Annotated in this window: 50 protein-coding genes and 1 pseudogene (2 of these 51 cut by a window edge); 33 read left to right on the forward strand and 18 right to left on the reverse strand. The window is 72.8% G+C overall.

The window, feature by feature from the left end:
• A protein-coding gene (locus tag GWK25_RS20005; protein WP_215451914.1) for an N-acetylglutaminylglutamine amidotransferase crosses the window boundary here: on the reverse strand, positions 1-1,252 show its 5' portion. 533 nt of this gene lie to the left of the window's left edge; 1,252 of the gene's 1,785 nt are visible here — the first part of the coding sequence; it begins with the start codon at positions 1,250-1,252; its stop codon lies beyond the left edge, outside the window.
• Between the two features lie 243 nt (positions 1,253-1,495).
• Entirely contained in the window at positions 1,496-2,695 is a 1,200-nt protein-coding gene (locus tag GWK25_RS20010; RefSeq protein WP_215451915.1) for a glutamate--cysteine ligase, read from the reverse strand.
• 253 nt (positions 2,696-2,948) lie between these two features.
• Between GWK25_RS20010 and GWK25_RS20015 the strand changes: the two genes are divergently transcribed.
• The 6 genes from GWK25_RS20015 (at position 2,949) to GWK25_RS20040 (ending at position 7,925) form a co-directional block, all read left to right on the forward strand.
• Positions 2,949-3,563, forward strand: a complete 615-nt coding sequence (locus GWK25_RS20015; RefSeq protein WP_215457464.1) for a dihydrofolate reductase family protein — start codon at positions 2,949-2,951, stop codon at positions 3,561-3,563.
• Between the two features lie 112 nt (positions 3,564-3,675).
• Positions 3,676-4,236: an RNA polymerase sigma factor gene (locus tag GWK25_RS20020; protein ID WP_184897548.1), complete on the forward strand. Its 561-nt coding sequence runs from the start codon at positions 3,676-3,678 to the stop codon at positions 4,234-4,236.
• A complete protein-coding gene (locus tag GWK25_RS20025; protein WP_215451916.1) occupies positions 4,233-5,063 on the forward strand; it encodes a zf-HC2 domain-containing protein in 831 nt (276 codons plus the stop codon). Before GWK25_RS20020 ends, GWK25_RS20025 begins: the two co-directional genes overlap by 4 nt.
• Before the next feature lie 101 nt (positions 5,064-5,164).
• Entirely contained in the window at positions 5,165-5,971 is an 807-nt protein-coding gene (locus GWK25_RS20030; RefSeq protein WP_215457465.1) for an ABC transporter ATP-binding protein, read from the forward strand.
• The gene (locus GWK25_RS20035) at positions 5,968-7,350 is read left to right on the forward strand and encodes a hypothetical protein (RefSeq protein WP_215451917.1); all 1,383 of its coding nucleotides are present in this window, start codon (positions 5,968-5,970) and stop codon (positions 7,348-7,350) included. The genes GWK25_RS20030 and GWK25_RS20035 overlap by 4 nt, the downstream gene beginning before the upstream one ends.
• Complete coding sequence (locus tag GWK25_RS20040; protein ID WP_215451918.1) at positions 7,347-7,925, forward strand: hypothetical protein; 579 nt, start codon at positions 7,347-7,349, stop codon at positions 7,923-7,925. Before GWK25_RS20035 ends, GWK25_RS20040 begins: the two co-directional genes overlap by 4 nt.
• 37 nt (positions 7,926-7,962) lie before the next feature.
• Here the strand turns inward: GWK25_RS20040 and GWK25_RS20045 are convergent, their stop codons facing one another.
• A complete protein-coding gene (locus GWK25_RS20045; RefSeq protein WP_215451919.1) occupies positions 7,963-9,657 on the reverse strand; it encodes a dolichyl-phosphate-mannose--protein mannosyltransferase in 1,695 nt (564 codons plus the stop codon).
• A 443-nt stretch (positions 9,658-10,100) separates the two neighbouring features.
• Here GWK25_RS20045 and GWK25_RS20050 point away from each other — a divergent pair, with 443 nt between their 5' ends.
• Complete coding sequence (locus GWK25_RS20050; RefSeq protein WP_215451920.1) at positions 10,101-10,664, forward strand: hemerythrin domain-containing protein; 564 nt, start codon at positions 10,101-10,103, stop codon at positions 10,662-10,664.
• A 140-nt stretch (positions 10,665-10,804) separates the two neighbouring features.
• On the opposite strand, the gene GWK25_RS20055 is transcribed toward GWK25_RS20050, so the two are convergent.
• The 3 genes from GWK25_RS20055 to GWK25_RS20065 form a co-directional block, all read right to left on the reverse strand.
• On the reverse strand, positions 10,805-10,975 hold the full coding sequence (locus tag GWK25_RS20055; protein WP_215451921.1) for a hypothetical protein: 171 nt from the start codon (positions 10,973-10,975) through the stop codon (positions 10,805-10,807).
• An 88-nt stretch (positions 10,976-11,063) separates the two neighbouring features.
• Positions 11,064-11,948, reverse strand: a complete 885-nt coding sequence (locus tag GWK25_RS20060; protein WP_215451922.1) for an SDR family oxidoreductase — start codon at positions 11,946-11,948, stop codon at positions 11,064-11,066.
• Between the two features lie 390 nt (positions 11,949-12,338).
• On the reverse strand, positions 12,339-13,025 hold the full coding sequence (locus GWK25_RS20065) for a GAF and ANTAR domain-containing protein (protein WP_308011134.1): 687 nt from the start codon (positions 13,023-13,025) through the stop codon (positions 12,339-12,341).
• A gap of 309 nt (positions 13,026-13,334) precedes the next feature.
• Between GWK25_RS20065 and GWK25_RS20070 the strand changes: the two genes are divergently transcribed.
• From GWK25_RS20070 to GWK25_RS20100, 7 genes are all read left to right on the forward strand, one after another.
• Complete coding sequence (locus tag GWK25_RS20070) at positions 13,335-14,492, forward strand: aromatic acid exporter family protein (protein ID WP_215451923.1); 1,158 nt, start codon at positions 13,335-13,337, stop codon at positions 14,490-14,492.
• Between the two features lie 178 nt (positions 14,493-14,670).
• Positions 14,671-15,138: a hypothetical protein gene (locus GWK25_RS20075; RefSeq protein WP_215451924.1), complete on the forward strand. Its 468-nt coding sequence runs from the start codon at positions 14,671-14,673 to the stop codon at positions 15,136-15,138.
• Between the two features lie 59 nt (positions 15,139-15,197).
• Positions 15,198-16,982: a hypothetical protein gene (locus GWK25_RS20080; protein WP_215451925.1), complete on the forward strand. Its 1,785-nt coding sequence runs from the start codon at positions 15,198-15,200 to the stop codon at positions 16,980-16,982.
• Positions 16,983-17,031: 49 nt separating this feature from the next.
• Positions 17,032-17,364 (forward strand): hypothetical protein, encoded by a 333-nt coding sequence (locus GWK25_RS20085; RefSeq protein WP_215451926.1) that lies wholly within the window; start codon positions 17,032-17,034, stop codon positions 17,362-17,364.
• A complete protein-coding gene (locus GWK25_RS20090) occupies positions 17,361-17,915 on the forward strand; it encodes a hypothetical protein (protein WP_215451927.1) in 555 nt (184 codons plus the stop codon). Before GWK25_RS20085 ends, GWK25_RS20090 begins: the two co-directional genes overlap by 4 nt.
• Before the next feature lie 26 nt (positions 17,916-17,941).
• Positions 17,942-19,510, forward strand: coding sequence for an AAA family ATPase (locus GWK25_RS20095; protein ID WP_215451928.1), 1,569 nt, complete (start codon positions 17,942-17,944; stop codon positions 19,508-19,510).
• Position 19,511: 1 nt separating this feature from the next.
• A complete protein-coding gene (locus tag GWK25_RS20100) occupies positions 19,512-20,099 on the forward strand; it encodes a hypothetical protein (RefSeq protein ID WP_215451929.1) in 588 nt (195 codons plus the stop codon).
• Between the two features lie 6 nt (positions 20,100-20,105).
• Here GWK25_RS20100 and GWK25_RS20105 read toward each other — a convergent pair whose 3' ends face one another.
• Positions 20,106-25,277, reverse strand: a complete 5,172-nt coding sequence (locus GWK25_RS20105; RefSeq protein WP_251828947.1) for a CHAT domain-containing protein — start codon at positions 25,275-25,277, stop codon at positions 20,106-20,108.
• Between the two features lie 165 nt (positions 25,278-25,442).
• Between GWK25_RS20105 and GWK25_RS20110 the strand changes: the two genes are divergently transcribed.
• The gene (locus GWK25_RS20110) at positions 25,443-26,159 is read left to right on the forward strand and encodes a DUF3168 domain-containing protein (RefSeq protein ID WP_215451931.1); all 717 of its coding nucleotides are present in this window, start codon (positions 25,443-25,445) and stop codon (positions 26,157-26,159) included.
• Between the two features lies 1 nt (position 26,160).
• A complete protein-coding gene (locus tag GWK25_RS20115) occupies positions 26,161-26,844 on the forward strand; it encodes an RES family NAD+ phosphorylase (protein WP_215451932.1) in 684 nt (227 codons plus the stop codon).
• 275 nt (positions 26,845-27,119) lie between these two features.
• Here GWK25_RS20115 and GWK25_RS20120 read toward each other — a convergent pair whose 3' ends face one another.
• The 4 genes from GWK25_RS20120 to GWK25_RS20135 all read right to left on the reverse strand — a co-directional run bounded on the left by GWK25_RS20120 (position 27,120) and on the right by GWK25_RS20135 (position 31,665).
• On the reverse strand, positions 27,120-28,301 hold the full coding sequence (locus GWK25_RS20120) for a macro domain-containing protein (protein ID WP_215451933.1): 1,182 nt from the start codon (positions 28,299-28,301) through the stop codon (positions 27,120-27,122).
• Between the two features lie 174 nt (positions 28,302-28,475).
• A complete protein-coding gene (locus GWK25_RS20125; protein ID WP_215451934.1) occupies positions 28,476-29,609 on the reverse strand; it encodes a PP2C family protein-serine/threonine phosphatase in 1,134 nt (377 codons plus the stop codon).
• A 35-nt stretch (positions 29,610-29,644) separates the two neighbouring features.
• Positions 29,645-30,712: a zinc-binding dehydrogenase gene (locus tag GWK25_RS20130; protein ID WP_215451935.1), complete on the reverse strand. Its 1,068-nt coding sequence runs from the start codon at positions 30,710-30,712 to the stop codon at positions 29,645-29,647.
• Positions 30,713-30,840: 128 nt separating this feature from the next.
• Positions 30,841-31,665 (reverse strand): IclR family transcriptional regulator, encoded by an 825-nt coding sequence (locus GWK25_RS20135; protein ID WP_215451936.1) that lies wholly within the window; start codon positions 31,663-31,665, stop codon positions 30,841-30,843.
• Positions 31,666-31,714: 49 nt separating this feature from the next.
• Between GWK25_RS20135 and GWK25_RS20140 the strand changes: the two genes are divergently transcribed.
• From GWK25_RS20140 to GWK25_RS20150, 3 genes are all read left to right on the forward strand, one after another.
• On the forward strand, positions 31,715-33,427 hold the full coding sequence (locus GWK25_RS20140) for an IlvD/Edd family dehydratase (protein ID WP_215451937.1): 1,713 nt from the start codon (positions 31,715-31,717) through the stop codon (positions 33,425-33,427).
• A 120-nt stretch (positions 33,428-33,547) separates the two neighbouring features.
• Positions 33,548-36,241: a LuxR C-terminal-related transcriptional regulator gene (locus GWK25_RS20145; RefSeq protein ID WP_215451938.1), complete on the forward strand. Its 2,694-nt coding sequence runs from the start codon at positions 33,548-33,550 to the stop codon at positions 36,239-36,241.
• 157 nt (positions 36,242-36,398) lie between these two features.
• A complete protein-coding gene (locus GWK25_RS20150; RefSeq protein ID WP_215451939.1) occupies positions 36,399-37,232 on the forward strand; it encodes an SGNH/GDSL hydrolase family protein in 834 nt (277 codons plus the stop codon).
• On the opposite strand, the gene GWK25_RS20155 is transcribed toward GWK25_RS20150, so the two are convergent.
• Complete coding sequence (locus GWK25_RS20155) at positions 37,229-37,813, reverse strand: PadR family transcriptional regulator (protein ID WP_215451940.1); 585 nt, start codon at positions 37,811-37,813, stop codon at positions 37,229-37,231. The two genes, GWK25_RS20150 and GWK25_RS20155, sit on opposite strands and share 4 nt — an antisense overlap.
• Before the next feature lie 154 nt (positions 37,814-37,967).
• On the opposite strand from GWK25_RS20155, the gene GWK25_RS20160 reads away from it, so the two are divergent.
• Both GWK25_RS20160 and GWK25_RS20165 read left to right on the forward strand, forming a co-directional pair.
• The gene (locus tag GWK25_RS20160) at positions 37,968-38,360 is read left to right on the forward strand and encodes a nuclear transport factor 2 family protein (RefSeq protein WP_215451941.1); all 393 of its coding nucleotides are present in this window, start codon (positions 37,968-37,970) and stop codon (positions 38,358-38,360) included.
• Between the two features lie 35 nt (positions 38,361-38,395).
• The gene (locus GWK25_RS20165; protein WP_215451942.1) at positions 38,396-38,983 is read left to right on the forward strand and encodes a hypothetical protein; all 588 of its coding nucleotides are present in this window, start codon (positions 38,396-38,398) and stop codon (positions 38,981-38,983) included.
• 10 nt (positions 38,984-38,993) lie between these two features.
• On the opposite strand, the pseudogene GWK25_RS43570 reads toward GWK25_RS20165, so the two are convergent.
• Together GWK25_RS43570 and GWK25_RS43575 are read right to left on the reverse strand one after the other, a co-directional pair.
• Positions 38,994-39,095 (reverse strand): annotated as a pseudogene (locus tag GWK25_RS43570) (antibiotic biosynthesis monooxygenase); the annotation flags it as partial.
• A 4-nt stretch (positions 39,096-39,099) separates the two neighbouring features.
• Positions 39,100-39,507 carry a helix-turn-helix domain-containing protein gene (locus tag GWK25_RS43575; RefSeq protein ID WP_251828948.1) on the reverse strand — a complete coding sequence of 136 codons (408 nt, stop codon included), beginning with the start codon at positions 39,505-39,507 and terminating at the stop codon, positions 39,100-39,102.
• On the opposite strand from GWK25_RS43575, the gene GWK25_RS20175 reads away from it, so the two are divergent.
• A complete protein-coding gene (locus GWK25_RS20175; RefSeq protein WP_215451943.1) occupies positions 39,506-40,096 on the forward strand; it encodes a 3'-5' exonuclease in 591 nt (196 codons plus the stop codon). The two genes, GWK25_RS43575 and GWK25_RS20175, sit on opposite strands and share 2 nt — an antisense overlap.
• A 154-nt stretch (positions 40,097-40,250) precedes the next feature.
• On the opposite strand, the gene GWK25_RS20180 is transcribed toward GWK25_RS20175, so the two are convergent.
• A complete protein-coding gene (locus GWK25_RS20180) occupies positions 40,251-40,751 on the reverse strand; it encodes a VOC family protein (protein ID WP_215451944.1) in 501 nt (166 codons plus the stop codon).
• 509 nt (positions 40,752-41,260) lie between these two features.
• On the opposite strand from GWK25_RS20180, the gene GWK25_RS20185 reads away from it, so the two are divergent.
• The 3 genes from GWK25_RS20185 to GWK25_RS20195 all read left to right on the forward strand — a co-directional run bounded on the left by GWK25_RS20185 (position 41,261) and on the right by GWK25_RS20195 (position 44,130).
• Complete coding sequence (locus GWK25_RS20185; RefSeq protein WP_308404488.1) at positions 41,261-42,961, forward strand: MFS transporter; 1,701 nt, start codon at positions 41,261-41,263, stop codon at positions 42,959-42,961.
• Positions 42,962-43,268: 307 nt separating this feature from the next.
• Positions 43,269-43,790 (forward strand): hypothetical protein, encoded by a 522-nt coding sequence (locus GWK25_RS20190; RefSeq protein ID WP_215451945.1) that lies wholly within the window; start codon positions 43,269-43,271, stop codon positions 43,788-43,790.
• A 142-nt stretch (positions 43,791-43,932) separates the two neighbouring features.
• Positions 43,933-44,130 (forward strand): hypothetical protein, encoded by a 198-nt coding sequence (locus GWK25_RS20195; protein ID WP_045560456.1) that lies wholly within the window; start codon positions 43,933-43,935, stop codon positions 44,128-44,130.
• A 118-nt stretch (positions 44,131-44,248) separates the two neighbouring features.
• Here the strand turns inward: GWK25_RS20195 and GWK25_RS20200 are convergent, their stop codons facing one another.
• Positions 44,249-45,664 carry a DUF2252 domain-containing protein gene (locus GWK25_RS20200; protein ID WP_215451946.1) on the reverse strand — a complete coding sequence of 472 codons (1,416 nt, stop codon included), beginning with the start codon at positions 45,662-45,664 and terminating at the stop codon, positions 44,249-44,251.
• A gap of 220 nt (positions 45,665-45,884) precedes the next feature.
• Between GWK25_RS20200 and GWK25_RS20205 the strand changes: the two genes are divergently transcribed.
• The 5 genes from GWK25_RS20205 (at position 45,885) to GWK25_RS20225 (ending at position 51,188) form a co-directional block, all read left to right on the forward strand.
• Entirely contained in the window at positions 45,885-46,667 is a 783-nt protein-coding gene (locus tag GWK25_RS20205; protein ID WP_215451947.1) for an HdeD family acid-resistance protein, read from the forward strand.
• A gap of 27 nt (positions 46,668-46,694) precedes the next feature.
• Complete coding sequence (locus GWK25_RS20210; RefSeq protein WP_251828949.1) at positions 46,695-48,305, forward strand: hypothetical protein; 1,611 nt, start codon at positions 46,695-46,697, stop codon at positions 48,303-48,305.
• Between the two features lie 113 nt (positions 48,306-48,418).
• Positions 48,419-48,889 carry an SHOCT domain-containing protein gene (locus GWK25_RS20215; protein WP_184897830.1) on the forward strand — a complete coding sequence of 157 codons (471 nt, stop codon included), beginning with the start codon at positions 48,419-48,421 and terminating at the stop codon, positions 48,887-48,889.
• A 45-nt stretch (positions 48,890-48,934) separates the two neighbouring features.
• On the forward strand, positions 48,935-49,366 hold the full coding sequence (locus GWK25_RS20220) for a hypothetical protein (RefSeq protein WP_215451948.1): 432 nt from the start codon (positions 48,935-48,937) through the stop codon (positions 49,364-49,366).
• 481 nt (positions 49,367-49,847) lie between these two features.
• Positions 49,848-51,188 carry an LCP family protein gene (locus GWK25_RS20225; protein ID WP_215457469.1) on the forward strand — a complete coding sequence of 447 codons (1,341 nt, stop codon included), beginning with the start codon at positions 49,848-49,850 and terminating at the stop codon, positions 51,186-51,188.
• A gap of 124 nt (positions 51,189-51,312) precedes the next feature.
• On the opposite strand, the gene GWK25_RS20230 is transcribed toward GWK25_RS20225, so the two are convergent.
• Positions 51,313-52,176, reverse strand: coding sequence for a DUF4394 domain-containing protein (locus GWK25_RS20230; RefSeq protein ID WP_215457470.1), 864 nt, complete (start codon positions 52,174-52,176; stop codon positions 51,313-51,315).
• 359 nt (positions 52,177-52,535) lie between these two features.
• Here GWK25_RS20230 and GWK25_RS20235 point away from each other — a divergent pair, with 359 nt between their 5' ends.
• From GWK25_RS20235 to GWK25_RS20245, 3 genes are all read left to right on the forward strand, one after another.
• The gene (locus GWK25_RS20235; RefSeq protein ID WP_215451949.1) at positions 52,536-53,780 is read left to right on the forward strand and encodes a CdaR family transcriptional regulator; all 1,245 of its coding nucleotides are present in this window, start codon (positions 52,536-52,538) and stop codon (positions 53,778-53,780) included.
• Between the two features lie 67 nt (positions 53,781-53,847).
• Positions 53,848-54,465, forward strand: coding sequence for a phosphoribosylanthranilate isomerase (locus tag GWK25_RS20240; protein ID WP_215451950.1), 618 nt, complete (start codon positions 53,848-53,850; stop codon positions 54,463-54,465).
• A 163-nt stretch (positions 54,466-54,628) separates the two neighbouring features.
• Positions 54,629-56,056, forward strand: a complete 1,428-nt coding sequence (locus tag GWK25_RS20245) for a cytochrome P450 (protein ID WP_215451951.1) — start codon at positions 54,629-54,631, stop codon at positions 56,054-56,056.
• An 81-nt stretch (positions 56,057-56,137) separates the two neighbouring features.
• On the opposite strand, the gene GWK25_RS20250 is transcribed toward GWK25_RS20245, so the two are convergent.
• On the reverse strand, positions 56,138-56,913 hold the 3' portion of the coding sequence (locus GWK25_RS20250) for an amidohydrolase family protein (protein WP_215451952.1). Its footprint extends 130 nt past the window's final position; the window shows 776 of its 906 coding nt (coding positions 131-906); its start codon lies beyond the right edge, outside the window — the gene reads right to left on this strand; its stop codon occupies positions 56,138-56,140.

Raw genomic sequence — 56,913 nt, forward strand, 5'->3', positions numbered from 1 at the left:
CGTGCGGTTGCAGCATGCCGGCGAGGTCGGAGTGCGACCGGTCGAAGTACGTCTCGGCGTACGCCTCGGCCGCCCGCTCTCGCGGGGCGGCGGCGATGTCCGGGTACCAGTGGTAGCCGGCGAAGACCTCGTCGGCGCCCTGGCCGCTCTGCACGACCTTCACCTCCTTCGCGACCTGTTCGGCGAGCAGGTGGAAGGCCACCACGTCATGGCTGACCATCGGCTCGCTCATCGCCTCGATCGCCGCGTCCAGGGCCGTCGACACCCGGTCCGAGGGGACCATCAGCTGGTGGTGGTCGGTGCCGAAGTGCCGGGCGACCAGGTCGGAGTAGGGGAACTCGTCGCCCTCCTCGCCGCCCTCGGACTCGAAGCCCACACTGAACGTCGCCAGGTCGCGCTGCCCCTCGTCGGCCAGCAGCGCCACGATCAGGCTGGAGTCCAGGCCGCCGGACAGGAGGACGCCCACGGGCACGTCGGCGACCATGCGCCGGCGGACGGCGGTGCGCAGCGCATCGAGCACCGCGTCCCGCCAGTCGTCCGCGTCCATCCCCGCGTCCGCGGGCCGACGGGTGTACGGCGGCTGCCAGTAGCGGATGTCGCGGTGGCTGCCGTCGCTCTCCACCACCCGCACGGTCGCCGCGGGAAGCTTGCGCACGCCCGCGAGCACGGTGTGCGGTGCGGTCACCGTCGCGTGCCAGCTCAGGTACTGGTGCAGCGCGACCGGGTCGAGCGAGGTGTCGACGCCGCCGCCCGCCAGGAGCGCCGGCAGCGAGGAGGCGAACCGCAGCCGCCCCGGCGCCTGGGCCAGGTACAGCGGCTTGATGCCCAGCCGGTCGCGGGCCAGCACCAGGCGCCCGGTGGCCTGTTCGACGATGGCGAAGGCGAACATGCCGTAGAAGTGGTCGACGCAGGAGGTGCCCCACTGCTGGTAGGCCTTGAGCACCACCTCGGTGTCGGAGCCGGAGAAGAAGTGGTGGCCGAGGCCGCGCAGTTCCTCGCGCAACTCCTTGTAGTTGTAGACGCAGCCGTTGAAGACGCCGGCGATCCGGCCCGCCGGGTCCGTCATCGGCTGGGCCCCGCACTCGGACAGGTCGATGATCTTCAGCCGGCGGTGACCCAGGGCGACGGCGTTCTGCGACCACAGGCCCCTGCCGTCCGGGCCCCGGGGTGCGAGTCGGTCGGTCATGCGCTCGACGGCGGCCAGGTCGGGCCGCCCGCCGTCGAAGCGGATCTCTCCGCTGAGACCGCACATCAGACCGCACCTCCTCGCAGGGGGTGACCGCCGGCCGGGCCCGGAGGCGGTGCCTCGCTCGGGCAGGAGCCGGTGCGTTTCGGATGCGTCTGCGTCTTGCTGCTGGGCATGCGAGCCACTCCTTGATCACGGTGGCACCGGCACCACGGCGCGGACGACGGGTTCTCCGTCCGGGTCTCCGCGCCGTGACCTGTCGCGGGGCGGTGGCCGGTGCCTGTCTCTCCGCACCGCCCCGCGGACGGGTCAGCCGCCGACGGACTCGACCGAGTACGCCGCCGAGGTCCCCGCCGGGCCCGCCCCACCGCCACCACCGGCCGCGGCGACGGGCCGGCGGACGGCCCCCGGGCCGGTGCCCTGTCCGTGGTCGCCCCGGGTGTCGGCGACCGCCGCCTTGACACAGGCGAGCAGGCCTTCCCGCTCGGCGACCTGGCGCAGCCGGTGGGCCGCGCTGCCCCGGGCCAGGGCCTCCTCGGTGAGCGTGCGGACGGTGTCCCAGTCGCCGAGGGCCTCCAGGGCCGGGCGCAGCCTGCGGACCATGGTGTGCACGACCTCGGGGGCGGGCGCCGCGACGCGGGTGACCGGGTCGACGAGGGTGCCCTCCAGGCCCGCCTGTGCCGCCCGCCAGACCGCTGCCCGCAGCCACTCGTGCCTGCCGTCGCAGCTCGCGCCGGGCCGCTCCAGGCCGGCCCTGGCGTCCTCCACGAGGGCGCGGAAGAGACCGGCTATCAGTACGACCGTCTCGGCGCGCGGGCAGGCGTCGCAGATACGCAGCTCCAGGGTCCGCTGGTGCTCGCTCGGCCGCAGGTCGTAATAGACCATGCCCGGGTCCTTGATCACGCCGGAGCGGATCAGGTCCTCGACGGCGGCGTCGTAGTCGGCGGCCCCGGCGAAGCAGCCGACCGGTCCCGCGGTGGGCCAGCGCTGCCACAGCATGGTGCGCCAGCTCGCGTAGCCCGTGTCCGAGCCGAGCCAGAACGGCGAGCTGGCGGACAGGGCCAGCAGCGGGGGCAGCCACGGCGACACCGCGCACATGATCCGCACGGCCGTGTCCCGGTCGGGCACGTCGACATGGACCTGCGCGCTGCACACGAGCTGCTCGTCGGCCACCTTCCGGTACTCGTCGACCAGGGCCCGATAGCGGAAGTCAGGGGTGGCGTCACCGGGTGTCACCCGCGCGAACGGCACGGTCCCGGCCGCCACGACGGCCAGACCGAGTCCGGTGGCCGCCTCGTCCAGCCGCCGCCGTGCCCCGCTCAGATCCGTGTGCAGGGAGTCGAGCGCGGAGTGGACGGGGCTGTTCCACTCCACCGCCGACCGCTGGAGCTCGGCCTTGAACTCGGGGCCGGGCAGTCGGCCGAGGACCGCGCCGGCCCCGGGGACCAGTCGCCCGTTCTCCGCGTCCAGAACGTGAAACTCTTCCTCTACGCCTACACGAACGGTCACGGCTTCTCCCTCATCCGTACCCGAGATCGCCCGCCGGGCCGAGGCCCTTCGGCGACCGCTGCGTGGTGCGAGTTCCCGACAAACGCACAAATAGTCCCATCTCTGCACGTCCGCCGCCAATGCGTCATGTGTCAGCGGTGCTCCGCCGGTCGTGGCGACGGATGCGGCGGCCGGTGTCGAAAGCGGCGTTCGCCGATCGACGTGGGAGTGGAAGCAGTACGACCCAGGACTTCAGGAGTACCTCACCGTGACCGTGACCGTGACTGCGGATTTGGCCATCTCCCTCGACGGCTTCATCGCCGGCACCGGCGTCTGTCCGGACAATCCGGGGGGCGACGGCGCCGAGCCCCTCTTCGAGTGGATCCACAACCTGGCGAGCTGGCGCGAGCGCCAGGGCATGACCGGCGGCGAGGAGAACCGGGACTCCGAACTGATGCGCGAATGGTTCGACGCCACCGGGGCGGTGGTCATGGGCCGCACGATGTACGACCTGGGCGAGGAGTTCTGGGGCGACAACCCGCCGTTCCGCACCCCCGTCTTCGTGCTGACCCACCGGCCGAGGCCCACTCTGGTCAAGGAGGGCGGCACCACCTTCACCTTCGTCACCGACGGTGTCCACGGCGCCCTCGACCGGGCGCGGGCCGCCGCCGGAGGCCGCAACGTCGACATCGCGGGCGGAGCGGACACCGTGCGGCAGTACCTCCGGGAAGGGCTCATCGACGAGCTGCACCTGCACGTCGTGCCCGCGCTCCTCGGGGACGGGCTGCGGCTCTTCGACGATCCGGCCGCCGGACGGAGCGACCTCGAGGCGGTCGGGGTGGTCCACACCCCGCTCGCCACCCACCTGAAGTACCGCTTCGTACGGTGATCGAGCACCCGGACGAGTGCCCCCGCAACCGAGGCGTCGAAGCCCCCAGCGGCGTGTGACGGGGATCACTCCGGACGGAAAACCCATCCCGCGGGCGTCACGTCTAGGGGGTGTGAGATCAGTCAGGAAGGCAGCGGGAGAGCCGGACGAGGAACGCCTCGTCCGGCTCGTGGCCAAGGGCGACCGCGCGGCGTTCGACGAGCTGTACCGGCGCACCGCGCCATGGCTGGCGGTGCGGTTGCGGCGCCGCTGTGCCGACGAGCAGATCGTCGCCGAAGTCATGCAGGAGACGTACCTGGCGGTGTGGCGCGCGGCGGGCGCGTTCGCCGGGGCGGCCGTCGGAGGGACCGCCGTCGGCTGGCTGTGGACCATCGCCGCCCGCCGGCTCGTGGACGCCTTCCGGCGCAGGGCCCACCACGCGGAACCCCCGCCCGCGGCCGCCGCGCACCCCGTGGCGCCCGCCGCCGAGGACGAGGCGCTCGCGGCCACCGTCGGCGGCGACGTCGGCGACGCGCTGCGCCGCCTCGCGCCCGAACTCAGGGCGGTACTGCAGGCCATGGTGCTCGACGGACTGACCGTCCGGGAGACCTCGGTCCTGCTCGGCGTGCCCGAGGGCACGGTCAAGACCCGTGCCCGCCGGGCCCGGACCGAGATGCGGAAGGCCCTGGCATGAGTGTGGATCACGCGTCGACGCGGCTCATCGACGGTTACGCGCGCGGGGACACCGACCTCGCCACCGACGAGGTGTGGGCCCTGGAAGCACACCTGGAGGCCTGCCGCACCTGCCGGGACCGGCTGTCGGCCGCCGTCACGGCGAGCGCGCCCGCCGTGACCGCCCTGGTCGGCACCGTATGGGCCGACCTCGAACCCCGGCTGGCAGCCACCGCCACCATGCCCCGCAGGCGACGGCTGGGCGCCCGGCTGTCGACCTGGCTGACGCCCACGACGGTTCCGTGGCTGGCCATGGTCATGAGCGTCACCCTGATCGCGCTGCTGTCCGATCTCGCCGACCCCGGCACGGGACCCGGCTCCCGCGAGGTGTCGCTGGTGCTGCTGTTCTCCCCCGTCCTGCCGGTGCTGGGCGTCGCGGCCTCCTGGGCACGCGGCCTGGACCCGGCGTACGAGCTGACGGCCTCCGTACCCCGAGCCGGGCTCGCCCTGGTGCTGCGGCGCACCGTGGCCGTGCTCGTCCTGGTCGTGCCCGCGCTGTTCGTGGGCGGATGGGCGACAGGGGTGACGGCCGCCCAGTGGCTGCTGCCCTGTCTGGCGTTCACCTCGACGACCCTGGCACTCGGCGGAGTCGTCGGCGTGACCCGAGCCGCTCTGGCGCTGGTCGCGGTGTGGGCCACCGTGATCGTGGCGCCGACCCTGGCCACCGGCCGCACACCCTTCGCTCTCCAGACGGACGGCATGCCCGTGTGGGGGCTGATCCTCGCGCTCGGCATCGGTGTCGTGATCGCCCGCAGGGGCGCCTACTCCGTGCTGGGAGCCCATCGATGACCCCCAAGACCCCCAAGACCCCCAAGACCCCCAAGACGACCAAGACGACCAAAACGATGAAGACGACCAAGTCGACGACCTACGGGAAGGAACCACACGTGATGACCGCGCTGACCGCGGCCGACCTCGCGCCGACGCCCTACGCCTGGGAGATCCGGGCCACGGGGCTGAAGGTGAGAGCTGGGCGGAAACGGATGGCCGTCGACGGGCTCGACCTGTCGCTCGGCACCGGCGTGCACGGCCTGCTCGGACCCAACGGGGCCGGCAAGACCACCCTCATCCGGGCGCTGGCCACCGTGCTGCGCCCCGCCGAGGGCACCCTGGAACTGCTCGGCGAGTTCACCGGCGGGCTCGGCGAACACCGGGCACTACGCCGCCGGATCGGCTACCTGCCGCAGGAGTTCGGCTACTACAAGCGCTTCACCGTGCGCGAGTTCATCGAGTACATGGCATGGCTGAAGGAGGTCCCGAAAGCGGAGATCCCCGGCGCCGTGCAGCGGGCGATCGAGCGGGTCGGCCTCGCCGACCGCGCCGACGAGCGGATGAAGGCCCTCTCGGGCGGCATGGTGCGGCGCGTCGGGATCGCCCAGGCCATCGTCAACGACCCGGCGATCCTGCTCCTCGACGAGCCGACCGTCGGCCTGGACCCCGCCCAGCGGCTGCGCTTCCGCGAGCTGTTGCAGGAGTTGGGCACGGACACCTGTGTGGTCGTCTCGACCCATCTGGTGGAGGACGTCGCCGCCGCCTGCACCGACGTGGTCCTCTTCGCCGAGGGCCGACTCGTCTTCCAGGGCACCCCCGACGAACTGGCCGCCGCGGGCGGACCCGAGCACGTCGGCGACAGCCCGCTGGAGCGCGGCTACTCGGCGCTGCTGCTCGACCCCCGCCAGGAGAGGGGCACCTGGTGAACGGCCGTGTCCTGCGCATCGAGCTGAGGCGCTCCGTAGCCCCCTGGGCCGGCGTGGTGTCCCTCTGCCTCGCCCTGGCGTTCCTGTACCTGGTGAGCGGACCGTGGTGGAAGGGCTCAGCACCATGGACGAGCCAGTGGACGTCCCTGGCCCTGTGGACCCGGTTCCTGCTGGCCGTCCTGTGGCCGCTCGCGCTGGCGCTCGGCGCCCTCCAGGGGCTGCGCGACCACCGCTCCCGCATGACCGAGCTGCTGACGAGCACCCCACGGCCCGCCCGGCAGCGGGCGGCCACGACCGCGGGTGCCACGGCGATCACGCTGACCGCGGCCTTCACACTCCTCGTCCTGCTGGGCGCGGTCCAAGTGATCGGCAACACCGAGTACTCGCACCTCGGCTGGCTGCCGATCTCGCTGGTCGCCGTGCTCGCGCTCGTCGCGGGGGCCCTGCTCGGCATGGGGATCGGACGCAGCCTCCCCTCCCCGCTGACCCCGCCCGCACTGGCCGTGGCCGCCTTTCTCTTCGTCAACCTGCTGCGCATGTCGACGGAGACGGCCGTGCCGACGGCCGTCTCGGGGCCGACCGGCGTCGCCCTGTTGTCACCGGCGGTGGACGAGACGCTCAACGTGTTCCTGACCCTCTCCGCCCCCGTGCACCTGGGCCAGACGGTCTGGCTGCTCGGCATGGCCGTGACCGGTTTCGCCCTGCTGGCCGCTGCCACGCCGCGCGCCCGGCTGCTCGCCCTCGCGCCCGTCCTGGCGGGCGCTGTGATCGCCCTGCTCGTCCTGCCCGCCGACCCCCGCCGGGTGTACGTCGTCGACGAGGCCGCCGCGGCCCAGGTGTGCGACGGGCCGGTGTGCGTGGCCGCCGTCCACCAGGAGCGCCTGCCGGACTTCGCGGACCCGGGGAAGAAGGCGCTGCGCCACCTGCGGGACATCCTCGGCGGCGAGGCACCGACCACCGTCCGGGAGAGCACCGCGCAACGGGGGATCTTCGATGCGCCGGAACGGTCACGTACGGCCGTCCTCTTCGACTTCGGCGACAGCGTGATCGCCGACGCCGAGGGCGAGCAGCTGACACGGGCCCTCCTCGGGCAGGGCATGGCGCCGGTCTGCTTCGCCCGCAGCGCCAACGAGAGCGGCACGGTCGGTGAACTCGCCGCACAGGGCGTCGTGGCCGGCTGGGTCCTCGGCGATCTGCGGCCCTTCGAGGGCGCCATGCACCCGCAGAGAGCCCAACTTGCCACGGCCGGACCGGTGTTCAAGGAACTCAAGGCCCTGCCCTGGTCCGAGCAGGTCGCCCGCGTCAAGGCCGCGCACACCGCCGCGGTCTCCTGCTCGGGTGACCCGCTCAGCATCCTGGACGGCGGTACGGCCCGATGAGATGGCTGACCTTGTACGCGCGCTCCCGGCAGGTGCCCGCGTCGCTCGCCGCCGTGCTCTTCAGCGCGGCCGCGGTGTGGGCGCTGGTCGCCCGGGACGGCGGCGGGGGAGCGGTCGATCCGAGGACGCCCGTGTTCGTCCTCGTCGCCGGGGTGACGGCCGCCTCGATCGGGCTCGGCGGGCAGGACCTCGCGCTGGACCGCACGGCCGCGATCGGCTGGCGGCCCCGCAGGGCGGGCCATGTGCTGCTCATCGGCACGGTCGTCGCCGCCGTGCTCCTCGCGGTACGGGCGACGGGCACCGACCTGGCCGCCACCGCGTTCGTCGTCCGCGACAGCGCGGGGCTGACGGGGCTCGTCGCTCTCGGAGCGGTCGTGTGCGGGGCACCGTACGCGTGGACCCCGGCGGTCGGCTGGCTGTCGTTCTCGGTCTTCGCCCCGCCCCCGACGAGCGTGCCGACGGAGATCGCGGCCTGGATGCTGCTGCCGCCCGGTACGCCTGCGGCCACCTGGACGGCCGTGGCCCTCGCGGTCACCGGCACCACGGCGTACGCCCTCGCGGGCCCGCGCCGGTAGCCGCCCGGGCCGACGGCGGGAGCACGGAGTTCGGGGCTCATATCCAGGTGTCGAGCCACATCCGGACCTGCCAGTCGGGGTACGGGATCGTGAGGCCCGTGTAGATCGGGAAGAAGTAGACGAAGTTCCAGACGACGAGCAGGACGAGGGTCCCGACCGCCACCGCTCCCCGGTTGCGGCGGTCGGCGCCCGCGCCCGGCGGACCCAGCAGGGCGCCCAGCGTCATGGCCACGGCCAGGCACACGTACGGCACGAACACGACGGCGTAGAAGGCGAAGATCGTGCGGTCCTGGTAGAGGAACCAGGGCAGGTAGCCGGCGGCCACCGCGCACAGCACCGCGCCCGCGCGCCAGTCCCGGCGCAGCGCCCACCGGAACAGCAGGTACCCGAGGGCGCAGCACGCCGTCCACCACAGCATCGGCGTCCCCAGGGCGAGGATCGCCTGGGAGCAGCCGGTCAGCGCGTGACAGCCGGCCTCACCGGGCTCGGGCGACCGGTACGAGAACAGCACGGGACGGCCGAGGACCAGCCAACTCCACGGGTTGGACTCGTACTTGTGGTAGGTCTCCAACCCCACGTTGAACCGGTAGACGGCGGACTCGTAGTGCCACAGGCTGCGCAGCGGCGCCGGGATCCAGGACCAGACGCCGCCGCGGCCGTCCGCCCAGTGCCGGCCGTAGCCGTCGTCGGACAGGAACCAGCCGGTCCAGGTCACCAGATACGTCACCGCGGCGACGGGGGCGAGGGAGAGCACGGACCGGCCGAGGTCCTTGCGCAGCACCGCCCGGTACGGGCGGCGTGCCCCCGCGACGCGGCGGGCACCGACGTCCCACAGCACGGTCAGGACCATGAAGAAAGCCAGGAAGTAGAGGCCGTTCCACTTGGTCGAGGCGGCGAGACCCAGACACACCCCGGCCGCGAGCCGCCACGGGCGCCATCCCGTACCGGCGTGGTCCCCGGTGTCCCTGTCCGGGCGGACATGCCCGTCCGGGGCCACCGGCAGCGCCGCCGCGAGGCGGGCCCGGGCGTGGTCCCGGTCGAGGAGCAGGCAACCGAACGCCGCCAGGACGAAGAACATGACGATCAGGTCGAGCAGCGCGGTGCGGCTCATCACGAAGTGCAGACCGTCCACCGCCATCAGCACGCCGGCCAGACAGCCCAGGAACGTGGAACGGAACAGCCGGCGTCCGACGCGGCACAGCATCAGGACCGACAGGGTGCCGAGGAGCGCCGTCATGAAGCGCCAGCCGAACGGTTCGAGACCGAACATCCACTCCCCGACGGCGATCACCCACTTGCCCGTCGGCGGGTGCGCGACGAAGGCGCCGGTGTCGGAGAGCGGGATCACCTGCGGGTCGGCCAGCACCTGAGGGTCGGCGACCTTGCGGTCCGGCCAGGTGCCCTCGTAGCCCAGGCGCAGCAGCGACCACGCGTCCTTGGCGTAGTACGTCTCGTCGAAGGCGAGTTCGTGCGGCTGTCCGAGGCGCCAGAAGCGGAGCGATCCCGCCAGCAGGGCCACGAGCAGCGGCCCCAGCCACCCCGTCGCACGCGCGATCCGGTACGCGGACGCCGGCCCGAGCCCGACCCGTTCCCAGATCCGGGTCCCCGGCTCCGGGAACGGCGGCACCAGCCGCTCGCGCAGGTCGCTGAGAGGCCGCCCCGCGTACCCGAACGGGCGCAGACGGTCGATCCGGTCGAGGGACGCCGTCGTCCGACGGGGGCCGTGGAGCATCGCGGTGACAGAGTCCTTCAGGAGTGTGTACGAACATGGCCTCGCCGCTCACGCGGAGCGGTGCACCCGCTCACGCACCCCCGCGCGTTCGTCTCCGGAGATCGTAATGGGCGAACGTCCGCCCCCTTCGGGCCGGTGCGTCTCGCACACCGACGCCCCCCCCGACGACCAACTGCCCACCACCGCCCACGAATCCGGATGCGGGACGGTTTCGCCCCGTGCGCCCCGCGACCACGGGGTGCGCACCGCCGGCGCGGCCGACGGGTCCGTACGGACGCTGCGCCCGCCGACACGGCGCTGAGCTCGGCGAACGGGCTTCGGGGACATTGCGCGAGGGCCGCGTGGCTGGGCCGTTCGCGGGTACTCGGGGTCGCGCCGGGGGCCCGACGAGGCTCGCGGGTACGGATGGCGCAGGCGTCGTTTCGAGGAGAGGAGCGGGAGACATGGGACACGGTGGAGATGTCATCGACGAACTGACCGCGGACCACGGGGAAGTGGAGGAGATGTTCGGCCGGATCGAGGCACTGCCCTCCGGTGACCCCCAGCGCAAGCAGCACATGGACCAGGTCACCATCGAGCTGGTGCGTCACTCGGTCGCCGAGGAGGCCTACCTCTACCCGGCCGTGCGCGAGCACCTTCCGGACGGCGACGCGATCGCCGACCGTGAGCTGGAGGACCACGCCGAGGCCGAGCGCACCATGAAGGCGCTGGAGCGGTGCGAGGCCGGCGACCCGGACTTCGACCTGTTGGCCACCCAGCTGATGACCGAGATCCGGTCGCACATCCAGGACGAGGAGAACAACCTGTTCCCCAGGCTGCGCGCGGCCTGCTCGACCGACGCCCTGAACAGCCTCGGCGACAAGGTCCGCACGGCCAAGAAGACGGCCCCGACCCGGCCGCACCCGGCGGCCCCGGACACCCCGCCGGCCAACAAGCTGCTCGCCCCCGGAATGGGCCTCGTGGACCGCATGCGGGACGCGCTGACCGGCCGGGGCAAGGACGACTGAGACGGCTGACAGGGCGGACGGCGGCGGGCCGGTGGGGACCAGGATCACCTGGTGGCCACCGGCCCGCCGCCGTCGGGGACTGCTTCGGGGACTACTTCGTTCGGGACTCGCCACGTCGCCACGCGGGGCGATGTCCGTCGTCAGTCGTCCCCCTTCACGATGTGCGAGTCCGGCCCGCCGCCCGCCGCCTGCGTGCGCTCCCGGTCCGTCACGGCCGGCAGGCACAGCCGCACACCCTTACCGCGCCGGCGCCGGGCCTCGGCCCAGCCGCTCTCGCGGACGACGAGTTTTTCGACGGTGTGCGTGCTCACGGCAATTCATCTTCTTTCCGAACCCGAAGGTGAAACGTTTCTTGGCGTGCGCCCACGGGTGCCCAGTGGCGCAGCACTCAAACGGCCCTCACGGCAGCGGGGTGCCGCCGGTGGCGTTGAGGATCTCTGCCGTGACGAAGCTCGCCCGGTCGGAGGCGAGGAACACGTACGCCGGTGCCATCTCGGCGGGTTGGGCGGGCCTGCCGAGCGGCGCCTGCTTGCCGAACTCCTTCGTGTCCGGGAGCGTCGCCGGGATCAGCGGTGTCCACACCGGGCCCGGTGCCACCGCGTTCACCCGGATGCCGTCCGCGGCGACCATCTGCGCCAGCCCCTGGGTGAACGTCACGATCGCGCCCTTGGTCATGGCGTAGTCGAGGAGGTGCGGACTCGGCTTGTACGCCTGCACGGACGTGGTGTTGATGATCGAGCCACCCGCCGGGATGTGCGGCAGGGCCTCCCGGCACAGCCAGAACATGCCGTAGAGGTTCGTCCGCACCACCCGGTCGAACTGCTCCGTGGTGATCGCGCCGATGCCGTCGGACTGCGCCATCTGGTACGCGGCGTTGTTGATCAGCACGTCGATCCGGCCGAACTCGTCGACCGCCCGCTCGATCAGACGACGGCACTGCTCCTCGTCGCGTACGTCGCAGGGGACGGCGATCGCCTTCCGCCCGGCCTCCTCGACGAGCCGGACCGTCTCCCGGGCGTCCTCGGCCTCCTCCGGCAGATGGGTGAAGAGGACGTCCGCGCCCTCCCGGGCGTACGCCAGGGCGACCGCGCGGCCGATACCGGAGTCCCCGCCGGTCAGTACCGTCCTGCGGTCCTGAAGCAGTCCGCTGCCCCGGTAGGAGTCCTCCCCGTGGTCGGGCGGCGGGTCCATCGGGCCGGTCCAGCCGGGATGTTCCTGGTCCTGCTGGGGGAGGTCCGGCCGGGGATGTTGCTCGACCGGGTTCCGCACGTCGTCGTCGTTCATGGGTACGGCCCTTCGTCGGGTTAGAGGGGCGGAGGACGGTCGCCCCCGCGTGCCCGTGCCGGGTACCCGAACGGACCTGCTCGACTCCGCGTGGAGACGTCCGGACGTGCCCGCTCGACGCCGCGTGGCGGTGCCCGCACCGGTCTGCTCGACGTCGTGCCGGCCGTCGGGCTCGGCTGTGGGCGAACCCGTTTGAAGTGGCCGGTGGTTCGGGGGTGTGGGTAGCCGAGGCGGGGGGACTTGGTGGGGAGGCCGGGTACGACGGCGCTCCCCTGGGGGTCGGCCCGGCCAGGCTTCTCTGGTTCTGACAATGTGCCGGAGGAGCCGTCCCCTGGACGCGTCAGGGGCCCATCCGCCCTGGTGTCACGGGCCGGCCCACGCGCCGTGGCATCAGAGGCTTCCCTGCTCGCAGACCCGGCGGGCGACCTCGCGGAGCTTGATGTTGTGCTCCTGCGAGAAACGGCGCAGCACGTCGAACGCCTGCTCCTCGGTCAGGTGGTGGCTGCCCATGAGGATGCCCATCGCCTCGCCGATCACATGGCGGGTGGCGACGGCCCGCTCCAGCTGGGCGTGGGTGCGCGCGCTGGAGAAGGCGACCGCCGCGTGCGAGGCCAGCAGCCAGCCGGCCAACTCGCTGACCTCGCTGAACGCGCCGGGCCTGCGTGAGTAGAGATTCAGGGCACCGAGGTCCTCCTCCTCGGTGAAGAGCAGGAAGCCCATCATGCTGCCCACCCCGAGACGGCGGGCCTCTGGGGCGTAGACGGGCCAGCGCGGCTGCTCGCCGGAGAAGTCGGAGATACGGAAGACCCGCTCGCCCTCCGATTCACGGGCGGCGTCGAAGCAGGGCCCTTCCCGCAGCCGCTCCTGCAGCCGGTCGCTGGCGACGACCAGCTGGTCCGTGGGCGCGAGAGTCTCCACGGACGTGCCGTGCAGCACGAGGATGCCGGCCGCGTCGCAGCCCTCCACCAGCTCGGTGGCCGAGGCCGTGATCCGCTCCAGGGTGGCGTCGACCGAAGGCTGTGCAAGCAGGTCGCGTGCCATCGACGCCATCTGCTGGGCGAACCGATCCCAGTCCACACCGTCCTCCGTTTCGCCGCACCGGGGAAGTCGTCGTCGTGTCCAGCCTCGCACGCGACCCCGTGGAGAGGTGGCTACGACAGCCGCCTTCCCGGGGCGGCGCGGAGGTACGCCACCGTCTTCACGGTGGGCGGGGGTCACCGACGACGAGGACTCGAGGACAAAGCGGATGACGGACCGAGCCGATGACGATGCCCCTAGCCGGTGCCGGACCAAACCGGTGCCGGACCGAGCCGCCCACCGTGGCCGGCCGCCGCGGAATCACGATCGGCAGGTGCGGGTCGCCGCTGTCGTGGCACTTGGTGTGGCATGGAGTGGACCGGCAGGGTGATGCGGGCGACACGGCGGCGCGGCGCGGCGGCCGTACGGACGGGACGGCTGGCGTGGGCCGGACCGGGCCGGGAACGGGATCTGGTGGCGCAGGCCGGCAAGGCGGCGCTGGCCGCCTGGTTGGCGTGGGCGGTCGCGGGCTGGTGGCTCGCGGCCCCCATGGCGTTCGTGGCGCCCTGGGTGGCGGTCGTCCTGGTGGAGTCCACCGTGTTCCGGTCGCTCGCCCACGGGTTGCAGCAGCTCGGGGCCATCGCGGTGGGCACGGCGGTGGCCACCGCCGTGGCCCTGACACTGGAGAACACGCTGGTCACGATGGCCCTGGTGCTGCCGACGGTGCTGTTGCTGGGCCAGTGGCAACGGCTGGGGAGCCAGGGCGTCTACGCCGCCACAGGCGCGCTCTTCGTGCTGACCGGCGGCCAGGTCACCGTCGCCGCGTCGGCCGCCCGCATCGCGGAGGCCGTCTTCGGCGCCGTGGTGGGCGTCGCGGTCAACGCGCTGATCAGGCCCCCGGTGTATCTGCGCGACACCCGCGCCGCGCTGCGGGACGCGGCCCGGGAGGCCGAGTCGATCCTGGACGCGGTGGCGGAAGGGCTGGCCGCCGGCGAGTGGGAAGGGCGCCAGGCGGGGGAGTGGCACGAACGCGCACTGCGGCTCGGGCGGCTGGTCGACCAGGCGCGACAGGCCATCGGCTGGAGCAAGGAGAGCATGCGGGTCAACCCGTGGGGGCGCCGCAGGCACGCCGTCGCCCCGCCCGGCAAGGCGTACGCGGACGCACTGGCCGTGCTCGACCAGGTGGCCGTCCACACCACGGGCGTGACCCGGACGGTGTGGGAGGCCGCCGACGGCGGGGGGAAGGCCGCCCGTCCGGCCGAGGCGATCGCCCGGCCCTACGCGGACTTCCTGTACCGCACCGCCCGCGCCGTCAGCCTCTACGGACGGACCCGGTTCGCTCCGGGCGGCCACGACGACGCCGGCGCGGAGGAGCTGCGCGAGGCCGTCGGGGAACTCCACCGCACCCTCGACGACTTCCGCGGCCGGCTGCCCGCCGCAGTCGCCGACGACCCCGACGCGCTGGCGACGTACGGGACGCTGCTGGCCCAGGCCCACCGCCTGGCCGACCAGCTCGTCCCGCACTGAGCCGGCGACGGTCACGGTGGGCCGCCCGGTAGTTATCCGGTACTTATCCGGGTAGTAAACGGTCATTGTCGATGGATACCGCTCAACTTAGGCGCAGTTGACGAGGCGTCACTACCCTTCGGATACCGAGCGTCACCGAAGGGACGCCTGTCGGTCCATGTTCAGCAGGGGGGCATTCATGGGTTCCGTTGAGCGACCTCGCCGCGTCGTCGTCCCTCCGGGCACGTCCGTCGCGCACAGCGGTGCCCGGATCACCGCGCCGTCCACGACCGGGCCGGCCGCGTCCCGGCAGCTGTTCGCCACCCGGACGCCGGAACTCCTCGGCCGGTTGCGCCGGTTGGACGCCGCCGTGGACGACGCCTCGGTCCGGGACATCGCCTCCTGGCTGCACGAGCAGTACGTGAGCCGGGGAGCGCCGGTGCCCGTGGGCTTCGTCGCGCCGTGCCTGCTCGGCTCCCCCTATGTGGACCATCGGCTCGGCCTCGACGGGCGGATCCTGGGGCACTGCGCGGCGCACGACGAGATGCCGCCCCCGTTCGACGCCGCCCGCATGCTGGCCCGCTCGGGCGCGTACGCGTTCGTCGAGGTGTACGCCGACGGACTGGTGCTGCCCGTGCTGCCCGACGGCAGCGTCGTCAGGCCCTGAGCCGGCGCACAGACGGACCGCGTTTCACCAGAACGACACGGCACGGAACGGAGACCCGCGTGAGCGACACCAACCTCGGCCAGATCATGAGCAGCCTCGACAAACTGGAGCGCAAGCTCGACCGCTCCGTCCGCTCGCTCGGCGGTCAGATCGAGCAGGTGGACGAAGAGGTCCGCGACGTCAAGGCCGTACAGGCGCAGACGAAGGACCGCCTGGACGTGCTCTACGAGAAATTCCTGGAGTTCGTCGGGAGATCCGAACGCATCGCCGCCGCCCAGCGCGCCGAGACCCGGATCGTCCGCATCAACGACGAGATCGAGCACACCTACGGCCATCACAAGGTCGTCCGCCGCTCCGCCACCGGCATCCTCCAGGCCTTCGACACCGGACTCGTCCAGGAGGAGACCGTCCGGCAGGTCAGCGAGGAGCTGATGATCCAGACGCCACGCTACTGGCTGGCCCCCGCCCTGGTCGGGCTGGCCGCCTGGGCGGGCGACGACGAGGCGCTGTGCGCGCGGGCCGTGGAGGAGGCGTTCCGGCGCTCGACCTCGAAGACCTCGCTCTTCTTCGCGCTGATCCTGCGCAGACAGGGGCGGCAGGACGCGTCCGTGCGCTGGTTGCGGCACTATCTGGAGGAACAGGACCCCCGGGTGCTGGGCCGGGAGTTCCAGGTCGTCCTGGAATGCGTCTCCCAGGGCGCCTTCGGGGTGCGGGGACGTCAACTGCTCGGCGAGACCCTGGAGGAGTGGCGGCAGCGCCTCCTCGACGACGACGCCGTACGCGCGGCCCAGGTGGCGCGCTGGCGTCAGGAGATCGACTCCCTGCGTGCTCCCTCGGCCGCCGACGACTTCCCGCGCCTGGCCGATGTGTGCCCGCAGTGGCCGGTGCTGGACGACCTCCTCGCCCGCGCCCGCGCTCACGAGGCCCTCCTCGCCCGCTTCCGCGCCCTCATGGAGAGCGAACTCCTGCCCCCCTCCCACCTGGAGGACACCGTCGACGACATCCTCGACGGTCTGGTCCGCAACTCGGACGAGGAGGAACTCCCCCTGCAACGTGAGTTGTTGCTCAACGAGGCCATCGTGCGCCACGAGGGGGACGAGGACGCCGCCCGCCAGGAGGCGGACATGCGGTCCGAGGCGCTGGACGAGACCCGCAACTACCTGAGCGTGCAGTCGGTCGCCGCCCTCGACCCCACGGCCGTGGGCGCCTCGCCGGCGGCGCAGCGGATGGCCGTCGCGTCGTGCCAGGAGTGGTTCGCGCAGGCGCACGCCGGATTCAGCCGCGACTACCGGGCCGCGATGCCCCCGAAGATCGAGATCTCCCTGCGCAACACCTACGGCGTCAGCCACGGCACCCAGCGCTTCAAGCTCACCACCTGGACCAAGCCGCTCACCGACGACCTGCCCGACCTGGAGGCGTCGTTGACCCGGCACTGGAGCGGCTACGTCGACCTGTACGTCAAGTCGCTCGCCTACAACTACACCTCCCAGCTCGCCCTCCTCGGTGCCACGGTCGCCGCCGTCCTCATGGTCTTCCTCGGCGTGAACGTCGGCTTCGCCTTCCTCGCCGCGATCGCCGTCGGAGGGATCTGGGGGATCGTCCTCCACAACCGTGCCGCAGCCGGGCGCACCGCGCAGGAGAAGGCCCGTGAACTGCTCAGCCGACACATGGCGGAGGCACTCGGCCGGCTCCGGGGCGCCCACGCCGAACTCACCGACTGGCAACAGCAGTACTGGGCGGCCGACTTCGTCGAGGCCGAGGCCCGCACCTTCATCGCGTCCCTGAACACCGCGACCAACGCGCCCTCCCCGTTCGAGGGCCGCGTCGTCGGAACCGGCGACTGAGACCACCGGGACCACCCCGGGTGGCCGAGACCACCGAGAGGAAACGACCATGAGTGACGACCTCGCCTTCTCGTCGGACGGGACGCCGCCCTGGCTCAGACCGGAGATCCCGGAGCACCTGCGCCCGCTCGCCGCGCCCCCCAGGCCGGCCCAGCCACCGGACGTCCCCGACCAGCGCGGCCCCGCCGCCCCACCGCCGCCCGGCCCCGCGGCACCGCCCGCCGCACCCGCCCCATGGGCCTCGGGGCCGGCCAGGCCGCCGGGGCAGCCCACGCCCGATCCCGTCACCCGACGACTGCGACGGACCGTGACCGACCTCCCGGCCTGGGACCCCCTGCCGCCCGGTGAACAACTCGTACGACGACCCCAGAGGGACCTGTGAACCCCGCCCGGTGGGGAGGCGACAGCGACTACCTGAGCTGGGCCCGCACCCTGGACGAATGGGCCGACGGCACCCGCCCCGATCCCCTCCAACTGCCCCCGCTGTCCCCCGAAGACCTGCCCGCCGACACCTGGCAGCGCCTGCTCGCCCGCATCGCCTCCGCCGTCGACCGCCGCCTCCAGGGCGGACTGGACCTGATGGTGCGCGAGGTGAACGACGCGGCCGACGAGTTCTCGGTGGGCCGGGCCCTCACCCGTGGCCGCGACGTGCTGCGCTCCGTCCGCTCCGTCGTCACCCACCCGAGCCTGCCCGCCGACTTCCGCGCCCGCATGGCGACCCTCATGGACGAGCACACCCGCCGACTGCAGGAGGAACTCGAACGGGGCGTGCGGGCCCTGCTCGCGGACGGAGCCGATCCCCACGCCGTCGAGACCCGGCGCCGCACCCTGCGCGACAACCCCCTCACCGCCGTCCTGTCCGAACCCTCCGCCCCGCCACCGGCCGGCTGGTACGAGCCCACCGGACGACGGCGCATCGTCACCCCCGACTGACGGCAACGTCACCCCGGAGACCCACCATGGCGAACTACTCCGACAGCAAGCGTGACCTGGACAACTACCTCACCGCCCGGGTGCCCGTAGTCGGACTGCGCACCATCGAACAGGCCCGCGCCCTGCGCATGCTCAAAGAGGTGGCGACCCAGCCGCGGCGTGCCAACCAGCAGTTCTGGATCCACACCAGAGCCACCGGACTGCGTGATCTGCGGTCGGGAGCGGCCGTCCTCGACGACCGGTCGCTGACCGGCGCCATGGACTTCGCCGCCGCCCAGTTCGCCGCCCGCCCCCACGCCACCCTCGTCCTGGTCGACCCCGGCGAGCTGGAGTCCGACACCCCCTTCACCCGTAACGTCGCCGAACTGGCCAGGATCGCCGACACCCACGCCGGATGCGTCGTCCTCATCACGGACAACCCGATCTGGAGCGGTCTGCAACGACTCGGTATGAGCCTGCAGTTGGACCTGCCGAACGCCGACGAGATGTACGCCACCATCAGCGGCTTCCTCACCGACCACCGGGGCGTGGTCTCCATCGCCTGGACCGAGCACGACGCCCGCCGGGCCGCCGAGTTCCTCCAGGGCGTCACCGAGGGCGAGGCGGTGAACCTCATGGCCACCCTCATCGCCAAGGGGTCCGTGGAGGCCGCCGACGTGCTGACCCTCGCCAGCTCCAAGGACCGCATCTTCAACAACCTCGCCGGACTCGAACGCCTCGCCCTCAAGGACGTCGACTACTCCGTCGGCGGCCTGACCAACCTGCGCGGCTGGCTGGAGCGCAAACACCGGCTCATCCACACCGACCTGCGCGGCACCCAGCTGCGCCCGCCGCGCGGTGTCCTGCTGGTCGGCGTCCCCGGCTGCGGGAAGTCCCTGTCGGCGAAGGCCATCGCCCAGCAGTGGCGGCTGCCGCTGTACCGACTGGACATGGCCAGCATCCACGGCCGCTACCTGGGCGAGTCCGAGGGACGGATGCGGGAGGCGCTGGACGCCGCCGACCGGGTCGCTCCCTGCATCCTGTGGATCGACGAGATCGAGAAGGGACTGGCCGGCAGCCACGACAGCTCCGGCGTCCAGCAGCGCATCATCGGGCAGTTCCTGTTCTGGCTCCAGGAGTCGGACTCCCGGGTCTTCGTGGTCGCCACCGCCAACGACGTGCGCAGCCTGCCGCCCGAGCTGCTGCGCAAGGGACGCTTCGACGAACTGTTCTTCGTGGACCTGCCGGACGACCAGGACCGCAGGGAGATCATCGCCCTCTACTACCGGCGCTACGTCAAGGCCGAACCCCACCCGGACCAGCTCGACCGTCTCGTCCACCTCTCCGAGGGCTTCGCCGGCTCCGACATCGAGTCGGCCCTCCACGACGTGGGCGCCGAGGTCCTGCTCGGCGGCGGGGTGGAACGGCTCGACGCGTCGTTCGTCGAGGACACCTTCGCCAACACGGCCCCCCTCAGTCGCAGCAACCCCGAACAGATCGAGGAGATCCGCGCCTGGGGCCGGGAACGCGCGGTACCCGCCGGACGGCCCGGCCCGGCCACCACCACCCCCGGAGCGGGCACGCCGCGCAGGGTGGTCGTCCTCGGCGACACCTGACATGGGGGACGCGTGGGTCGCCCTGGCGGTCGCCACGGTCGGCGTCGTCGGCACGCTGGGCGCCGCCCTGCTGACGCAGAGCCGGGCCGACCGCACCAAACGACTGGAACTCCAGGCGCTGGCCCGGCAGCAGGGCGAGGAGCGCGAGCACGCCGAGCGGGTGCGCCGGGCCGAGCTGGTCGCGGCCCGGGGCCGCGAACGGTACGAGCTGCGGCGGGCCTGCTGCGTCGCCCTCAACACCGCCGCCCGGCAGTACCAGACCGCCCAGGTCAACCTGTGGCACGCCCTGCGGGACGGCTCCGAGGTGGAGGACTGCGCACAGCGACTGGACGAGCGCCGCGCCGCCCACCGGGAGGCCTACGCCGAGGCCCAGTTGATCCTGCCGACCGCCGTGCTGGTCTCCGCGGGCGCCGCGAGCAGGCAGCTCAACAGCGGATACGGCACGCTCCGGAAGTTCCTCGCCGCCGTGCCCGTGGACGCCCGGACACTGGACGCGTTCGACCCGGAGGTCCGCAAGGCGTGGTCACTCCTGGCCGACATGCGCCAGGAGATGCGTCGCGATCTGGGCGTCGACGCCCCCGATGGCTGACGCCCCCTACCGACCGTGGTGCGTGAACGACGCCCAGATCTCCAGCTCGTCCGGCGGCCCGGTCGTGGTGTCCGCCAACAGCGGCTCGCACGCGGCCAGTTCCGCAGGCAGCACCCGGTCGGGGTCCAGCATCCACAACTGGGCCGCCCGCAGCGCGTCCCGGGGTGGCGTGCCCTGTTTCATGTGGTGGTGCACGAGGAGCACCAGCAGCGTCGTCCGGGGGTCGTCCGCGATGGCCCAGCGGGAGCCGACGACCGCCGTGGCGCCCGCGCCCAGGAAGGCCGTCGCCAGGGTCAGGGCCTCGTCGTGGTCGCTCAGGGTCAGATCGCTCGTGCAGTTGGCGAGCAGCACCGTGCCACCGGGCATCCCGGGATCGCGGCCCGCGGCGCCGGTCAGCAGGTCCTGCACCGACACCGTGTGCGTGGCGTCCAGTTTGAGGACGGAGTCGTTGGAGGTCGTGCCGGTGTCCGCGTGACAGTTGACGTGCAGCAGCGCGGTCGGCGAGGGCCCCCGTCCCGGCAGGAACGGTTCGAGCGACCGCGGCTCCGGCGGCAGCGCCGCCCCGCCGGTGCCCGGGCCCCCGCCCATGCCGCCGATCACGGTGACCCGCGGATGCAGGGAGGCCACGAGCGCCGCCTCACGGTGCATGGTGGGCGAGCCGTCCGGGTCGACCACGACGGCCACGGCGCCCCGGCCGAGGACGGCCGTGGGGCGGGCAGCGACCTCGATGAGCTGACGGGCGCTGGCACAGTACGAGATGACGGCCCGCTCGCACGCGTGGCCGGTCTTCGCCGTCTCCCGCCCACCGGGCGTCGAGGCCGTGGACACCGGCCGGCGGGCCGCGTGCCAGGGGACGATGCCGAGGGGTCCCACGGGCGCGAGGACGATCCGTGGGACACGGCCCGGCCACCAGGTCTCGGCCGCCGCCAGGAGCGGTTCCATCGCGACGTCCCCGGCCCATGAGCACAGCCGTCCCAGGGCCGACCGCCACCTGCCCTCCAGCAGGAGCAGCGCCTTGCGACGGCGTTCGTGCATGACCAGCGGGTGGTGCGGGGCGGGCGACTCCCGACGGCCCTCTTCCTGGAAGGCCTGCAGAGCGGCGTCGTACGCGCCGACGGGGCCGGTGGGCACCGAAGTCAGCCCGGGCAGCCGCAGCGAACGGACCACTCCGGTCGCCGTGACGATCACCGCGTGGCCGCAGGCCCCGTCCTCGCCGGGCACGAGATAGACCAAGGCGTCGGTCCCCATCCGGCGGAGCGTGTGCCCGAGCACCCCCGGACGGGGCGCGGACAGCAGCCGTTTCTCGGCGGCGCCGCCCGCCAGCGCCTCCAGGACGCGGCGCCGCAGATCGTCGGGCACCTCGCTCAGCCGGCCGCCGTCGGCGGCGGCCCGCACCCAGGCGTCGGCCAGCTCCGCGTGACCGGCTTCGCGCAGCAGGTCGGGGACGGTGACGTTCATCGTCGTCGCGTTCAGCACCAGCCCGCGCCCGAGTTCGAGCGCCTCGAACGCCGCCTCGGGCAGCCCGTCGGCGAGGCTCCAGCGAACCAGCCGCAGCATGTCCGGCGCGATGGCCCGCGCGGCTTCGAGCCCGTGGTCCGCGCCCGACTGCAGCAGCACGGAGCGGCCGTACGCGGTCAGCGCCGATCTGCCCGTCTCACGGGACTGCCGCCGGTGTCCGGCCTCGTGCGGGCCGAAGGCGCGATGGGCGAGGGCGATCGTCCGGATCAGCGCGATGGCGAAGGGGTCACCCGGGCTCGCGTTGAGCACCACCCGCGCCTCGCGCAGGACGGCGACCGCCTCCTCCAACTCCTCGCGTCGCCCCGACTCCAGGTGCCGGGTGAGCAGCAGGGTGCCCAGCCCGTACAGACACCGCCCGCGCGAACCGTGGAACTCGTGCGGACCCTCCTCCGCCGCACCCCTCAGCAGGGCGATGCCCCGACCGAGGGCGTCGAGCCGCTCCGGCGCCGCCCGCCCCGCGACGGCAGTCCTTGCGAGGGCCGCCGCCGCGCGCAGGCGCAGCGCGGGACGGTGCGGACTCCCGGCCGGACAGGCCGTCGCCGCCTCGACGAGGGCGCCCACGGCGGCCTCGACCGCCTCGGTGTCCCCCGTCCCGCGAGCCTCGCGCAGGGCGTGCGCCGCCAGTTCCGTACGGACCGCCGGCATCCGGGGATGGTCCGCGGGCAGTGTGCGCCCGGCCTCCTGCCAGGCGCGCACGGCGTCGGCGGCCAGCGTCGGGGAGGGCCGCCGGCGGGACCGCGCGAGCAGGAGCCACGCCGTGCCCGCGGCGGCCAACAGCTCACCCCTGAAGGGGGCGCGGCCGCCCGTCGGCTCCGAGGCGCGGAAGACGTGCGGCGGCACGCGCGGATCCCCGGCCTCGGCCAGCACGGTGTGCAGCGGCGGACGGACGAGGTCGGCCGGCGTGCGGTCGAGCAGCACGTCGTACTCGTGCACGGCGGCGTCGAGGTCGGCGTGGTCGCCCAACAGGACATGCCGGTCGAGGAGGAGATGGGCCAGGAACTCGGCACACCGGTCGGCCAGTGCCGGTGAGGCCGGTGGCGTCCCGTGCTCGTTGCGGTTGCGGTTGCGGTTGCGGTTGCGGTTGCGGTTGCGGTTGCGGTTGCGGTTGCGGTTGCGGTTGCGGTTGCGGTCGCGGTCGCCGTCGTCCGAGGTCGTGGCGTGTGTGGCCGCCGCCGCGTCCCCTGCCGTGTCCGGGGCGGAGAGGGCCCGCCGGACGAGGGCGATCGCGCTCGTCAGGTCCTGGCCGTCGCGCTCGCGGAGCCAGCGGCGGTAGTGCAGCAGCGCCCGTGCGGCGGCCACGGCCGCGCTCGCCGGGGCCTCGTCGCCGCCGAGGATCTCGGCGACCCGGCCTGACGGCAGCGCGAACGGGTCGGGCGTGCCGTCCCCGAGCAGTACGGTCGCGGCCGGGTCGATCGTGGGCGGGGCGAGCGCACCCTCGTCCTCCTGCGGCTCCGCCGGGCCGGAGGCGCCGGGCGCGGTGCCCTCCGGACGGTTCCCCGGCGCCGCGTCCGCCCGTTGCCCGCGTGCGGCGGCCGGGAACAGCGTGCCCAGCAGCGTGCGGACGTCGGCCACCGCCCCTTGCCGCAGCGCCTCGTCGACCAGCACGCGCGTCGTGGATCCCGGCGGGAGCAGGGCTCGGGCCTGACGGAGCGTCGCCGTGGTGGTGGCCCGGTCCGTGAGCGTGGCCTCTCCCGAACGGTCCAGGACGAGCCCCAGAGTGCCCGCGACGGCCAGCATGATGGCCTTGAGGCCCCAGGCCTCCGGTTCGAGCAGCGGTGCGGCCCGCCGTAACCGGTCCGACCAAAGGCGGCAGTCCGCCGCCGACGGCATCCCGTCCGGTGAGCGCAGGAAGCCCACCATGACGGAGAGGAAGACGAAGTACGGTTCCTGCTCCGTGGCGGCCGGGTCCAGCAGTCCGGCGAGCAGGTGCAGATCGTCCTCGACGGTGGGGAACCCGGTGACGTCCGGCACCGGCCGGTTCCCGGAATCCTGGGGCGCGGTGAACGGGTCCGTGTACCAGACGCGGTAGAGCATCGCGGTGCGGAACGAGGCGTGCAGGTTCTCGTCGCGGAACTCGCTGTCGGCCGGGGCGCGTTCCAGGACGACGCGCAGGATGCGCAGGGCGTCGCGGAGGGACTCGTGCCGTACCTGCGGCAGCGCGCAGGCGAAGTCCAGCAGCAGGGCGACGCCCAGCACACACTGGGCGGCCAGGTGGAGTTCGTCCTCGTGGTGGTAGAGGCCGGTCGCCGTGCGCAGCAGACCGATGGCCTCGCGCAGGTCCGCCACCATGCGGGGCGCGGCGCTGGCGGGCGACAGGGCCGGGTCCGCGGTGCCGGTCGTGAGCACGTTGTTGGACAGGTCGTACGCGTACGGCGTTCCGCGGTCGACCGCCCGCTGGTTCAGGGTGATCGCGGTCTTGAGGACGAGTTCGGCCCGGTCGGTGTCGTCCGGCGCGACGAGGGAGGCGAGTTCACGTGCGCGGGCCGCGAGCCGGTCGACGCCGTCGTCGTCCAGCAGTCCGTTCGACAGCTCGATCCAGAGCAGGTCGACGATCCCCGCCAGACACGCCACCCTCGCCTCACCGGTCCCGGGGAGGCGGGTCAGCGCCTCCTCCCAGAGGGCCCCCGCCTCGGCACGGTCAAGGGCCGGTGCCGGGTCGTCGGGGTGCTGGGCCGCGCGGTTGCGTTCGGACCGTTCCGCCAGGGCCAGCCCCAGGTTGGTGGCGATCCGGTGGGAGGCCTCCTCGGGCAGCGCGGGATGGGCGAGGGCGGTCCGGTACCAGTCCACGGCGATCGCCTGCGCCCGCTGACCGGTGTCGTACTGCGTCAGCGCGTCGCACGCGTCCGCGCCCAGCTCGGCCGCGTCGCCGCCCCCGGGGCCGGGGTCGCTCAGCAGCGGCCGTAACACGTCGAGCACGCCACCGAACTCGGCGGCGGGATGCGAGGGTTGAGTGCCCGAAGGGGTTGACTGTTCGTAGCGGTCACCCAGTTCGAGCAAGGACAGCATCGCGAGGTCGAAGGCCACGGCGGGGCGCAGGTCCGCGTCGAGGTCCTCGGAGTCGTGTGCCGACCGCAGGAGTCCGACGGCCGCGCGGCGGTCCGCGAGCCGTTCCGGACTGGCGTGGTCGGGGCAGCGGCAGCGGTCCGAGAGGACGAGACCCAGTACCGCCCGGCACAGGGTGGCATCCGGCAGGTGGTGCACGTCCGGGCCGTCGAGGATCGGGCCGAGCAGGTCGACGACCCGGTCCGCGTCGGCCGACCGCCGGGTGCCGGGCTCGTTCGTACGCCAGCGTTCCGCGAGATCGAGGGCGAGTTCGCGGCGGACGAGCACCAGGTCGGCGTGGTCGGGCGGGGTTCCGGGCCCGGTGGAGGAGTACGCCTCGGTGGCCAGGGAATGTACGAGGTCCAGGCGGGCGATCGTGTCGTCCAGGTCCGCGGGTGCCTGTCCGTACGTGTAGCGGAGCCTGGCCGCGTCGGCGGACATCCCGAGCAGCAGCCGGAGTTCGGCCGGGCCGGTGGCGGTGTCGGTCAGCTCCGTCAGGTTCCGCTCCACCTCGTCGAGGAGGTCCACGACGTGCTCCCGGCCTTCCCTCTCCAAGGCGTCCTCGGCCGCTTCGAGGAGCTGTACGACGAGGTCGATCCGAGCGAAACGATCCGACATCCCGGATTCCCCGGAGTGATCATCGATTCCCTGATTCCCGGTGTACACGAAATCCCCCTGCGCGCTCCGGGGAATGATCCCCGTACCGGCTCTCGAATTGCCAATCGGATCGTAGCTCACTAGCGTACGGCCGCATCCGGATTCCGGATTCCAGGAGGGGAACGAATGGACGAGTACGAGCAGCAACTAATCGCCGCGCTCGTGTCGGAACCGCAGTCGATCCGGGAAAAACTCGACCCGGAGGACCGGGAACAACTCGACGTCCTGCTGGACCTCGTCGCCGAGGGCGGGAGCGAGGAACGGCTGCGGGGGATCGCCCGTGCCGTCGCCGCCCATCTGCGCGCGGCCCTGCCGGGCGACGAGGGGCGGGCGGTGAGCCGGCGCTACACCTCCTCGTCGCTCGTCCGGCGGCCGCCGCACGACGTGCTCCTGGACCGCTTCGCACCGGGCGGGACGGGCCTGCCGGGCAGAGCGGGCCTGCCGGGCGGTACCCCTGAGCCGACCCGGGGGTCCCGTGGCGCACCGCCGGGCGCGGTGCGGTGGGCCTCGGCGCGCGAGCGGCTGCTGGCCGAGCCCGCCCTGACGGAGACGGACCTGACGGAACTCTTCGGCGTCGCGGCCGACCAGCCCGGACTGATCAGACTCCGCGCGCCCGCGGGGCCCGAGCAACTGCCCGCGTTCCAGTTCGACGGCGAGGGCCGCCCCCGGCCGCTGGTGCTCGCCATCAACGCGATGCTGGGCGCGGCGGCCGACCCGTGGGGGGTGGCCGACTGGTGGCTGGGGCCCAATCCGTGGCTGGACGCCGTGCCGGCGACCCTGCTCGGCACGGGGCTGGACGATCAACTGCTCGCCGCCGCGAGCGTGGTGGGGGAGGACGACTGACATGGCTCGTGGAGCGAAACTGCCCGAGAAGGGCACGGCGACCGCCAGGAAGGTGGTCCGCCGGGCGGGCGAGGTCTTCTACCGGGTGCACTCACGGCGCCGCAGGGCGCACCACTTCAATCCGGAGCCGCAGGACCACCACTTCGGCGGTGGTCGCTTCGACAGCACTCCGAACGATTCCTACGCCTACCTGTACGCGGCCCCCAAACCCGAGACCGCGATCATCGAGAGATTCGTCCGCACCCTGCGCTTCGACGGCCAGGGCAACTCCCGCGTCCTGCCGCGGAAGGAACTGGACGGCAGACTGCTGTCCCAGGTGCGGCTCACCCGGGACGTCGAGCTGGTCTCCCTCTGCAGCATCGTCCACCTCAACGCCGTGCAGCAGAGCGACTGGTGGCTGGTGGAGTCCGACCCCACGGAGTACGCGTTCACCCGGCGCTGGGGGCACTGGCTGCGCGGCGAGGCGGACTGGGCGGACGGCTTCGTCTGGCGGTCGCGGCTGGACGGCCCCAACGAGTCCCTGGTCCTCTTCGGGTCCGCCGCCGAGAACGACCTGCTGACGGAGACCGACGAGCCGCCGAGGATCCTCGACGACGCGGACGGTCTGCGCTGGCTGGCCGAGACCCTGGAGGACTATCGCGTCGAGATCGGGACGGTCGACGCCGCGCCGGGCATCGGCTCCTGACACCGCCCGCCCCCACCCTGCCCCGACCGTCCCTCCCGGGCGTTTTCCGGGCGGGAACCGGTAGCTTTCCGGATTTCCCCGGGGATCGGTGAAAAGGGGTTCCGGCGTCCCTGGCGCCCGTGCATACTTCTGGTCGGAAGGCCGCAGTGAGAACACGGGGAAAAACGGGGGAACGTCGGGGGAATGCGGCAGGAACAGAGCACGGTATTCGAGATTCCCGGGCGAGAGAATTCGAATACCGTGCTCCCTCGTGTCGGCCGAAACGCACGTCGGATTCAGGGCCGCCTGTCGCTCAGCACGTCGAACACCGCACGGGCACTGACCGGATTGCGCGTCACCAGATGCACCGACCAGTCGGGATCGTCCCCCAGTACCTGCTCCAGCGTTCCGACGACCGTCTCGGCGCTGGTCCGCGCGTCGAGACCGCCCCGGCCCGCCCCGAGCAGGGGCAGGGCGATGGACCGCAGCGGGACACGGCCCGCACGGCGTTCCGCCGCCGCCAGCTGGAACACACGCCGGACGGCCGTCGCGACGGCGTCGGGCGCGGTCTCGTACCCGTCGCCCGTCGCCGAGGGCGTGGCGACCGCCGCGTGGAGGATCCTGCGCACCCCCTGCGCCGAGAGGGCTCCCGGTGAGGTGACGGCCACCGTGCCCGCCGCCACGGGCAGCCCGGGTACCCCGAACTTGCGTACCCAGGCGCCGAGTTGGCGTGCTATCACGTCGTCCGTGATACGGCCGACGGAGTCCTTGGTGGCACCGGCCCGTCGCAGACTGCCGGAGACCGTGCGACGGAACGTCTTGGACATCTCGAAGTAGATGTTCTCCGAGGAGACCAGGACGTCCACGCCGGTGAGGAGTTCGATGGGCGCCACATGCACGGTGAGCAGGACGTCCCCGTGGGAGAAGGCGGTCCGCACCACGTGGCGTCCCGCCCGGACGGGAAGAACGGCATCCGTCGGCGGTGCCGCGCCGACACCCTCGCGGGGGCCCTCCCGGGCGCCCGGCACGGCCGGGGCGTCGTGGCCCTCCCCGTTCAGGAGTGCCCGAGCGACCTGTTGGAGCATCAGCTTCTCCTGATGCTTGCGGAACCGCTCCGCCCCGACCCGGTAGACATGGGCCGCCCGCTCCCGGCGTTCCTTGCCCGACAGGTCGCGGGTGCCGGAGGCGAAACCGAACGAGTGCAGGGCCGCGTCGCGCAGCAGCGCCCCGTCGAGACCCAGGACCACGGTGTGCAGCAGACGCTCTACGGCCTCCGGTTCCACACGGGCGTCCGGTGCGGATGCCGTCTCCGCCGTCTCCGCACCGGGCGTCCGGCCCGCGACGCAGGCGTGCAGCGTGTCCAACTCCGCCTCGTGCAGCCGCAGCAGCCCCAGCGCGCGGACCCGGCCCAGTTCGTCCACCAGCCTGTCCAACACCGTCGGCACACCGAGGGCGGCCCGCTCCTGCTCATCGGTCACCGCTCAAGGATGAGCAGGGCGTCCGCGCCGGGCAAGCGGTTTGGGACGATCGGGAGAAAACGGTCCGCCCGCCGGGCCTGTCACCTACCCGACGGCGCCGTCGGGCTGACCTCCGCCCCGACCGCAGTGGCGACGTCGGGTGTGCCGTCGGCTTCGGCCCCGGTTCGGTGCGGTTCAGTGGCGTGGCGACCGGCGGACCGTCAGGACGGCCACGTCGTCGTGCCGGCCGCCGCCGCCCGCGTACGCGCGGGCGTCCTCGTACAGGGCCCGGGGCAGCTCGGTGGGGGAGAGGTCGAGATGCTCGGCGAGGCGTTCGTCGACGGGGTAGAACGTGCCGTCGGCGGCCCGGGTCTCGGTGAGGCCGTCGGTGCTCAGCAGCAGCGTCGCACCCGCCGGGAACGCGAACCAGCCCACGATCGTGGGCTCCAGGGCCAGTTCGGCGAGGCCGAGCGGGACCCCGGAGTCCAGCGCGGCCGTGGTGACCGTGCCCTCGTGCAGCACATGCGGCGGGACATGCCCGCAGTTGACGGCCTGCACCTCGTCGCCGTGCGCGTCGATGCCGATCACGAGGGCGGTGACGAAGCGCTCGTCGTCACCGGTGTGCTCGGCGTAGGAGTTGTGCCGCACGACCGCCGCGTCCAGGGCGTCGACGAGGGCGGTGAGCGTGGGCTCGCGATGGGCGGCCTCGCGGAAGGTGCCGATGACGGCGAACGCGGCGCCCACCGCGGCCAGTCCCTTGCCCTGGACGTCTCCGATCAGCACCCGGGTTCCCCAGGGCGAGTCGACGACGTCGTAGATGTCCCCGCCGACCAGCCGGTCCTCCTGCAGGGGTTCGTAGACGCCGTTGACCAGCACGTCGTCGGTGAGCAGCGGGAGAGGGTGCAGGATGTGGCGCTGCATGGCCGCGGCCGTGGAACGCAGCCGGAACACCTCGTGCTCGCGCCGGATCCGCCGGTGGCAGGCGTACACCGACGCCACGCCCAGGGCGAGGGTGAGCAGCACGAGGAGGAGCCGGTCGAGCCAGCGGTCGGCGTCGACGTTGCGGACCACCGCCGTGGTGGTGACCACGAGTGTGGTCCACGCGGCGACGAACGCCGTCTGACGGACCGTGCACAGCGCGGACGCCGTGCCCGGCAGGAACACCAGCAGACCGAGCAGCCACACCTCGGACCCGGACAGCACCCCGAGCGCCTCCACCGCGGCGGTGACCGCCAGCACGCCGAGGATCAGTTCGGCGTTGCGCGGCGGCTCGATGGTCTCGAAGGCGTCGACGGCCTGGACAGGTCTCTTCCGGCGGATACCGGCCATGCCAACTCCCGGGCAGATCGTGATCTCCCCGTACGTTAAGCCGGGTCCTCCCACGGGCGGGGACCGCCCCGCCGGTGCGGCCGGAGCCGGGGGTCGACATGGACCTTCGGCCCGGCTCCGGCCCCGGCCGGCCGCTCACCGGCGAGCACCGGGCCGACATCGTCGAGGGCCACCGTGGCGGCGACCAGCGGCCGGGGGTCGACCACGCCGGTGGCGTACGCGCGGATGGCGGCGTCGAGTCCGGGGGAGGCGGACAGGACACCGACGGCCGTGACGTCCTTGAGGACGAGCGCGCGGGTGTCGATCCGGCTGGGCACGGCGGCCAGCCCGATGTAGACCACGCGGCCGCCCGGCTCCACCAACTCCACCGCGCGGTGCGGCAGTCGGGCCGCGTTCGTGGCGTCCACGACGGCGTCGAAGGGGAGGTCCGGGAGGGAGTCCTCGGTCCAGGTGTGCTCGAATCCCAGGCCGCGCGCGAAGGCGAGGGAGGGGGTGTTCTCGCCCATGAGGTGGACCTCCGCGCCCGCGGCCCGGAGGAACAGCGCGACCAGCAGTCCGATCGTCCCGGGGCCCAGGACCAGGGCCCGGTCCCCCGGCCGGGTCGCGGCCGCCTCCGCCGCGCGCAGCGCGTTGCCGCCGGGCTCCACCAGCGCGCCGAGCACCGCGTCCACGGAGTCCGGCAGGCCGTGCAGGGACGTGGCCGGTACGGCGAGCCGCTCCGCCAGAGCCCCCGCCAGGCCCCCGCGGATGCCGACCTCCAGGCGCCGCTCACAGACGTGCTGGTCGCCCCGGAGGCAGCGGCGGCAGCCACCGCAGCCCAGCATCGTGTCGCCCATGACGCGCCGGCCGACCCAGCCCGGGTCGACACCGTCCCCGGCCGCCGACACCCGCCCGGCCCACTCGTGGCCGATGCGCATCGGATAGGCCGCGTGCCCCTGGTGGAGGTAGGCCATCGTGCCGGTGAAGAACTCCATGTCGGTACCGCACACCCCGACCCGCTCCACGTCGACGACGACCTCCCCGGGTCCGGCCACCGGCGCCGGGAGCTCCTGGACCTCGTACGAGCCGGGGGCGGTGAGGACGAACGCGCGCATGAGGTCCATGGGTCTTTCTCCAGGCTGGTCGGATGCCGTGCGGTCGGGGCCGGGCGGGGCCGGGGTCTTCAAGGGGTGCCGGGCGTCGGCGGGGTCTCAACGGGGTGCGGGGCGTGGGGTCGCATCGGCGCGGGGCCTCATCGGTGCGGTTCGCCCAGGGGCCCGAGCAGCGCCCGGATCTCGTCGAGCGCGCCGACCAGGGCCGCCAGGGGCGTCCGGTACGTGAGCGCGCTGACGCTCACGGCCCCGGACGGGACGGTCGGCGAGGTCAGGAACACCGGCAGCGCCACGCAGTTGACCCCGGTCTCGGTCTCCTGGTCGTCGACGCCGTGGCCCCGGGCGCGGGTGGCCGCCAGCTCCCGGTGCAGCGCCGCGGCCGTGCACAGCGTCCGGGGCGTTCGACGCTCCAGGGGTGAGCCGCCGACCCACGCGTCCACCTCCGTCGGGGTGCCCAGCCGCTCGGCGAGCAGCAGCTTCCCGACGGCGGTGGTGTGGGCCGGGTTGCGTCCGCCGACCGTCGACGTCAGCCGGACCGCGCCGCCGGGCGGGTCGACCTTGGCCCGGTACACGACCTCCCGGCCGTCGAGCACCGCGTAGTGCGTGGTCTCTCCGAAACGGTGAGCCAGAGCTTCCAGCACCGGGCGGACGCGGACGTGCTCCGGCCGCGCCTCGTGGTGTGCGAAGGCCATGCGCAGGAACTCGTCGCCGAGCCCGTACCGCCCCCGCGCGTCCTGGTCGGCGAGCCCGGCCCGGCGCAGCGCGACCAGCGCCCGGTGCACCGTCGGCTTGGGGCTGCCGACCACCCGGGTCAGTTCCTCCAGACCCACCCCGCCCGGATACCTGGCCAGCTCCTTCAGGACCGCCAGCACCCGGTCCGACCCCACGAGCCGGCCGCCCCCGGCACCCGACGGGCCGTCCTCCGCGGGGTCTGTCGCGCTCCCGTACGCCTGCGTATGCTTCATCGCGTTCCAGACTGTAGACCGCCGTACCGACAGTCGGAAGGGAGTCCGGGTGACGCTCCGCAGCGCGCAGTGGTACGGGGGACAGGACCGCAACGCCTACATCCACCGGGCGTGGATGCGACGCGGCGTGCCGGGCGACGCCTTCACCGGACGGCCGCAGATCGCCATCGCCAACACCGCATCGGACCTCACCCCGTGCAACGCGCACCTGGACGAGGTCGCCGCCTCGGTGCGCAACGGCGTGTACGAGGCGGGCGGCATCCCGCTGGACCTGCCGGTGGTGTCGCTCGGCGAGACGAACGTGCGGCCCACCGCGATGCTGTGGCGGAACATGGCCGCGATGGCCACGGAGGAGATGCTGCGGGCCAACCCCGTCGACGGCGTGGTGCTCCTCGGCGGCTGCGACAAGACCATCCCCTCCCTGCTGATGGCCGCCGCCTCGGTGGATCTGCCCGCGGTGGTGGTCCCCGGCGGACCCATGCTCAACGGCACCTTCCGCGGCGCCCTGCTGGGCTGCGGCACCGGCGTGTGGCAACTCTCGGAGGAGGTGCGTGCGGGCACGCTCTCCCAGGAGCAGTTCGTCCGCTCCGAGTCGGCGATGATCCGCAGCCGGGGCCACTGCAACACGATGGGGACCGCGTCGACGATGGCGCTGGTCGCCGAGGCGCTGGGCACGGTGGTGCCCGGTCTGGCCGGAACCCCCGCCGCCGACAGCCGGCTGCTGGAGGCCGCGCACCACACCGGCCGGCTGGCCGTGGACATGGTGCGCGCCGACCGGCGGCCGGGCACCTTCCTGACCGAGGCGTCCTTCCACAACGCGATCGTCGCGCTGGCGGCGATCGGCGGTTCGACCAACGCCGTCGTCCACCTCCTGGCGATCGCGGGCCGTGCGGGCGTCGACCTGACGCTGGACGACTTCGACCGCGTCGGTTCCCGGGTGCCGGTCCTGGTCGACCTCCAGCCCGCGGGCCGCTTCCTGATGGAGGACCTGCACCGTGCCGGAGGGCTGCTCGCCGTCCTGCGGGAGGTCCGCGATCTGCTCGACCCCGACGCGCTGACCGTCACCGGCCGACCGCTCGTCGACTTCCTCGACGACGCCCCGGTCTGGGACGCAGAGGTCATCCGCTCCCGCGCCGAACCGCTCGTCGCCGAGGGCGGCATCGCCGTCCTGCGCGGCAACCTCGCCCCCGACGGCGCGCTGATCAAACCCGCCGCCGCCTCGTCGCACCTGCTCCGGCACCGGGGCCGGGCCGTCGTCTTCGACTCCATCGAGGACTTCCGCGCCCGTATCGACGACCCGGACCTCGACGTCGACGCCGACTCCGTCCTCGTCCTGCGCGGCTGCGGCCCCAAGGGCTACCCGGGCATGCCCGAGGTCGCCAACATGCCCCTGCCGAAGAAGCTCCTCGAACGAGGCGTCCGTGACATGGTCCGCGTCTGCGACGGCCGGATGAGCGGCACCGCGTACGGCACGGTCGTCCTGCACGTGGCGCCGGAGGCCGCGGCCGGCGGCCCGCTCGCCCTCGTCCGGACCGGTGACGTCGTCGTCCTGGACGTGGCGGCCCGCCGCATCGACGTCGACGTACCCGCGGACGAGCTGGCCGCCCGCACGCCCGACCGGGCCACACGCGACGGGTTCGCCGCACCGCGCCGCGGCTGGGAACGCCTCTACGTCGACCACGTCCTCCAGGCCGACACCGGCGCCGACCTCGACTTCCTCCTCGGCTCCAGCGGCTCCGAGGTGAGCCGCGAGTCCCACTGACACCGGACCACGGCCCCCGCGCGCCCCTCCGCGGCCGTGCGACGGGCGGACACGGGGGAACGCTGGGATGCTGAACGAGGAACGCTGCCCGAGTTCCGACGGCTGCTGGTGGTGAACGCCATGGTGAGGTCCGGGGAGAGGGGGCAGGGGTCGGCATCCCGCGCCGATCCCCAGGGCGACCCGTTCCTGCCGACCCGCTTCGCGGTACCGGCCCGGCCCGCCACGTTCCTGCGGCGCGCACGTCTGGACGACCACCTCGACCAGGCCCTGAGCACACCACTGACCGTGGTCAACGGGGCCGCGGGCGCCGGCAAGACCCTGCTGGTCGCCGACTGGGCGGCCCGGCGGGACCGGCAGGTCGCCTGGTTCACCACCGAGGCCGGCGACCAGGGCCCCGGCATGTTCTGGGCCTACGTCCTGCAGGCGCTCCGCGCGGCCGGGGTGCCCCTGTCGGCCGACATCGGCTGCCCTGCCGACGCCGGCCGCGTGGACCGCACCCTGCTGACCCGGCTCGCCGCAGAGCTGGGCGCCCTGGAGCGGCCCGTCATCGTGGTGCTCGACGAGTACGACCGGGTGACCGACCCGGAGATCGCGGACCAGCTGGAGTTCGTCCTGCACCACGCGGCGTCCGGTCTCCGCCTGATCCTCGTCACCCGCACCGAACCCCTGCTGCCGCTGCACCGCCACCGGACGGCGGGCGACATCACGGAGATCAGGAACGCCGAACTCGCCTTCACGCCCAAGGAGGCGGCCGTCCTGCTGGACCTGCACGGCCTGCGGCTCCCGGTACCCGTCGCGGAGGCGCTCGTGGAGCGCACTCAGGGGTGGGCGGCCGGTCTGCGGCTGTGCGCGCTGGCCGCGAGCGAGAGCCCGGACCCGCAGACGTATCTGAAGCGGTTCGAGGCGGAACGCTCGGCCGTCGCCGACTTCCTGCTCGCGGAAGTGCTCGAACGGCAGACCCCCGAGACCCAGGACCTCCTCCTGCGGGTCAGCGTCCTGGACCGGTTCCGCCCCGAGCTGGCCGACGCGCTCACCGAACGCGCCGACGCCGAGGGCATCCTCGCCGGGCTGCACCGAGGCAACGCGTTCGTCGAGGACCTCGGGCACGCCTGGTACCGCCTGCACCCCCTCTTCGGGGAGATCCTCCGCGCCCATCTGCGGATGCGCCGCCCCGGCCTGGAACCCGTGCTCCACCGCCGGGCCGCCCAGTGGCTGCTCCGCTCGGACATGCTCGCGGAGGCGCTCGGGCACGGCGCCGCCGCGGGCGACTGGGAGTTCACCGCCGGAGCCCTCGTCGGCGACCTCGCCATCGGCCAGCTCTTCACCGGCCTGCGCTCCGACGACCTCACCGACCTGTTCTCCCACATGGACCCCGAGGCCACGAGCCCCGCGGCGGACCTCGTACGGGCGGCTCGTGAGCTCTCCCGGTGCGAGCTCGACCGGGGCCTGACCCATCTGCGGCACGCGGAACGGAGCCTCGCGGGGGAGGAGGACCGGGCACGGGCCAAGGACGAACCGGGCCCGGCGGCGGCCCGCCTGAGCTGCCTGCTGCTGGAGGCGCTGGCCGCCCGCCTGACCGGCTCACCGGGCAGGGCGGAACAGGCCGCCGGGACCGCCGAGCGGCTGCGCGACCAGGTCCCCGCCCACCTCCTGGACCGGCACCCCGAACTCACCGCCCTGCTCCTTGCCCATCTGGGCTCCACACGGCTGTGGGCCGGGCGCTTCGAGGAGGCGCGCGCCGCCCTGTCGCTGGTCGCCGAAGGCTCCGACAGCGTGTCCACCGCGCTCCCGCGCGAGGACTCCCTCGGCCGACTGGCCCTCATCGACTATCTGAACGGCTGGCTCGGCAGGGCGGAACGCAAGGCCATGGCGGCACTGACCGTCTCCGAGCGGTACAGCCTGCCGCAGCCGTCCGGGTCCGGCGTCGCACGGCTCGTCCTCGCGGCCGTGGCCGTCGACCGGAGCGAACTGCGGCTGGCCCGCGCCCATCTCGACGCGGCGGCCGACTCCCCGCCCGCGATGCGGGACCCGGTGTCCGAGGCGGGCCGGGCCCTCGCCAGCGCCCGTCTGCTGCTGGCCCGCGGCGACACCAGGGCCGCCCTGGCGGCGGCCGAACCGGCCGTGGCCGCCGATGTCGCCTCCCCCTGGGCGGAGGGCAACACGGCCCTGGTCGCCTCCGCCGCCCACCTCGCCCGAGGCCGGCCCGAGGCGGCCGCCGAACTGCTGCACGCCGTACCCGGCCACCAGCCGGTGTGCGCGGTGGGCGAGGCCCGTGCCCGCCTGGCCGCGGGCACGCCCCTCGCGGCGATCGAACTGCTGGACGGGCTGCGCCCCGAGAACCCCACCGGCCCGGCGGTGACCGTACGGGCCCTGCTGGTCCGTGCCGAGGCCGCGCACGCCCTGGGCGACCAGGCCGCCGTGCGCCGACTCGTCGCCCAGGCGCTCCAGGAGGCCCGGCGCGAGCGGCTGCGCCGACCCTTCGCCGAGGCCGGCGGCTGGCTCCGGCCGTTGCTCGACACCGCCCCGCTGCGGTCTCTCGCGGCCGGCTGGCTCACCCCCGAGCCCGCCGGACGGTCCACGCCCACGGGGCCGCCCGCACCGGAGGAACGGCCGCCGGTCGTGGAGGAGCTGAGCGGCCGCGAACGCGATGTGCTGCGGGGGCTGGACCGGATGATGTCCACCGAGGAGATCGCCGCCGATCTGTGCCTGTCGGTCAACACCGTCAAGACGCACCTCAAGAGCGTCTTCCGCAAGCTCGCGGTCAACCGCCGCAACGACGCCGTACGCCGTGCCCGCGAGCTGCGTCTCCTCTGAGACCCGCGCCGCCCCTCGGACCGCTCCAGTCCCGCGCCCCCCGCGCGGGTGTGAGCCTGCTGCTATCGTCATAGTCAACGATGCACCTAGGTTCATCGTTGACTATGACGAGGGGCCGTCGCTGGTGTCGACGGCGTCGACGAGAGGCGGTCGGTCCGTGCCGAGCGGTGCGTATCTGCGCTATGTCGCCCTGGGCGACAGTCAGACCGAGGGGCTCGGGGACGGTGACGACGACCGTGGTCCGCGGGGCTGGGCGGACCGGCTCGCCGAGCGGATCGACGGTCACCACCCCGGCCTGAGGTACGCCAACCTCGCGGTCCGCGGACGCAAGGCCGGCGAGGTGCGCGCCGAGCAACTCGCCCCGGCGCTCGCGATGCGGCCCGACCTCGCCACCGTGGTCGCCGGGGTCAACGACGTGCTGCGCCCGCGCGTCGACCTCGACGAGGTGGCGGGCCATCTGGAGGCGATGTTCGCCGCCCTCACCGCCCAGGGCGCCACGGTCGCGACCCTCACCTTCCCCGACGTGGGACGCATCTCCCCGCTGGCCCGCCCGATCGGCCGCCGGGTGCTCGCCCTCAACGACCGCGTTCGGGAGGCCGCCGGCCGTCACGGCGTGGTGGTCGCGGAGACGGCGGTGCACGCCGCGGCCGCCGACCCACGACTGTGGAGCGCCGACCGGCTGCACGCGGGCCCGTTGGGGCACGAGCGCATCGCGGCCGCCATGGCCGAGGCGCTCGACCTGCCGGGCAGCGACGACACCTGGACCCTCCCCCTGCCGGCCGCGGGGGCTCCCGTCGCCGCCTGGCGGGCGGTGGGAGCCGAGGCGCGCTGGATCGCCACCTTCCTCGGCCCCTGGATCGGCCGCCGTCTGCGCGGCCGGTCCTCGGGCGACGGCCGTCAGGCCAAGAGACCCACCCTCACGCCCCTGGCCGCGCCCCCTCACCAGGCGTCAGGCCGGGACTCCCGCCAGAACCTGCCCGACAGGGCCTAGGGTCCTTCCGTGCGGGGACGCGGCGCGGCCGCGCGCTGGTCGAGTCTGCGCAGGGCCATGTCCCCCCACTGCAGGTTCTCCCGCTCCAGGGACATCCCGCGCAGCAGCGTGAGGTACGGGCCGACACGTTCGGCCTCGGTGAAGTAGGCCTCCTCCGAGCGCCCGTCGAGGAGGCGTTGGCGCAGCCTCTCGTAGTGGGCGAGCTTGGTGGTGGCCCACTCCATGCGCTGGGTGATGGCGGCCCGCACCGCCTCGTTGTCGCCGACGTCCACGCACTGCACCTTGACCATCAGCTCGTCCCGGATCACACCCGGCTTCCCGGGCGGCTCGGCGGTGTAGGCGCGCACGGCCTCGCGCCCGGCCCGGGTCAGCGAGAACAGACGCTTGTTGGGGCGGCGTTGCTGTTCGACGACGCGGGCCGTGACCAGCCCTTCGGCCTCCATGCGTTCCAGCTCCCGGTAGAGCTGCTGGGGAGTCGACATCCAGAAGTTGGCGACCGTCGCGTCGAACGCCTTCGCGAGGTCGTATCCGGACGCCTCGCCCTCCAGCAGCGCGGCCATCACCGCGTTCCGCAAAGCCATGAGCACACGCTAGCAGCGCCGTGATCAGCACTGTGATCAGTCAAGAAAGTGACCGTTCCCCGTCTTTCGCCTGTGGACAAGCGTGCCACGCCCCTCTAGTCTCCCCATCACATACTCAACTTCTTGAATATCAATTCGTGTGAAAGGTGGGTTCATGCACGCCTTCCGTAAGGCCGTGGAGAGCGGGGACATGGAGGCCGTCGCCGCACTGCTGGCCGACGACGTCGTCTTCACCAGCCCGGTCGCGTTCAAGCCGTACCCGGGCAAGGCGATCACCGCCGCGATCCTGCGGGGTGTTTCCCGGGTCTTCGAGGACTTCACCTACGTCCGCGAGATCGCCAACCCCGACGGGCGCGACCACGCCTTCGTCTTCACCGCGACCGTCGCCGGCAAGCGGCTCCAGGGCTGCGACTTCCTGCACTTCGACGACGACGGGAAGATCGACGAGTTCACGGTGATGGTCCGCCCGCTCTCCGCCGCCCAGGCCCTGTCCGAGGCGATGGGCGCCCAGTTCGAGCAGATCGCCCGCGAGGCTGCCGAAGGCTGACCTGCGTTGTCAGCGCCCGTTCGTAGGATCTCGGCATGTCCGATGCCTTCACGGTCCTGTGGACCCACGACACGTGCCGTGCCCTGCGCACGGCGGGGCGCGAGGGTGAGTGCCCGCCCGTCGCCTTCAGCGGTGTCCATTCCTCGCTCCCCGCCTGGTCGGGCGCCCGCCCCGACGACGAGGTGTACGCGCTGCACGTGAACCGGGGCGAGGTGCTGGTGGTGAGCCGGATGCGCGTGGTCGACAGGGAGCGGCGGGACTGCTGCGGCGCCGCTCCGGCGACCTGGAGCGACCCGGGGTTCCCCGGACACCACGCGTGGTCGGCGCTCGGCGCGGGCGGCTGCGGGGCCGAGGCCGTGCACGTGGACGCCACACCGGTGCGCTTCGACATCCCGATACCCGGCGACCTCCTCGGACGCCTGACCTGGCGCAACCGCCGAGGACAGACCAGGGGCCCGAAGTACGTGGTGGACGGACGACTGCAGCGCGCGGTCAGCCTCCAGGGGTTCTACCGGCTCACGCCCGAGTCGGCCGACGACCTCGCGGCGGTGCTCGACGCCGCCGCCCGCCCCGGTCCGCCGGTCAGCCCGCCACCGGGTCCCGCGGGGCCTCCGCCCGCGTGAACGCCTCGCGGCCGTCCTGATCCTCGGTTCGCACGGAGGTGAACACAGCCACGTAGTAAGGGGGTTCGTAGGCCTCGACGGGCGCGACAGCGGATTCCGAGTGATCGCTCATGGCGCTACCGTACGGCGCGCATCGGGCCCAGCCCCTCCCTGGCCACCTGGACCGTGCGGAAGCCCCTGCGGTAGGCCGACGGCGAGATGCGCATGATCTTGGTGAAGTGGTGCCGGTAGGTCACGGGCGACTCGAAGCCGACGGCGGCCGAGACCTCCTCCACGGAGGCCTGTGAGGTCTCCAGCAGCGGAAGGCTCGCGCGGACCCGCTGCGAGATCAGCCAGCGGGGATCCGTACCGCCGAACCGGTCGCTCTCGACTCCTGCGCCGGCTCCCGCCGCACCGGCTCCTCCTGATCGACCCGACGGACGGCACGACGTTCGCCACCGGCATGGCGGACCCGCACTGACCCGCCCCTTCGGCCGAGAAATCCAGGTGCCGGACCCGGGGCGCGTCCCTAACCTGCTCCCCATGCCTCACGATCCCGCCCTGCTGAACGTCATCGATGTCGAAGCCACCTGCTGGGACGGGCAACCGCCGCCCGGCTCCGTGCACGAGATCATCGAGATCGGTCTGACCGTCGTGGACGTGTCGGCGCGGAGCCGTGTGTCCCGCCACCGGATCCTGGTCCGCCCCGCCCGGTCGGCCGTCAGTGACTTCTGCACGGAACTGACCGGTCTGACACAGGCCGAGGTGGACCGGGGTGTCTCCTTCGCCGAGGCATGCCGGATCCTCGTCGCAGAGCACCAGGCGGCCGAGCGCCCCTGGGCGAGCTGGGGCGAGTACGACCGGCTGCAGTTCGCCCGGCAGAGCCAGGCCGACGGGGTGGCCTACCCCTTCGGCTATCCGACGGAGCGCACGCACACCAATGCCAAGGCCGTGTTCGCCACGGCGTACGGGCTGCGCAAGAAGCCCGGCATGAGCCACGCCCTGCGGATCGCCGGGCTGCCCCTCGAAGGACGCCATCACCGCGGCGAGGACGACGCGTGGAACATCGCGGCACTCGTCCTCGACCTGGTGGACCGGGGGGCATGGCCGACGCCGGCGGCCACAGTCGTATAGCAGCGGGTCCCGCGGACCGCCGACCGGTCGCCGAGGGAGTGATCCGGGCACTGCCCCCTGCGGGACAGGCTGGACGCGCTGCTGACCGTGAACGGCTGCGTGTCACGGCGCCCTGCCCGCCGACCGGTCTCGCGCCGCCCGGTCCGATGCGCTGTCACGTGACCGCCCCGGCGGCCGCTCCCGTTCTGAGATCGGGGCCCCATCGGTCGATCGCCGAACGGAGGTCCAGCGGGAGCGGTTTCTGGTTGTCGTCCGAGGCCGGCCAGTCGGCGCGTGGGGTGCGCCACAGCACCTCGAACTCGTTGCCGTCCGGGTCCACGCCGTGCAGGGACTTGGCCGTCAGGAAGTCGGTGCTCCCGGTCAGAGCCTGGCGCGCCTCGAGCAGCTCCGCCGTCTCGGCGAGTTCGCCAAGTGTGCCGACCTCCCAGGCGAGATGGTGCAGTCCGACGCGGTCGCGCCGGGGGCCGGGCGCGTCGGGTCCCAGGGCGAAGAGACCGAGGTCGTGGTCGTTGTCGCTGCCCCGGGCCCTGAGGAAGGCGGCCCTCCCGGGTATCTCGTGCTCGACGGAGAAGTCGAAGACCTGGCTGTAGAAGGCGACAGAACATTCGATGTCACGGACGAACAGGACAGCGTGATTGAGCCGACGTACAGGCATCGGGCCCATCCTTTCAGGTGTTGCCGCAGGTCTGATCGATCTTGCCGAGCTGGGGACGTTGTACCGACCGGAATGAGCGAACTGCTGGACGGAACGGATTGCGTCTCGATCCCCGAGGAGCCGCACCGGGTCCTGCTCGGGTGTCATCTCCCCTGTGCCGGCGACGGCGACACGTCGGCTCACCGGAAGGCGCCTCCCTGTGGGTTCCCCGGGGGCATGCGCCTGTCGGGGTGACGCTCCGGGTGACCTCGGGGGCGGCGGGCCGGTGCGGGGGCGGGCCGGTGCGGGGCTCGGGTCGGGTACGGGCGCTGCGACGGACCGTGTCCATGGCCTGGCCCAGGCGTTACCCGCAGCTCCGGCGGATCGTGGGCGTCGGCCGTGCGATGGCTGCTTCGCCCGTGGCGGGTGAGGCGGTGGCACGGCTTCTGAGCTGCGATGGGGACGGTGGGACGGTCGTCGTCCGGGTGGCGGCGGTGGCGTCCCGTGGCTACTCGGCGAGGAGGAACACCGTGAAGCAGTGGCGGGCTCTGATCGTCCTCGGGACGGCGCAGTTCCTGATGGTGCTGGACACGTCCGTCATGAACGTCTCGATCAGTCAGCTGGTCGAGGACTTCGACACCGAGGTCACCGCCATCCAGGCCGTCATCACGCTGTACGCCCTGGTCATGGCCGCCTTCATGCTCATCGGAGGCAGGTTCGGTGACATCCTCGGCCGCCGCCGGCTCTTCTTCCTCGGCCTGGTGGTCTACGGCACCGGCTCGGCCCTGACCGCCGTCGCGCCCACCCTGTGGGTCCTCGCCCTCGGCTGGTCGGTCATCGAGGGCCTGGGCGCCGCGATGGTGCTGCCGGCCATGGCCGCCCTCGTCGCCGAGTCCTACCGGGGCCGGGACCGGGCCGTCGCCTACGGCGTCATCGGCGGGCTGGCCGGGGCCGGGATCGCCGTCGGCCCGCTGCTCGGCGGCTGGGTCACGACGTACCTCACCTGGCGGCTGGTCTTCGCCGGCGAGGTCGTGGTCGTCCTGGCCGTCCTGTGCTTCCGCCGGGCGATCACCGAAGCACCCCGTACCGGGCCCCGGCCCTCGATGGACGGGGTCGGCGCCGCGCTGTCGGCGGCGGGCCTGGGTCTCGGCGTGCTCGGCGTGCTGCAGAGCAGCACCTGGGGGTGGGTGCAGCCCCGCAACCCGCCGTTCACCGTCATGGGCTTCGCCCCGACGCTCTTCGTCGTCGGCGCGGGGGTGCTGGTCCTGGCCGCCTTCGCCCGCTGGGAGCACCGACGCACGGCCCGTGGCACCGAACCCCTGGTCCACCTGCCCCTCCTGCACCGGCCCCCGCTGCGCTCCGGTCTGCTGGCCCTGCTCAGCCAGAACCTGATCCTGCTCGGGCTGTTCTTCACCATCCCGCTCTACCTCCAGGTCGTGCAGGGCTTCGACGCCTTCCAGACCGGACTCCGGCTGCTCCCCGTGTCCGTCACCATGCTCGCCGCCTCCCTGGTGGCCTCCCGGCTGGGCCGGCGGGCCGGACCCCGACGAGTGGTACGGCTGGCGCTGGCGACCCTGACCGTGGCCATCGTGTGGCTGCTGTCCACCATCGACCCCGTCATCGACGACACCCAGTTCGCGCTCGCCATGGCACTGCTCGGCGTCGGCATGGGGCTGCTCGCCTCGCAGCTGGGCAACGTGGTGCAGTCCAGCGCGGCCGAGGAGGAACGCAGCGAGGTCGGCGGCCTGCAGTTCACGGCCCAGAACCTGGGGTCCGCCCTCGGAACCGCGCTCATCGGATCGCTGCTCATCGGCGCCCTGGCCCATGCCTTCACCTCCCAGGTCGAGGACGACCCGGCGCTGTCGCAGGAGGCCAAGCAGCGGACGAGTGTCGCGCTCCAGGCCGGGATCAGCTTCGTCCCCACCGATCAGGTGCGTACGGCCGCCGAGCGTGCCGGGCTGCCACCGTCCGAGGTCGATGCGCTCACCGACTCCTACGCCTCGGCCCAGCTGGACGGCCTGAAGGCGGCGATCCTCGCCACCGGCGGCATCACCCTCGCCGCGTTCCTGGTCACCCCACGCCTGCCGGGCGGGCGGTCGGACGGCCAGGCGCCACCCGGAACCGACCGTCCGACACCGCCGGGCGCCGAACGTCCGACGTCACCGGCCTCCGCCCCTTCGGTATCACCCGGAACCGGCGCCCGGTCAGCCCCGCGCCGCTCGGAACGGTGAGGCGGAGACGAGGGGGAGCAAGAGCTGAGCGCCTGGGGCAGGGGACCAGGGCCGGCACTGGAACCGGGGCCGGGGGAGAGCGACGAGACGGTCGAAACGGCAACAGGGTGTGCAACCGCCACCGGAGACAGTGACCGGGGCGGTCCCGGACCGGCGCCGGGACCGGCGACGACCACCGGATCGGCCGTGGTTCAGGCGGCCGTACGGGAATCCGTCGGTCGAGTCGGCCGTGTCGGTCGCGTCGGTCGTGTCGGTCGTGTCGGCCCGAGCGGTCGGCGCGGCCGGTGGTCGAGAGGAGGCAAAGAGGATGTCCACGAGCAGGCAGGCCGCGACCCGGGACGAGCGCCACGCGGAGCGACGGGCCCGGGCCGACTACACCGGCGGCGTCTACGGATCGATGCTCGCCTCCTCCGTGATCATCGGCGCCGGGACCCTGGGGGACTACCCCCGCCTCGAACTCGTCCTTCTGCTGCTGCTCACCGGCCTGGCGTTCTGGATCGCGCATGTGCACGCCCAACTGTTCGGGGCGCGGCTCGCGCAACGGCACCCGGACCGCCGGATCGTGCTGGAGGTGTGTCGCGACGAGTGGCCGATCGTCAAGGCCGCGGTCCCGCCGGCCGCCGCCGTCGCGGTCAGCCCCCTCCTCGGACTCGATGTGCCGGGCGCTCTCTGGCTGGCGCTCGCGGTGGCCGTGGTCGGACAGGTGGGGTGGTCGGTGGCGGCGGCCCGCCGCGTCCACGCCCCGTGGGGCCTGGTCGCCGTCACGGCTTCGGTGAATTTGCTGCTCGGCCTTCTGATCATCGCGTTCAAGCTCTACCTGACCCATTGACTCCCTGATCCATCGACTCCCTGACCCATTGACTCCTTTACCCACTGACTCGCTGACCCGTCGACTCACCTCCTCGGGGTGAGGCCGGGCCGGTGCCGCAGGACCGACGATCGAAGAGACGACGAATGGGGGTACACCGCTCATGCGCTATGAGATCCGCGTCGACGGAAAGCTGTCGAAGGCGCTGACCGGTGCCTTCCCCGAGCTGGACCATGTGGTGATGTCCGGCCACACCGTTCTGTTCGGTCACGTCGTGGACGAGGCGCATCTGTACGGGCTGCTGGCCCGTTGCCAGTCCCTGGGGCTGCGCGTCCTGGAGATGCGCCAGCTGCCGGAGTGAACCCGGAGGGAACCGGGGAATCCACGGCTGCGGAACCGGGGGCACACCCTCTGCGGAACCGGAGCACCCCCGGCTGCCGGAGCGCCGGGGGTGAGATGAGGGGTGGGCCGGGGGTGCGTCAGAGGCTCTCCGCACGGACCCGGCCCGTGTGCGCGGCCACGCCCAGCGCCTCGAAGTCCCGGTCGTTGCGGTCGGCGTAGGACTGCGCGAACTCGGCGAGCGCCCGGTCGAAGCGGTCGCTGCCGCCCAGGTAGGCGGCGATGGCGACGGGGTCGCCGGAGCGGGCATGGGCCCGCGCCAGGCTGGCGCCGCACACCCGGGCGAAGAGCCGCAGCAGTCCCGGGTCCCAGGTCTCCGGGCGCGCGATGCCCTTCCAGTCGCGCAACTGCCGTACGTAGAAGTCCCGTTCACGCCCGTCGAGGCCGAGGACATGGGTCCAGCCGAGGAAGATGTCGCTGGTCGTCTGCATCAGTCGCTGCCCCGACACCACCCGGCGGCCCTGGTTGTCGAAGCTGTCGCCGCCGAGCTGGGCGGAGAGCACGGACTCCTGCGCCTCCTTGGCCTGGAGCAGCAGCGGGTCGGTGTCGTCACGGCCGAGCAGCAGGACGATCCAGCAGCGCGTGCCGACGCTGCCGACACCCACCACCTTCCGGGCCATGTCGACCACGTGGTAGCGGCGCAACAGATGCCGGCGCTCCGACGACAGGGTCCGTGCGTACTGGTCCAGCACCTTCCCGAGCTCCTTCTCCTGGCCCTCCACGGCCGAGTCCGCCAGCAGGTCCCGGAGCGGGGTGATCAGTGGAGGGTCGGGGGCGATCAGCCGGCCCTCGGCGGTGACCCGGGTCAGCTTCTCGAAGGCCTGGAGGTGGGTGCGCGTACGGGCCTTCGCGGTCGCCTCGGCCGTACGACGTCGGCTCTTCTCGTCCATCGACGACGCCAGCAGCTCCCGCAGCCGGTCGGCGTCGTCCTGGGCGTACCAGATGTCCAGGGTGGGCATTCCGGCGAACTCGCGCATGCGGCGCCGGTACGTCTTCACACACGTCCGTGCCGCACCGTCCTGCTCCTCGGTCGAGAAGCCGTTGGCCCTGCCCGCGATCACGAAGCTGGCCGCCAGCCGTTTCACGTCCCATTCGAACGGGCCGGGCAGGGTCTCGTCGAAGTCGTTGATGTCGAAGACCAGGTGGCGTTCTGGCGAGGCCAGCAGCCGGAAGTTGAGCAGATGGGCGTCACCGCAGAGCTGCACGGTCAGGCCGGTGTTGGGGAGGGGGCCGAGGTCCGACGCCATGACGGCTGCCGCGCCCCGGTAGAAGCGGAACGGGGATTCGAGCATGCGGCCGTAGCGGATGGGTACCAACTCCGGCACCCGGGTGGCCGACTGACGCTCGATCACCTCGATGGGGTCGGTCCGGTCGGCGTCCGCGTCCGACTCGAACCAGCCGTGGCAGGACCGGGAGGCGCGCTTGCGTGCCTCCCGGCCGTGCGCGGCCCTCTCGGCCACGGTCGGTGACGTCGTGGATGCGCCCGTACTGGTCATGACACACACCTCCTGAACCGCCGGCTCGGCGTTCCGTCCACCCTCCTCGGCCGTGCGGTGCCCGGGGATCACCCGCCGGGGGTGATCCGACCGGCGGCGCGGGGGCGGGACGCTGGCCCGGTGAGGTCACCGCACCGCCGTGCGCCGACGGTGCGCCGGCGGCCCGCTCGGCCGCGAGGACGCGACGCGTGGACGCGACGCGAGGACGCGAGGAGGAGCCATGACCGAGTCCCCTGGCCCGGCACCGCGTACCGGGGCGGACGACTACAGGCCTGGTGGGGCCGGGGCCGGCGCCGGCCCTGGTGCGGGGGGCGGTGTGCCCGGTGGTGCGGGCGATGCGCCCGGTCCGGTGGACCGTGGGCCCGGGGAGGCAGGCCGCGTGCCGGGCGGGGACGCCTCCGCGGTGCTGGGCGATCCGGCGGAGGCGCTGGGGAGGATCGGCCGGTCCTGGAAGTGGATCCTCGGCTCGGCGCTGGCCACGCTCGTGCCGGGCGTCATCCTCCTCGTCTGGCCGGACGGGACCCTGCACGTCATCGCGGTTCTGCTCGGGCTCTACCTGCTCGCGATCGGGGTGTTCCGGTTCGTCGACGTCTTCGCCCGGGAAGAGGCGGGCGAGCGGCTGCCGGGGCTCCTCCTCGCGCTGCTGTACGTCCTGGCCGGTGTCCTGTGCCTGCGGAACCCGCTGCAGACCATCACCGCGCTCTCACTGATCGTGGGGATCGTCTGGCTGGCGACCGGCATCCTCACGCTCTACTCCGCCCTCGCCGCCAAGAACCTGCCCCACCGGGGCTTCGTGCTCGCCGTGGCGGCGCTCGGCATCGTCGCGGGGATCGTGGTGCTGGCGCTGCCGACCGAGTCGGCCACGGCACTGACCCGTCTGCTCGGCCTGTGGCTCGTCCTGCTCGGCCTGGCCGAGGCGACGGTCGCCCTCGCCTGGCGGGCCGCTCTCCGCCGGGCAGGCCTCACGGGCTCCCACGCCCACCCGACCACGGGCACCGTCTGAGCCTCCCGCACACCCCGAGGAGAAGCCATGTTCCCGGGCAACGACCCCGTACCACCCAACTCGGACCCGCCGGCCGGCAGAACCGGCCCGAACGACAGCACCGGTCCGACCGGCGACACCGGCCCTGCCGACAGCACCGGCTCAGGTGGCGGGGCCGCCGCCAGGGGCGGGCAGCCCGGTCGGGCCGGTGAGCCCGGGCCGGACGGCCGGTCCGGGCCGGATGACGTACCCACCCCCGGCGTGGCCGGCCCGGGTGGGACCGAGCCGGGCGGAGCGACCGGACCAGGCGGCGAGCCCGACGAGCCCGAACCGGGCGGGGGCGGCTCGGCGGCCGCGGGCGGTGTGCATGTGATCAGTGCCGAGGAACGGGCCGAGTACGAGCGGCTGCGCCGGCACGCCGGTGTGCGGCACCGACGGCTGCGCAAGGCCGGGGCCGCTGTCCTGCTCGTGGTGACCCTGCTGCTCGCGCCGCTCGCCGTCGTCGCGGCGTGGGTGGAGGACACCGTCGCCGACACCGACCGGTACGTCGAGACGGTCGCTCCGCTGGCGTCCGACCCGGCGATCCAGAACGTCGTGATCGAGCGGCTCACCGACGAGGTCGTCAAGAACGTGGACGTCAAGGCGGTGACGGACGCCCTCACCAAGGTGCTCGCCGAGAACGGCGCGCCGCCGCAGGTCGTGGCCGGCGCCGCAGCCCTCGACGGCCCGTTGCGCTCCGTGGTCAGGACCGTCGTGGACCGCAACGTCACCCGCGTCATCACCAGCGAGCTGTTCCAGCAGGTCTGGGAGGGCTCGAACCGGCGGGCGCACGCGGCCGTGGTGCACATGCTCACCGGCGAGCGGGAGGGCGCGCTGCGCGCCACCGGCGACACGATCCAGCTCGACGTGGGCGCCGTCGTCGACCAGGTGCGGGAGCGCCTCGTGGACGCGGGCTTCGACAAGGCCGCCGCCATCCCCGACAGCGACCGGACGATCACCCTGTTCCACACCGACGAACTGGGCAAGGCACAGGACGCCATGCGGCTGCTGAACATCCTCGGCACCTGGCTGCCCGTGATCACGATCGCCCTCGCCGCCCTGGCGGTGTGGACCGCCCCCGGCCACCGGGTGATGCTGCTGATCACGTCCCTCGGCCTCAGCCTGATGATGGGGGTCCTGCTCGTCGCGCTGGCCGTCGTCCGCCGTGTCTACCTGGACGCCGTACCCGCGGCGACCCTGCCACCCGACGCCGCCGAGGCCGTCTTCGACACCTTCCTGCGCTTCCTGCGCGACAGTACGCGCACCCTGCTCGTCCTCTTCCTGGCCACGGCCCTCGCCGCCTATCTGTACGGTCCGGGGCGGCTCGCCCGCAGGGTGCGGGCCCTGTCCCGGCACGGAACGACGGCGGCCGGGCGGTCGCTGCGGAGCGCGGGACTGAGCACCGGGCGCGCCGGGCGTGGCCTGGCGGCCCACCCCCGCTGGACCACCGGTGTGGTCCTCGGGGCGGGCGCGCTGGCCCTGCTGCTCTGGAACCGTCCCACGGTCGGCGCGGTCGTTTTGGTCGCCGTCCTGGTCGTGGCCGTACTGGCGCTGGTGTCGGTGGTCGCCGCCGCCGCGGACCCCGCCCCGGAGGAGGCCGGTCTCACCCGCCCGGGGTGAGGCCGGGCGGCTCCGGTCGTGGGCACGCTGGGATCGGCGCCGACCGTGGCGCCACGGGCGCGCCGAGGACGGCAGGACACCTGCCGGGCGAACGCCCGGGACGGAGGAGAGACATGAGTGGTCCGACGTACCTCGCCTACGACTACCCGCTGCTGAGCGTCTTCTGGTCCATGCTCCTGCTGTTCCTGTGGATCATGTGGTTCGTGCTGCTCTTCCGGGTCGTCGTCGACATCTTCCGCGACGACGACATGAGCGGCTGGGCCAAGGCGGGCTGGCTGGTCTTCACGATCCTGCTGCCGTTCCTGGGCGTGTTCGTCTATGTGATCGCCCGGGGCAAGAACATGGGCCGCCGCGAGGTGGCGCAGGCGCGTGCGCAACAGGCGGCCTTCGACGACTACATCCGGCAGACGGCCAAGGGCGGCGACGGACGGTCCAGCAGCGTCGACGAGCTCGCCAGGCTGTCCGAGATCCGTTCGCGCGGCGACATCACGGACGACGAGTTCCGCCGCGCGAAGGAACTGGTCCTGAGCGGCCACGGAGCCTCGGCGGGCACGGGCGTCGGCCCGACCGCCGCCGGGCGCTGAGGCCGATCCGACACTCACCGCACGACACCGAATCGAGGCAACGGTATGACCACACACACCGGACACATGCACGCGACCAAGCGGTCACGGCCCTTCGCCGAGGGGCTGACGGCCTTCGCCGCCGTCATGCTCATGATCGCGGGCGTTCTCGACATCTGCCGGGGCGTCATGGCCATCGCCGAGGACGAGGTCTTCGTCTCCACGCGCGACTACGTCTTCCAGTTCGATCTCACCGGCTGGGGCTGGGTCCACCTCGCCCTCGGCGCCGTGGCCGTGCTGGTCAGTCTGGGCCTCTTCCAGGAATCCCTGTGGGCCCGTGTGGCAGGCGTGGCCATCGCCGGCCTGATCATCATCGCCAACTTCCTGTCCCTGCCGTACTACCCCGTCTGGTCCATCGTGATGATCGCCTTCTCGGCCTTCATCATCTGGGCCCTGTGCGTGAGCAGGCGGGACGATTCGGGGTCCGCGCTCCGCTGAGCGGCCGGTCCTCGGTGGAGACAGCTCGTGCAGAGCGGCGCGGCCGAACAGTGCCGCGCCGCCGCCGTCGGCGTCACGGAGGTGGCCCGGGCGCCGCGCACCGAGTCCGGTCCGTGGTCGGCCGGGCCCGCGTTCGAACCTGGAACGGGCCGCCCAACGGGCGCTGTTCGCCGCGCGCGTTCTCAACTCGTCGCCCGGCGGCGCCGGTTGGCGTCGTCCGTTCATCTCCTCGGGCAACTCGGGCGTGCCGACGGTCGTCTCTCCGTACGCGGCGGCGCCTCTGTGACGTTCGGGGGCGCGGGGTGTGGTGAGTCGTGTGAGACGCCGATCCGTATATCTACCTGCATGTAGAGTCCTGCGGGTTCGGTGATCACGACACGCCGGACATGCAGGGGGAAGTCGACCGGCCGGGTGCGGCCGAGGTGGGGGAGGGCCGGTGAGTGGTACGGGTAGGCGGCGCGCGGGTGCCGGCGGCGGGGGGATGCGGCTGACACGGCGGGGCCGGACGGTGAGCTGGCTCGCCGGCGGCGCGGCCCTGCTCGTCCTCGGTGTCGGCGGCGTCGGGGCCTGGGTCTACAAGGACCTCGACAACAACATCACGGGCGCCGACGTCGACGGCAAGCTCGGCGGGGACCGCCCGGTCAATCTGAGCCCGGGTTCGAAGAACATCATGGTGGTCGGCTCGGACAGCCGCGACGGGGCCAACGCGAAGTACGGCAAGGACCTGAGCACCATGCAGTCCGACACGCTCATGGTGCTGCACCTCCCCGCCAACCGGGAGTGGGCCACCGTGGTGTCGTTCCCGCGTGACTCCTGGGTCGAGATAGCGGCGTGCGAGAAGGGCGACGGCACTACGTCGGGCCCGCACCTGGCGAAGATCAACGAGGCGTTCGCGATCGGCGGCTCCAGCGGTGAGGTCGCCGGCGCGGCCGCCTGCTCGATCAGGACGGTCGAGGCCAACACCGGTCTGCGCATCGACAACTTCATGTCCGTCGACTTCCAGGGCTTCAAGGGGATGGTCGACGCCCTGGACGGCATAGAGGTCTGCCCCGAGCAGGCCATCAAGGACGACAACGCCCTCCTCGACATGGAGGCCGGCTGCCAGACCGTCGACGGCGAGACGGCCCTCGGCTATGTGCGCACCCGCTACGCCGTCGGCGACGGCTCCGACATCGGGCGCATCGGCCGACAGCAGGAGTTCATGGAGACCCTGGCGGCCAAGGCCAAGTCCCGGCTGACCAGCCCCACTTCGCTGTACGACTTCCTGCAGTCGGCCACCAAGTCGCTGACCACGGACGAGGATCTCGCCGGTATCGACCCGCTCTACGACCTCGCCTCCCAGCTCAAGGGCATCCCGAGCGACCGGCTCACCTTCCTGACCGTCCCCAACTACCCCCGTGAGGCCGACGTCCCCGCCGACAGGGCCAACATCGTCTGGCAGTACCCGCAGGCCGCCGACCTGTTCACCTCCCTGGCAGGCGACAAGGAGGTCGACAAGAAGAAGCTCCAGGCCCAGGCCAAGAGCGACCTGATCTACGCCTCCGACGTGCGCGTCCAGGTCCTCAACGGCACCGGTGTCTCCGGTCGGGCCGCCGCCGTCGCCGAGAAGCTGCGCGAGGCGGGCTTCACGGTCGTCGGCACGGGCAACGCGCCCGAGAACACCGAGACCACCACGGTCGCCCATCCGGCCGAACTCGCCAAGCAGGCACGGGTGCTCGCCTCACGGCTGCCCGACGTCAAGGCCGCACGGTCCGCGGACGCGGCGGCGGGAGTGGTGACGCTGGTGGTGGGATCGGATCTCGATCTGGAGAAACTGCGGTGACACGCCTGCCATGACACGGTCGCGGTGACACGGCGGAAATGACACGGTCGAAAAGACGCGCGGACTCGCCGCGGTCCGGTGGTGGCCGGGCCGCGGCGAGGGCGTGATGGGGGCCTGATGGGGATCAGGTACCGGTGAGGGAGACGGCCACGTCCGTGATGTTCAGGGGGAACTTGGACTTGGCGGCGTCGTTCACGAGCGTGGCCTGCCCCGTGAAGAGGTTGAGGGTGTAGAGGGAGGGCGTGCTCGCGCCGTAGGCGGTGAGGCTGGCGAAGGCCAAGTTGTCCACCGTCTTGCCGCCGCTCAGCGTGCTGTAGATGTCCGCGCCGGCGTTGATCTGGGCGTCGAGGCCGAGGTTGCCGGTCGGGGACAGCGTGCCGTTGTTGGCCGGGGCCTGGATGACGACCTGGTCGCTGGTCGTGTTGATGTCGAACAGCGTGGTCGCCGTGGTCCCGTCGAGGTCGTTGTTGGTGTAGGCGGCGGCCGAGACACCCTTGGTCGTGCCCTCGATCGGCGGGGTGGTGAGGTTCAGGTCCTGGATGGTCGTGTTGTCGTTGAGGTTGTGCCGCAGGTTCTGGCCGTTGTCGCTGATCACGCGCAGCCGGTCGGCCGCCGGGTTGAAGTCGACGCCGAAGTTCGTGCCGTTCAGCGCGTACTGGAGCTGGGACACCTTGGTGACCACGACGTCCTGGGTGCCCGTCGGGATCTTGATCGTGTAGATGCCGCCCTTGTTGCCCACGCCGTACAACGTGCCGTTCTGCACCCGGAAGTCGATGCCGATCAGCGCCGTGTCGCCGCTGAGGCCGGTGACGGCCCTGACCCAGTTGAGCACGTCCGCCCGGTCGGTCCAGAACGCGGCCATCAGGGTGCCGTCACCGGTGATCCCGTAGGCGCGCAGGCTGGGGGTGGCGGCGGGGGCGGCGGAACCGGTGCCCGGTGTCCCGAGCATGAGCGCGGTCGACGTGACCATGACCGCCATCGCCGCCATGATTCTCTTTCGCGTGCCTGCTTTCATCGGAGTTTCCCTCCCGTTGGGGCGTGCGCCCGTGTCCGGTGCTCGGTCGAGGAATTTCCGTACTCCTGCCCGTACTGATAGCCGGAACCGTTCCGGAGCCGAGCCGGAATGCTTGCGGCGTTCTTCCCCCACGGGCGGGTACGCGGCTCTCATTAAGGACGCTTTACGACTCCTACACAAGCGGAAGCGGTGACGGGAACGACCCGATCCGGGAATTTTGCGCACGGTGACAAAACCCGGTCGGCCCACTTGCCGCCGTTTTATGCGGAGTGATGAACGCCGTCCGGATCTCGACTGTCGGCCCGTTCGCCCGGAATGACATGCTCGCGGCCATGGGGAGCCTCTTCGCCGAACTGGCCCGTCAGGCGCCGACCAACGCCCTCCGGGAGGTAGAGACGTACACGCGCGAGATCGCGGAGTTCGGGTTCCTGGACAAGGACCCCCGGGCGCGGGCGCAGACGCTGGACCAAGCGGTCTGGCTTCGGCACCGCACCGTCGAACTGTCGCCGCACAACAAGGAGTTGAGTGACGGCGATCTCGAATACATCGCGTCCATGGGAGAGCTGCGGGCCGGCGCGGGCATGTCGCTCGACGCACGGCAGCAGGTGCTGCGGGTGCACACCGCGCTCATGCTGCGCGAGATCAACGAGGCGACCGAGGCCCAGCGCGGCGCCGGCGTGGACGAACTCATGCGGATGATGACCTGGTTCGCCCCGCAGGGCGAGCGCGGCATCGGCGCCTACCGGCAGGGATTCGTCCGTGTACTGCGCCGCCGAATGCCGTACGTCGAACAGATCGCCCTGCTGGCCCGGTCATTGCTGAACGGGGATCCCATAGCGGCGGAACTCGCCGAGGCCGTCGACCTGGAACTGCCGGACCGGTATGCGGTGACGGTGTTCCGGCTGCCTGATCCGCCCCCGGTCGACCGCGTCCTGGAAAACGAGATCGAAACACTGGTGAAGAGTCACCGGACCCCGATCGTATGGGGTGCGCGGGGCGGTGACGGGAGCGGTGAGCTCATCGCGCTCGTCCCCGTGAATTCCGGTGGGGCGCGGGCGGAGAATGTGCCGCCGCACACTGTTGCCGACTTCCTGCCCGAGCTCGCCCCGGAGCATGCCGCGGACCTCGTACGGGACGTGGCCCAGGCCCTCGGCCGCCCCTGCGCCGTCGGCACCGCCGACGCGCCGCTGCCCGAGCTGTCCGACGCGCTCGACAGAGCCCGGCGGATCAGTGACACCGCCCCGGTGCGGCGGGCCTCCGCTCGTCTGCGGCCGCACACCCTGGCGGACCTCTTCGTCGAACTCTCCGTCGCGGACGTGCCGTTCGTCGACGCCTGGCTGCGTACGCTGTCCGACCGGCTGGCCACCGGCCCGGACCTGCTGGTCACGCTCGACATGTACTACCGCAACGACATGAACCGCGGCGCCACGGCGACCGCCCTCAACGTCCACACCCGCACCCTCGACTACCGCCTGCGCCGGGTGCGGGAGCTCACCGGCATGGACCCGGGCTCGACCCGAGGGGTGCGCGCGCTCAGCGCGGCCGTCGCCCGGCGCCAGTCGGGAGCGTGGCGCTGACCACGGACGCGCCCGACCGCCGCGGCCGCCGTTCCCGGTGCCGCCCGTGATACGGCAGGCTGGGGCCGTGAGCAACAGTGACCCCCTCTTCATCAAGATCTGCGGTCTGCGGACCGAGCAGGACGTCGACACCGCCGTCGAGGCCGGCGCCGACGCCGTCGGCTTCGTCTTCTCGGCCAGCCCGCGCCGTATCGACGCCGCGACCGCCGCACGGCTGGGCCGTCGCGTGCCGGAGCACGTCCTGACGGTGGGCGTCTTCCGGCAGGAGCCGCTGGGCGACGTGCGCTCCCTGGCCGCCGAGTCCGGGATCCGGGCGATCCAGCTGCACGGCCCCGACGACCGCGCCTACTACGACGCGCTGGCGGCCGACGACAGGACACTGATCCGCGCCGCCGCGTTCGACGACGCCGTACCGCGCTGCGGCGAGTTCGGGGAGGACATGCTTCTGCTCGACGCCCCCGTCCCGGGCTCGGGCATCGCCTGGGACTGGGCGAGCAAGCCGCTGGCGGCCTCCGGGCAGAAATGGCTCCTCGCCGGCGGCCTCACCCCGGAGAACGTGCGTGACGCCGTCGCCGCCACCGAACCGTGGGGCGTCGATGTCTCCAGCGGCGTGGAGCAGCGCCGAGGTGTCAAGGATCCCGCTCTGATCAGGGAGTTCATCAAGGCGGCCCGCTCCGCGAGGTGACGGACGGCGGCCGCGGTGCCCTGTCGACGGCTGTGCGTCACGAGACGGAAGCTGCGAGTGGTGCCGCCCGCCCGTTCCCCCGGAAGTGACCCTGGGGTAGGGTCCCCACGGTCCCGGCTACCGGCTGAAGGTGGGCCGGTACGGGGAGTGTCGGAGGGGCGGCATGGTGAGGGAAACCCAGTCGGGTGAGGGCGTGTCCGTGGAGCTGGACGGGGCGGGGTTGGAGGAGCTGTCTGCCGAACCGCTGCTGACCCGGGACTACGAGACGCGCCCGTCGTTGGTGTACGAGCGGCTGAGGCAGCGGCACGGCGCGGTGGCGCCGGTGGATCTGCTGGGCGTCCCCGCCTGGCTGGTGCTGGGCTACCGCGAGGCGCTGCAGGTGCTCCAGGACGACGCCGGCTGGCCCAAGGGCCTGGAGAACTGGCGGGCCAGGACCGAGGGCCGGGTCCCGGCCGACTGGCCGCTCGGCCCCTCCCTGGAGGTCAACCACGTCCTCATCCAGGGCGGCCCCGGCTACCGGACCCTGCGGACCGCGTGGGACCAGGCGCTCAAGCCCTTCCAGGACCCGCGCAACCCCCAGGCCAAGCGACTGAAGACGGCCGTCACCGCCTACGCCGACGAGCTGATCACCCTGATGGGCCAGGCGGGCGGCACGGGACTGGCGGATCTGTCCGCCCAGTTCTCCCGGCCCCTGCCGCTGATGGTGGCCAGCCATCTGCTGGGCTTCCCCGGCTCCCAGGGCGACGACGCCCTGATGGACATGTGGCGGGTGCTGGACGCGGGTCCCGACGCGGGGCCCGCCCTGGACCGGCTGCTCGGCGCGCTGGCGGAACTGGCCGAGCTGAAGCTGAAGACGCCGGGGGAGGACTTCCCCTCCTATCTGCTGGCCGCCCACCCCGACCTCTCGCTCGACGAGCTGGCCCGCGAACTGTTCATGCTGCTCGGCATGACCTCCGACCACGTCGGCATCCTCGTCTCCAACACGGTCGTCGAGGTGCTCTCCGGCGAGGACAGCGTGCGGGCCAGCCTCTCCGCCGGCATGGTCCGGGAGGCCATGAACCGGGTCGTCATGCGCAAGCCGCCGCTGGTGAACTTCGTGCCGAGGTTCGCCGCCGAGGACACCAAGCTCGGTGACTACACGATCCGCGCGGGCGACCCGGTCTGGGTCTCCTCCGCCGCCGCGCACGCGGACCCGCTCTTCGCCGACCATGTGGCCCCCAGCACCACGGTCAGCACCCGGGCGCACCTGTCCTGGGGCGCCGGCCCGCGCCAGTGCCCGGCCCGCGAGCTGGCCTCGACGGTCGCGGCGGTCGGGGTGGGCCGACTCTTCGAACGGTTCGCCAACCTGGACCTCGCCCTCCCCGTCGACCAACTGCCCTGGCGTTCCTCGCCCTTCATGCGAGGCCTGCGCTCGCTGCCCGTACGGTACGAACTCGCGCCGACGGCCGAACGACCGGCGGACGGCGCTGCGTCGGAGCCGACGGGGGACGGGGAGACGGGTACGGCGGAGAGGGTGACGCCGGACGCGTCCGCCCGCCAGCGCTCGTCGCTGTGGCGCTACCTGACGGGCCTGATCCGCCCCGGCCGCTGACCGCCGCCCCGCGCCCCCGCCGGGCCGCGCCGACCTGCCCCCGACGGCAGGGCACGCGCTGCAGGGGCACCCTCGCGGGTCTCAGTCGGCCGCGCCCGTGAGCAGGCGTCGAGGATTGGTGATGCGGAAGGCGTACGCCGTCGGCCCGCCCAGGCCGAAGCCGGGCTGGCGTGGGGGCTCGGCGTAGGGGCGGTCGGAGCCCTGGACGACGGCGTCGACGCCCAGGGCGTGGACCACGGCTTCGACGGCGCTCGGCCCGTAGGAGGAGGTCTCCACGAAGACGCCCGGGTCCACCCCGGCGTCACGGCCGTCGCCGCGCGCGGCGAAGCGCTCCCCGTGGAGCGGGGCGAGCCCGGCCAGCAGGGCGAAGCAGACCCGCAGCCGGGGGTGGCGGGGGCGGCCGAAGGCGCGGAAGGCGAACCACGCGGAGTGCATCTGCTGGACGTAGGGGACCATCGCGGGCCACCAGCCGGGCCCCTCGCCGCCGCCGGGTGCGGGACCGGGGTGGACGAACAGGGGCAGGCCGCGCTCTTCGAGGAGGTCGAGGAGCGGGGCGCAGCGGGCGTAACCGACCGCGTCGGCCAGGGCGTTCGCCGGGAGCTGGAGGCCGACGAAGCCCTGGTCCAGGACCTCGGCGGTGGCCTTCGCGTCGACGTCCCGTACACAGGCCGCGGCCCACGCGCCGAACGGTTCGGGGAGCGCGGCGGAGCCCTCGTGGTAGGCGTCGAGCAGGGGGCGTGCCTCGGCCGCCGGCAGCCACTCGACGCCGATGGGGGAGGAGAGCGAGACGAGGGCCCGGCCCAGGCCGTCGCTGTCGGCGAGTGCGGCGCGGCGGGTGACGTCATGGTCGGCGGGGG

Origin of the sequence: Streptomyces sp. ATCC 21386 (genome assembly GCF_018728545.1) — a bacterium.
GTDB lineage: Bacteria > Actinomycetota > Actinomycetes > Streptomycetales > Streptomycetaceae > Streptomyces.

What these genes read in the sequence shown, in the direction of transcription:
- GWK25_RS20025 (WP_215451916.1), top strand. Translation starts at nt 4,233, where the DNA reads ATGAGTGTGGATCACGCGTCGACGCGGCTCATCGACGGTTACGCGCGC.
- GWK25_RS20030 (WP_215457465.1), top strand. Translation starts at nt 5,165, where the DNA reads ATGACCGCGCTGACCGCGGCCGACCTCGCGCCGACGCCCTACGCCTGG.
- GWK25_RS20040 (WP_215451918.1), top strand. Translation starts at nt 7,347, where the DNA reads ATGAGATGGCTGACCTTGTACGCGCGCTCCCGGCAGGTGCCCGCGTCG.
- GWK25_RS20045 (WP_215451919.1), bottom strand. Translation starts at nt 9,657, where the DNA reads ATGCTCCACGGCCCCCGTCGGACGACGGCGTCCCTCGACCGGATCGAC.
- GWK25_RS20050 (WP_215451920.1), top strand. Translation starts at nt 10,101, where the DNA reads ATGGGACACGGTGGAGATGTCATCGACGAACTGACCGCGGACCACGGG.
- GWK25_RS20060 (WP_215451922.1), bottom strand. Translation starts at nt 11,948, where the DNA reads ATGAACGACGACGACGTGCGGAACCCGGTCGAGCAACATCCCCGGCCG.
- GWK25_RS20070 (WP_215451923.1), top strand. Translation starts at nt 13,335, where the DNA reads ATGGAGTGGACCGGCAGGGTGATGCGGGCGACACGGCGGCGCGGCGCG.
- GWK25_RS20075 (WP_215451924.1), top strand. Translation starts at nt 14,671, where the DNA reads ATGGGTTCCGTTGAGCGACCTCGCCGCGTCGTCGTCCCTCCGGGCACG.
- GWK25_RS20085 (WP_215451926.1), top strand. Translation starts at nt 17,032, where the DNA reads ATGAGTGACGACCTCGCCTTCTCGTCGGACGGGACGCCGCCCTGGCTC.
- GWK25_RS20095 (WP_215451928.1), top strand. Translation starts at nt 17,942, where the DNA reads ATGGCGAACTACTCCGACAGCAAGCGTGACCTGGACAACTACCTCACC.
- GWK25_RS20100 (WP_215451929.1), top strand. Translation starts at nt 19,512, where the DNA reads ATGGGGGACGCGTGGGTCGCCCTGGCGGTCGCCACGGTCGGCGTCGTC.
- GWK25_RS20105 (WP_251828947.1), bottom strand. Translation starts at nt 25,277, where the DNA reads ATGTCGGATCGTTTCGCTCGGATCGACCTCGTCGTACAGCTCCTCGAA.
- GWK25_RS20110 (WP_215451931.1), top strand. Translation starts at nt 25,443, where the DNA reads ATGGACGAGTACGAGCAGCAACTAATCGCCGCGCTCGTGTCGGAACCG.
- GWK25_RS20115 (WP_215451932.1), top strand. Translation starts at nt 26,161, where the DNA reads ATGGCTCGTGGAGCGAAACTGCCCGAGAAGGGCACGGCGACCGCCAGG.
- GWK25_RS20125 (WP_215451934.1), bottom strand. Translation starts at nt 29,609, where the DNA reads ATGGCCGGTATCCGCCGGAAGAGACCTGTCCAGGCCGTCGACGCCTTC.
- GWK25_RS20130 (WP_215451935.1), bottom strand. Translation starts at nt 30,712, where the DNA reads ATGGACCTCATGCGCGCGTTCGTCCTCACCGCCCCCGGCTCGTACGAG.
- GWK25_RS20135 (WP_215451936.1), bottom strand. Translation starts at nt 31,665, where the DNA reads ATGAAGCATACGCAGGCGTACGGGAGCGCGACAGACCCCGCGGAGGAC.
- GWK25_RS20145 (WP_215451938.1), top strand. Translation starts at nt 33,548, where the DNA reads ATGGTGAGGTCCGGGGAGAGGGGGCAGGGGTCGGCATCCCGCGCCGAT.
- GWK25_RS20155 (WP_215451940.1), bottom strand. Translation starts at nt 37,813, where the DNA reads ATGGCTTTGCGGAACGCGGTGATGGCCGCGCTGCTGGAGGGCGAGGCG.
- GWK25_RS20160 (WP_215451941.1), top strand. Translation starts at nt 37,968, where the DNA reads ATGCACGCCTTCCGTAAGGCCGTGGAGAGCGGGGACATGGAGGCCGTC.
- GWK25_RS20165 (WP_215451942.1), top strand. Translation starts at nt 38,396, where the DNA reads ATGTCCGATGCCTTCACGGTCCTGTGGACCCACGACACGTGCCGTGCC.
- GWK25_RS20175 (WP_215451943.1), top strand. Translation starts at nt 39,506, where the DNA reads ATGCCTCACGATCCCGCCCTGCTGAACGTCATCGATGTCGAAGCCACC.
- GWK25_RS43575 (WP_251828948.1), bottom strand. Translation starts at nt 39,507, where the DNA reads ATGGGGAGCAGGTTAGGGACGCGCCCCGGGTCCGGCACCTGGATTTCT.
- GWK25_RS20180 (WP_215451944.1), bottom strand. Translation starts at nt 40,751, where the DNA reads ATGCCTGTACGTCGGCTCAATCACGCTGTCCTGTTCGTCCGTGACATC.
- GWK25_RS20190 (WP_215451945.1), top strand. Translation starts at nt 43,269, where the DNA reads ATGTCCACGAGCAGGCAGGCCGCGACCCGGGACGAGCGCCACGCGGAG.
- GWK25_RS20195 (WP_045560456.1), top strand. Translation starts at nt 43,933, where the DNA reads ATGCGCTATGAGATCCGCGTCGACGGAAAGCTGTCGAAGGCGCTGACC.
- GWK25_RS20200 (WP_215451946.1), bottom strand. Translation starts at nt 45,664, where the DNA reads ATGACCAGTACGGGCGCATCCACGACGTCACCGACCGTGGCCGAGAGG.
- GWK25_RS20205 (WP_215451947.1), top strand. Translation starts at nt 45,885, where the DNA reads ATGACCGAGTCCCCTGGCCCGGCACCGCGTACCGGGGCGGACGACTAC.
- GWK25_RS20210 (WP_251828949.1), top strand. Translation starts at nt 46,695, where the DNA reads ATGTTCCCGGGCAACGACCCCGTACCACCCAACTCGGACCCGCCGGCC.
- GWK25_RS20215 (WP_184897830.1), top strand. Translation starts at nt 48,419, where the DNA reads ATGAGTGGTCCGACGTACCTCGCCTACGACTACCCGCTGCTGAGCGTC.
- GWK25_RS20220 (WP_215451948.1), top strand. Translation starts at nt 48,935, where the DNA reads ATGACCACACACACCGGACACATGCACGCGACCAAGCGGTCACGGCCC.
- GWK25_RS20225 (WP_215457469.1), top strand. Translation starts at nt 49,848, where the DNA reads ATGCGGCTGACACGGCGGGGCCGGACGGTGAGCTGGCTCGCCGGCGGC.
- GWK25_RS20230 (WP_215457470.1), bottom strand. Translation starts at nt 52,176, where the DNA reads ATGGCGGCGATGGCGGTCATGGTCACGTCGACCGCGCTCATGCTCGGG.
- GWK25_RS20235 (WP_215451949.1), top strand. Translation starts at nt 52,536, where the DNA reads ATGGGGAGCCTCTTCGCCGAACTGGCCCGTCAGGCGCCGACCAACGCC.
- GWK25_RS20245 (WP_215451951.1), top strand. Translation starts at nt 54,629, where the DNA reads ATGGTGAGGGAAACCCAGTCGGGTGAGGGCGTGTCCGTGGAGCTGGAC.